Consider the following 57671-nt stretch of genomic DNA (forward strand, 5'->3'; position numbering starts at 1 on the left):
GTGGTTATGTTTTCCAGATAGCCCACCAGGCATATCTTGAAAAAGACCACGGGGTCTATGCTTTTTTGCCCGCTTTGTCCATAGAACTTATTGGTGAGCGGGTAAAGAAAGTCCAGGTCTAGAACTTCTTTTAGCCGTCGGTAAAAATTTTCTTTTGAAACCCTGTCGCTTAGCTTAAAGCTTGTGAAGAGTTTTTCCTGATAGTTTTTCTTGCCTTGCATAGGCATGAAATTAATAAACTTCTCAATTTTATACAAGCCTTTTGCTATATTTGAAGAGGTGGTTGTGCAACAGGCACACTATCTATCTGCATTGTGTTATCATTGCCCTCAAACTCTGACAAAGCATTATAAAAATTGCTTAGTTCTTCATTTTGATTTAACATATTGAAAAAGCTTCGCATTTCTGTTGACAAACCGCCAGAAACTTCCAGTCTATACCTAAAAGTGGCTTTCTTTGCCTCCATATTCACATCACTGGAAAACATTTGGTTTATATAATTGAAATTTGAATCCATCCCAGGCATATTGATAGTTGCAACCGATACGGAATCAACTTTTGCCAATTGCAAATCCCTATGATGAAATCCACAACCCTAATAAGTACCTAACTTTTTAAGAAATAAACTAAAGAATACGCAACTTTTTAATTAAAAAATTTGGAAATAAAAAATCTTATTTTATAAATTTGTAAATATTTTCCTTCAAAAGGCAGACTCGATACCCTTACGGAAGGATTTCTTTCAGTGTTTGATCAACACATTTTTCCCCACTATTCGACAAGTACGCATGAACGGATATAGACTCCCAAGTCGTATCCCATTTCTAACTAGATGTCATTGTCTCGTTATAAAAGCCATAGGCAATGCCATCATAAATGTGAATAGTATGGCAAAAAATAGAAGTTATCTCAAGTTTGAAGGCACCCTAGATGGGTTGACTTATTATGACCAAAAGGGACAATCCCTAGTTAAGACCAAGACCAGCCTCACCAAGAGCAGGATAATGAAAGACGCCAAGTTCAAAACCACCCGTCAGAACATGACAGAGTTTGGTGGCTGTGCCCAAGCGGGCAAAGCGTTCCGAAAAGCCTTTGCGGGAATGGTGGGTATAATGGGCGATAGCTACATCTCGGCGCGCGTCAGTGCGCTCATGAAACGCATCAACCTGAAGACGCCCGGGCTTAGGGGCCGAAGGGGAATCGATCTGGTAACAAATGCAGATCTGTTGGTAGATTTTTCCTTCAACCCAGCAGATTCCCTCGAGGCAATCCTTTTGGCACCCTATGCGTCGCCTACGCTGGATGCAAATAGGGACGTTGCCACCTGGCTTGTCCCCGATTTCAATACAGACAGTTTGCTCAAAAGCCCCGAGGGCGCTACCCACTTCCAGCTCATCCTGTCGCTGGGTACGGTGAGTAACTATCAGTATGTGGATAGTATGACAAAATACCAAGCTGTTGAAAAAGATTTCAACAGCAAGGGCATAACTGCCTACAGCGCCTACATCCCTATTGGCGGTATGGTGGGGGCAGATACTACCCTAACCGCAGATTTGGGTATCGGGGCTCCCCTACCCGCCACCGTAGTGGCCATTGCGGCCATCGGCATCCTGTTCTTTCAGGAAGTGGATGGGGTACAGAATCAGTTCGCACAGGGCAATAGCCTTGTGGTTGCAACGGCTGAATAACAAAAAAGGCCTTCCCCTTTTTTCGAGGAAGGGGGAAGCTTTTTATAAATGCAATGTCTAACCAAAAATTCATGTAAAACTATGAAGAAAAAAGAAGGACTAAGAGGCTAACCGTCGAATATAGCCTACACAAGTCCGCAAAAAAAACCTCCAACCGTTTGGGGAAAGGGTTGGGGGTTTTTGTATTATTATAAATTGTTAACATTAGCCATCCGCTTCATAGTATCAAAAAATGCTTGATAAAATGTTGGGTCTTTGGCATACAGTCTGTATAAATCCAATTCCTGCTTTCGTTGTTTGGACATTACATCATCCAAGATTCTTCGGAAGGCCAAATCTTTATTTTGCTCATCAGTATTATCTGCTACTTTGGTTTGAAAGTCGGGATGTGCTTGTATGGATTTCGTTAGACTAATAAACTTAACTCGTTGGTCTTCTGGCGTTGCTTCCCAACCCTGAAACCATCTTTCATTAAACGATTTTATAATTAATTCTAGAGGATCTTTGTTTTCATCACCTCCATGAGCTCCACGCGGATTTGGATTTTGTGGGTCAACTTCAGTTTCTGCATCATCCAAACCAATACTGTGATTTAATTTTACACGTTCCAAACCATAGGTTGAAAGGTCTACAGAATTAAGGAGTTCATCCAAAGCATCAATATCTGGATCTTTGACTGGAAGTTTTGGAATAAGAAATTTTAAAAACCAAAATAACTTCTCCCACTGGAGAACTTCAAATGGCAATATAGATGCCATTTGCCCATAAATCTTTACAAACTGCTTTGCCTTAATTTTAAAATCTGCCTTTTCATCATCTTCCAATTCTAGTTGATTTTTAAACCGTTCCGCAGCAACATCTATTATAGGGCTTAACAATTGTGCATCTACCTTATTAAAAAACAAGGAATTAAAGTCTTCCACTTCTTGCCATTCATAAACCCCAACTTCTTCCAGTACACTCTTCAATTCGTGGAGCACATTTACATCGGTGGCTTGGCTTAATGATGTAGCTGTATAAAATGGATCGAAAGAGTCTTTAATATCCTCAGTTGAGTTAAAAAAATCAAGTATGAAAAGGTCTTCCGTTTTCTTGCCAAATTTATCAGCAGCTCTATTTAAGCGTGATAAGGCTTGAACCGCAAGCACTCCTTGTAGTTTCTTATCCACATACATAGCACAAAGCTTCGGTTGATCAAATCCTGTAAGATACTTATTGGCCACCACAAGCATTCTGTAGTCATCTTCGTTAAATTTATCACGGGTATCTTTTTCGGCAAAGCCATTCATTTCGGCTTCTGTATATTCTATGCCGTCCACTTTTTTAGTTCCAGAAAACGCAATGGCTATTTTAAAAGGATTGCCTTTATCTTCCAAAACACTTTTTAAAGCTTTGTAATACCTTATGGCAGACTCAATACTTTGGGTAATGACCATTGCCTTTGCTTTTCCCTTTAGTCGTTTCTTGTTTACGATTTGAGGAATAAAGTGGTCAAGGATAATTTCCCCTTTAGTCTGTATGGTTTGTTGATGTTGCTCCACAAAGGCACGTAATTTCTTTTGTGCTTTCTTGGTATCGAACAACGGATTTTCCTCAATGGATTTTTCTATTTCGTAATAACTTCTAAGTGTAGTATAGTTTGCCAAAACGTCTAGAATAAAACCTTCTTCAATGGCCTGTTTCATGGAGTACAAATGGAAGGGCTTAAAGCTATCGTCTTCTTGTTTTACTCCAAATTTTTCAAGCGTAATAGGTTTAGGAGTTGCAGTAAATGCCATATAAGAAGCATTTCCCCGCATTTTTCGCGCCTGCATTGCCCTTACTATTTTATCCTGAACCTCAGTTTCATCTTCTTCTTCCGATTGTTGCCCCATGGCTTGGTTCATTTTATCGTGGGCAGAACCGCTTTGGCTACTATGTGCTTCATCTATAATTACAGCAAACCGCTTGTCACTCAAATCGGCTATTCCGTCTATGATAAACGGAAACTTTTGGATAGTGGTGATAATAATTTTCTTTCCCTGCTCCAAGGCATCCCTTAACTCTTTGGAAGAGTAAGCAGGGGCAATAATATTTTTAACTTCCGAAAACTCCTTAATGTTCTCCCGAAGCTGTTTGTCAAGCAAACGTCTATCAGTAACCACTATCACCGAATCAAATAAAGGATGTTCCATTCCTTTACTGCCTGCTGTGCTTTCGTTTTCTGGATAGGCTTCAATTAATTGATAAGCTGCCCACGTAATGGAATTAGATTTACCAGAACCTGCGGAATGCTGTATTAAATAGGTCTGTCCTACTCCATTTTTGCTTGCGTGATTTATAATGCCACGCACCACATCCATTTGATGATAACGTGGAAAAAAGAGTGTACGTGAACCTAAAGCATCCTTTTTACTACCATCCAAACGCACAAAATGTTGCAAAATGTTAGCGAGGCTTTCCCTTGTAAAAACTTCTTTCCATAAATAGGCTGTTTTATGTCCAAAAGGATTGGGAGGATTACCCTTCCCGTGATTGTTTCCTTTATTAAATGGCAGGAAAAAAGTATTGTTGCCATTTAACTTTGTGGTCATATAGGCTTCATCGGTATCTACGGCAAAATGCACTACGCAACGTGCAAATTGTAATAAGGGCTGTTTTATATCCCGTTGGGTTTTGTATTGATGTTGCCCGTGTACTTTGGCATTTTGTCCGGTCCAATGGTTTTTTAGTTCCATGGTTACAATGGGCAGCCCATTGATAAAAAGCACCATATCAATTTCTTCCCGAGAATTGTCCACCGAATAACGAAGCTGTCTGGTAACACTGAATATATTCTTCTCAAAATTTTCTTTTACCGATTCACTACTACTTGCCATTGGCAATTGATAAAACAATGTAAAATGGGCATCGTCTACTTCTAAACCTTTTTTGAGCAAATGCAGTACACCGTATTTTTTTATCATACGGTCAAAACGATTCAGGATTTTAAGTTTCCAATCGGTTTGCTTTTGTAGTTTTTCTAACTCCTCTTTTTGAGTGCTTTGTAAAAAGTCCCAAAAAAATTGCTCGTCTATAGCAAATTGGGCATTAAAATTACTCGGTTGCCCAATGTAATAGCCTTTACCTGTTCTATATATTTCGGCATCTTCATTCACCGCATCTATAGCAAGACTTTGTTGTTTTAGGTCTTCTAAGGAAATACCTGTAAGGTGTCTTTCTATTGCTGCTTCTAAAGCTTGTTCGTTGGTTTGGCTATGCATTTAGTAATTGTTTTTTTAAAATTAACTCAATCTCTATTAACAACTTATCAAGTTTTATCTTAACATTGTTTACATTTTCAACTATTGATAAGCTTAAAACATCTTTATAAATAATACTTTTTTGAGGAATTACTCTAAATTCGTCATTTAGATTACCAAAATTATTAACTGTAAAAATCTTAAGTTTTTCTTCTCTTTCTGAATCCTCTCTATAAAGAATTGAATAGTGCCATTCTGTATTTTCATACTTAATATCAATAGCATAACTTTTCTCTTTATGTTCAATTTTATCATTAACTAAATCAAAATCTAAAACACACACGTTATGCTGAAACACCCACATTTTTCTATCTTTAAATAGAGATTCTAAAAGTTTGCATTGCAATTCTTTATATCCCTTATCTTTTTCAGAAATTAGAACTACACGTTGAGGACTTTCTCTTAATATTCGTTTTTTATTACAATAGTTTAAAATAGATTTATTTTCAATAAAAGCTTCTCTCCAATCCTTAGCTTTCGTTTTTTTATAATCTTCGATTATGAATTTTAAATCATTAGTCTTGTTTTCTTTTAAATTAACTAATAGTTGTGGAAGGTATTCTTTGTCATTATTAAAAATCTCGGTCATTTCTTTATTGTCACTATTATCACTATAGCCAAAAGAATAACCTTCAATTCTATTTCCTAATCGATAACTTCCATTAGTTTTTACACTATAATCACCAAAAGTTAATAATGCTCTTCTAAAAATATCTGAGTCTTTTCCATTATTATAAACATTATATTCTTCTAATAACGAGGTTAGAGTACCATAAAACGCCTTTAGTTCTTCACAATAGGTATTATCTATTATCAGTTCACGATTTTGCTTGCTGTAAAACAATTTTACGGTTTTGAACAATATGCTAAAATCTCCTTTTAAAAAATTAGTTAGTTTTGTATTTACAGTAATTGCCCAAATAACTTCCTCTAGGTTTTGCCTGTAAATACCCGCTTTTTCATAAAGGGATAAAACCTGTCTTGTATAGCTTGTTAAATAGCTTTTAAATTTATTATCATAACCTTCATCTAAAAAACAGACAATATCTGTTTTACCTGAATCACACAGGCTTTTAACCAACTCTATTGCATCTATAGTTGCATTATCTGGATTTTTAGATATTGACAAAAAACTAGTGGTGCCATATAAAAACATTATCAAACGTTTTGTTGCTATATCTTGTTCTTGTTGGTTTATACAACTTGAATTGTTTATAAAATAAATTAGAGGTAAAATATTTATGTAATTTACTGCTCCACCCATTTCAGATAATAGTTTCTTATCTAAAGGGTTGGTTGCAAAATTTAGATTTAACAGTGATTCTAAAGCTGAAAAAGCATTTTTTAAATAAGTAGCATTTAGTTGTTTTACTTGATATGCGGCGAGAAGCTCTCTTTGTCTTTCTACCTTGGCTTTTGTTTTATTGATATAGTTTTCTTTTGCCTCTCTTAGTGATTGGCGTTTGCCTTTTACTTCTTCAAATACCAAATGTTCTTCACTATTGGTTGTACAAATATGAAGTATAGCCCACCATTTTAAAAACTCTTCAAAACCTATATCTGCATTCTCATTGTTACCTCTGTAAGTCCAAAAGTAATTTTGCCACTCTTCCCATTGTTTACCAACTTGTTTTTTATCGTCAAGTGTTTTTTCTTTCTTAATAATTTCAGACTTTACAATTTCTTGATGTGATAAAAACTCACCTCTACTATTCATATATAAATAGAGCTGTTCTCCTTGTTCACTTATATTGGTATCAAAATAATTTACTTCTATATATTCTTCTATATATTCTAAAAAATTATCTAAACTGTTATTTTCCTTTACAATTGCTTCATTTTTCTCTAGAATGGTTTTTATCGTGTTGTAATTACTTATTAGGTTTACAATGGTTTCATCCTCTTCATATTCATTTTTATAATACTGATTAGATAACTTAATATCTGTAGGGTTTTCACTCAATTCATTACTAATAAAAGACCTCATAAAATTATGTGAGTTTTCTCTCACTTTATAATCTATTTTCAATAGGTTATCAGTAAAATAAAGAGTTTTAAAATCTGCAGTTTTCCCACTTTTTACATACACTGCTAATAACAATAGATACAAGGTTGTAAATCGTTGTTGACCATCTATTAAGAAAAATTTACCTGCATATTCATTATCGTGATAGGCATAAACAAAACCAATTTTAGTATTGTACAATAAGCGACTATACTCTTTTTGCAAATAATTGGTTATGCTTCCTTCTTCAATTTGTTGCCCATTAACCTTGAAGGATATTTGTTCTCGCTTTTTATTTTGAAAATGATTAATTATTGAATTTAATAATTGGGTAACGTTTTTACTTTTCCATACATAATCACGCTGAATTTCTGGAATGATAATTTGCTCAATTTCATTATGAGTTAGTAACTCTTTTATGCTATATCGTCCAGTTCTCATTTTACTACCTCTAATTTATTAATCATCAACTCAATATTTTCTTTAATACTTTCTAAATGTGCATTAATATCATTACTACTCCACACAGTTAAAGAGTTGTCAAATGTAACATTTGCTTTTACTTCTAGCATTTTAGAGAATACATCTATGGTATGCTTTGGCACAAAACTGCCTGCATTAATTTTGCGTAATAATATTTTGCGTTTGGTATTAAAAAAACCATTGCTCAAAGCGCTATTAACACCACTTGATAATAAGGCCATATTACCCAAAACGTCTGCATCTTCAATCTCATCAAATAAAAAATCTATTTTAGAAGTATCTATTTCTTGGTTTGTCTGTACTTCTTGAATTAGGGCTTTATAATTATCGCGTGATGATTGATCATCTTCTGAAACTGGTAAGTCATTTATTTTTTCTTGAATTTTCTGAATAACCCAATCCTTATCATCCTTTACATCTAAATTATTTGCATTAGGTTTTTGCGGAAAAATATGTTCTAAACTCCATTCTTCGTCTATAAAAGAATAAAAATCGAAACGATAATTTCTGAAATTTCCTTTAGTAGTATGGTTTTGAGGAAAGACATTGATTGCTAAAAGCAAGAAAAACGTTTCCTCATATTTTTTATATCCTAGCTTCACTATATCGTCTGTCGATTTGTTTATTTTTTCTAGTACAAACTTTTGTAGGTTTTCAAGCACTTTTCCATTAGATGATTTTGACAGTAAATCTTTAATATTATTACTAAAACCTTCGCTGGATTTTGCCTTATAATTACTTACTATTTGTTTGTAACCTATAAGGTTGTAAAATTGATTATCGTAATACCAACTTTTTAAGCGTTTATAGATATGCTCTATTTGATTAAGGTATTTTGCGGCATCAAAAGTTGTAATTATATGCTGATGGTAAGTATTAAATAATATGTATGGAATTTTATATTGTACTGTATTATCAGAAAAAAATGCTTTGTAGTTTTGAATAACCGATGCATCGTGATTTTCGGTATCAAAACTGACTAACTGTAGCATTTTTTCCATACCTTCTTGTGTTGTACCAAAAAAGAATAAGCTCACGTCTGGTTTAGAAAACCACGTATTCATTTCGTCCCACAGTCTGCCCATAATAGCACGTTGGTCTATTATTTCTTTGAAATGTTTTTTTGAGCTTTGGTTACTTTGTAATCGAGAGGCTTTGGTTAGCAACAAACCTTTAATTAAATAAGCATTGGTAAGCGGTACTTTATTATCGTTTAAATTAGCAAAAACCTCTTCGGCAGTGGTATGTTCGTCTTCAATATTAAGAATGAGCTTTACACTATTTTTAATATAGTTGAGAAAAGCATTAAAATTTTCTTCGCCATCTTCCTTAAGTAAATCAAAAAAGTGTTTAATGCTTAAGGCTGCTTTAAGCATATAGAACTTGTCTTGTTCTTTAAGTGACTCAGCTTCTTGATTATTGGTCATTAAATCTATTATAGTATCAAAAATAGAAACTAACTCTTCATCGTAGCGTGCATAGGTTACCAAATACTGCTTTTTATATTTGGTGATATTTTGTTGATTAAAAAACTGCTCTAATACACTAAAAATTAAGGTTAACGTTGTTAAACGCTGTTGGCCGTCTATAACCTCAAACTGATTTTGCGCTGTCTTTTTTACCGTAATATATTGCAAATAGTATTCTTGCTGACTTTGGGTGGTTTGCGCTTTTATAAAAGCTTCGTAAACATCTAATAGCAATACAGGAACTTGGTCGTAAACACTATTAGATTTCCATTTATAACCACGTTGGTACGAAGCTATATAATACCCATTTACTTTGTAATGAAATAAGCAACCACTTTTTGTGTTAAACACATCTTGTATAGAATAAATAAAATCTTTCATACTAACAAACCCTAACCTTACCCGTTACCACACTATTTATTAAACTACTTTTATACTCTTGTAGCTTGCTTATCTCTTGTTCTTTTAGGCTAATGGCGGTTCCTATTTTAGCCGATGCCGTTTCTATATAGTTGGCGATTTCTTTTTGCTCGGAAAGTGGTGGATACGGAAATCTTTCATTTTTTATTACTCCAACAGCTATTCCTGGTTGTGCTGCTGATTGAGAAAGACGATTAAAATCAGCTACTCTAATAGTTTCACCAAGCCATAAAGTATCTTCTTCGTTTAAAGGATAGACTACAACTGCGTGTTCTGTAGCATAAAATTTTCCTTTTGCATAATTAACGTTTCCACATAATGCTCCTTGTCTCCCAATTAAGGCATAAAATCCTTCATTAGTAAATGTTTCAGCATAAGCCCTAAATCCATTTCCACCATAAACAGGATAACCTTCCTCTTTAAAGTCATCTGACGAAATAAACTCACCGCTTTGTAGGTAACAAATAAACTTTAGAGCTTTCACCTCCCAATGCTCAGGAATCTCTCCAATCCATTCTACACCAGAGTCTTTTAGGGCAACCTTATCATTTAAACCACGAGTGACCGCTTTGTGTATAAGGATTTGTTTGCGTTCTTTTAATAGGGCTATTTGTTGCTGTTTTATGGCAATAGCTTGGTCTATTTTGGTGGTTTTATCGTTCAGAAATTGGGCGATGGCGGATTGCTCCTCTAGAGGGGGGAATACGAACTCTGTATTTGCTATAAGGTTAAAATTTAAAGTTTGCCTCACCCCTGCACCTAAGGTTTTCATAAAGGCAACATCAAAAACATGAAGTAACCATTTATAATAATCTTTAGATAATTCAATAATATCTTGAACTATAATATAACCTGAACTTACAACAACATCTTTGTCAGATAGTGCAATTCTTAAACTAATAAGGTCATAATTTAAATTTAAAGGATTAATTAAAAACTCTCCCTTATTTAATACTTGATAAGAACGTTTTGTAGATTCAGTTACTTTTTCATCATCCTTAAAAACTACTTTACCAAAACTAATGGAACCACAATTTAGATCAAGATTTGATGAAGCTTTCTTCTCTTTAAATATGTGTTTAAATCGTTTTAGTTCCCAATGTTCAGGAATTTCTCCCACCCATTCCACGCCTGAATCTTTATAACTTTCGTAACGCTGTAATTGTATTTCAGTTTCTACCATTACGATAAGTTTAATATTTCAGCAATCAAACCATCGCTTTGACGTTCCAGTTCCATAATATCGGCAGTTACTTCCTCAATGCTTCTCAATGGTGTATGCTTGTAGAAATATTTATTAAAGCTAATCTCGTACCCAATCTTAGTATTGTCCAGATTTATCCATGCCTCATCCACGTGGGGCTTTACTTCCTTTAAAAAATATTCGTGAATATTTTCCTTTAAGGGTATGTTTTCGGTGTCGCGTAGGTCGCTTTCAGTTTCGTAAATTATGTACTCCCCTTTCTTTTCTGTTGGGAAATAGCCAAAATCTGCCAATTGGTCTTCCTTGCAACCCAAATGGTGTAATAGTTTTTGAAGTTTATCGCCCGTTAGCCTTTCCTTCTTTTTAATTACTTTTTTCGCATCGGCATCATACCAGCTTACGGCATTCAATATTGCTTTTTTGTCACTGGCGCTTACCTCTTTTTTGCCTTTGAGAGCATCGCTTACCTCTTTTTCAAAATCGTTATAATTTGTAAACAGTGTGTCACCAAAAAACAATTTTTCCATATCAGAAGCCCATCTTACAAGGTTTGCATGCTTATTCCAGGTTTCCTGCTTCAATAATTTCTTTTTATTGGCTGAAGAAAGATTTAGGTCATTTTTCTCGCACCATTCCAACAGTTCCTTTTCGTGTTGCTTAATATTGCTGTAAACGCTTTCCCCAAAAGTTTCAAAGGCATACTGCATCGGCTCCTGCAAACTTTTATCATAACGCAATGTTTCTATACGCTCTGGTGTAAACTGGGCTTTTAATCGTTTTGGGCGTTCTATGGTGACTTTGTAATATCCAAAATCTTCGTTGTCAAAAACCTGTGCAGCAATTTGTTGTTCGCCATGGCTTTCCATGGCCTGCATTTCGGTATAAACCTTTACAATTTCGTCTATATGTTCTGGTGCGAACTCGCAGTTTTTGTTTCCTAAATTTTTGCGCAGTTTTCTATATAACTGTCCAGCATCAATCAGCTGTACTTTTCCTTTTCTTTGGTCGGCTTTGTTGTTGCTTAAAATCCAGATATAGGTAGTAATGCCCGTATTGTAAAAAAGATTGTTGGGCATCTGTATAATAGCTTCCAACCAATCGTTTTCAATAATATGGCGGCGTATATTGCTTTCGCCCCCGCCGGCATCACCTGTAAAAAGGCTACTGCCATTATGCACCGAAGCAATACGGCTACCACTGGCGCTCTGGCTTAAGGGTTTCATTTTGCTAACCATTTCCATCAGGAATAGTAATTGCCCGTCTGAAGAGCGCGGGGTGGCATCAGCATCTTCTTCCACGCCCCAATAATTTTTTAGTTGTATTTTAAACCTTGGATCAATTACATCTTTACCGTCCTTTATATATTTCTGCTCGCTGCTCCAAGATTTTCCGTAAGGCGGATTGGAGAGCATAAAGTCAAAGGTTGTTCCTGCAAATTCATCGGTTGATAAAGTAGAGCCTACACGAATGTTTGCGGGGTCATTTCCTTTTATCATCATATCACTTTTGCAGATAGCGTACGTTTCGTCGTTTATTTCCTTTCCAAAAAGATAAACATCGCCCAAAGCTTTTATAACACCTTCTTCATCTTTAATAAAATTTTGGCTTTCGGTAAGCATTCCTCCACTACCACAGGCAGGATCATAAATGGTCATTACGGGGGGTAAATTATCTTTTATAGGATCAAAAATTATATGTGTCATTAAATCAATTACCTCTCGTGGCGTAAAGTGTTCTCCTGCTTCTTCATTATTTTCCTCATTGAATTTTCGTATCAATTCCTCAAACACATAACCCATTCCTAAATTGGTAAGCCCTGGTAATTTTCTACCATCGGGATCTTCTTTTTCATAAGGGGTTAAATTGATATAGGGCGATGTAAACTTTTCCAAAACATCGAGCAACACATCTTTAGTTGCCATATGCCGTACTTGGCTACGAAGTTTAAATTTGTCTATAATTTCCTTTACGTTGGCGCTAAAACCGTTCAGATAATCTTCAAAATTGGCCTGTAAAATCTGTTGGCTGTTGGTTGCAGTATCGTGTAGCATTTGGAGGGTCCACTTGCTGGTATTGTAAAAAACATAGTTAGAGGCTTGGCGCAAACCGTTTTCATCCCATTCGGTAAACTTGGCTTCATCGCGTTGAAAAGCTAATTCTTCCAGAACGGCTTCTTTAGTGGGTTCTAGCAAGGCATCTAATCGGCGAAGAACAACCATTGGTAAAATCACGTCACGGTACTTTCCGCGTACGTAAACATCACGTAGGCAATCGTCAGCGATAGACCAAATGAAGGATACTAGTTTGTTGTGAGAGCTTGTATGCATAAAATGGAGTTATTTTCTGTTTTCTTCAAATATAAAACAATATAAATCCATCCCACTACGGAATTCCGCAACTGGAACAAATTAAAAGGGGAGAAAAGTAAAGATATTAAAATTTAAAGTACCACAATCAAAAAATTGCCTTGTTTAAAAAGCGCCCCTACCTAAAGCAGTTTTATCTCGCGTTTAAGGTGGGTTTACTTCGGGTTTATTTCGGGTTTATTTCGGGTTTGGGTTACAACCACTTCTTCCGCTTAAAATACCACAGCAAACCAAAAAACACCAAAATCATCGCTCCCCAAAGGTAGTAATAGCCGTATCTAAAGTGCAGTTCGGGCATATGGTCAAAATTCATCCCGTAAATCCCCGCCATAAAGGTTAAGGGAATAAAGATGGAAGCCATAATGGTAAGCACCTTCATCACCTCGTTCATTTTGTTGCTAATGGTGGTCATATACATATCCATCAGCCCCCAAATCATCTCCCGGTATATCTCAACACTTTCGTTTACTTGAATAATGTGGTCATATAAATCACGAATGTATTTATTCGTCCGCTCTTCAATAAGTGTCGATTCAATTTTTTCCAGTCGGTTTACAACCTCACGCAAGGGCACTACAGCTTTTCTGATTCTGAGAATTTCCTTTTTCAGATCCTGTATTTCCTCTGTAATATCAGGGTCTTCCTTATCGTCAAAGAGTTTGTCCTCAAGTAGTTCTACCTTATTGCTCAAAAATTCCACTACGGTAAAATAATTATCCACTACGGCATCCAGAATGGCAAACATCAAATAATCCGAGCCCAGCCCTCGAACCCTACCCTTTCCGTGCTCCAAGCGCTCCCGCAGATCCCCAAAAATATCGCCTTCCGCTTCCTGAAAAGTAATAACATAATCCTTGCCCACTACCATGCTTAGGTGTTCTGAAGTAAGCTGTTCGCTATCGTCGTAATGCAGCATTTTGAATACGATAAAAAAATAGTCTTCGTACTCATCAATCTTGGGCCGTTGGTTGGTGGTAACAATGTCTTCCTGTATAAGCGGGTGCAATTCAAAGTGGTTCCCCAGCGTAACAATATCATCGGTATTGCTAAGCCCGTTTACATTGATCCAAGTAATGTTTGTGGAGTCTTCGTAGTTAAAGGCTTCCTGTATGTTATTTGTCTCAAAGCGTTGAAAATGTTCCTTCGAGTAATCTATAATGTCCAGTTCCGTGACCGTAGTGGTTTTTTTTCCGGTATAGGCAACCGTACCTGGCGAAAGGTTTTTTGCTCTTTTGGGTTGTATTTTGGTGGTTTGCGGTTTCTTTCTTCTTCGTGCAGCCATAAAAAATTGATTATTTTTTTAAAGGTAGGAAAAAGTAAAAAGATTATTCCAATTTATGGCGCTGCCGAAGTATTTTCTCCACATCCTGAAGCGTAAAGCCCTTTAGCAATGCCAGTGATTCGTCGAGAAATCGCCCAGATTTTTGTACTGCTATTTTTAATTTCTTCATTATAATTTTTTCTTTTAGTTGGATTGGGGAAATAAAAAAACCCGTTTGATTGCTCAAACGGGTTTTCGAATATAGTCGAATTTACACAATAGCCATATCACCTCGCGAGCGCGTGGAAAAGGATATGGTGATGATGTAAAAATGAATTGTTCATAAATGTGAGGATAAATCTAAACAAAAAGATTGTTTATTAAACTGTGAATATAAAATTTAACGCTTTATTAATTTTAGGTGCAATTTCTTTACTTTCACGCAAGCAATTATAAACTGCTGAAAAACCGAGACCTTTTATGCATTTAGAAACACTTGATTGGGTAATTATAGTTTCATTTTTTATCGTTTTTATCGCAATCGGCCTGCTGGTTGCCAAAAAATCGGGCAAAGACTCCAAATCATTTTTTCTCTCCAATAGAAATATGCCGTGGTGGCTGCTGGGCGTAAGTATGGTGGCTACTACGTTTGCGGCAGATACGCCCAATTTTGTCGCTGGTGTAATCCGTGAAGACGGTGTTTTTGGAAACTGGATTTGGTGGAGTTTTCTTTTAACTGGAATGCTGACCGTTTTTTTCTACGCCAAACTGTGGCGCAGAAGCGGAATAACCACAGACTTAGAGTTCTATGAATTACGCTATAGCGGAAAAAGCGCTGCTTTCTTAAGAGGATTCCGAGCCATATATCTTGGCGTTTTCTTCAACATTGTAATTATGGCAAATGTTTGCTTGGCCGCAATTAAAATTGGTCATGTAATGTTTGGGCTTTCTTCTATTGAAGTATTATTGATTGCTTCTCCGGTAGTCGTTATTTATTCGGCTTTTGGCGGATTGAAAGGGGTTTTGCTTACGGATTTTGTACAATTTATAATTGCGATGGTCGGGAGCATTTGGGCAACCATTTTCATTGTAAATATGCCAGAAATTGGCGGGATTGAGAACCTGCTCTCCACTCCTGCCGTTGCTGCAAAAACTGCAATGCTTCCCGATTTTTCAAAACCTGAGTTATTGATTCCGTTACTTATAATTCCGCTTGCCGTGCAATGGTGGAGCGTGTGGTATCCCGGCGCCGAACCTGGTGGTGGCGGCTATATTGCACAGAGAATGCTCGCTGCAAAAGATGAAAAACACGCAACTTGGGCAACGCTATTCTTCAACTTTGCGCATTATGCACTTCGTCCTTGGCCTTGGATTATTATTGGGTTGGCGTCTATTATTATTTATCCAAATATTGAAAGTTTGCAAGCTGCCTTTCCTAATTTGAATCCTGCCTTTGTTAAAAACGATTTATCGTATCCCGCGATGCTCACTTTTTTACCCGCTGGTTTGTTGGGAATTGTAATTACATCGCTCATTGCTGCTTTTATGAGTACAATCTCAACACATTTAAATTGGGGAAGCTCGTATGTGGTTAATGATTTTTATGTACGTTTTCTTAGGAAAGAAGCCACAGGTAAAGAACAGGTTGCCGTTGGAAGAATTTCCACCGTTGTAATGATGCTTTTTGCTGGCATATTGGCATTTTATTTAGAAGAAGCGCGTGATGGTTTTAACTTGCTCTTGTCTATTGGAGCTGGTACAGGTTTACTGTTTATTTTAAGATGGTTTTGGAGTAGGATCAACCCGTATAGTGAAATAGCCGCGATGCTAATTTCGTTTATAATAGCAACCTTCTTTTTTATAAATGGAAAATTGGAAACTCCAATGATTGAAATGGCAGGCCATTGGCAATTGGTTTTAAGCGTGGCGATAACAACTATTGGTTGGGTGATTGTAACTCTAATGACACAACCTTCAAATGCAGAAACATTAAACAGTTTCAACAGTCTTATTTTTGGAAAAGAATCCAAATTCAAAGGGTTTGGAATGAAAATCCTCGGGTTCTTTGCAGGTGTAGTTGGAGTTTATTGTTCTTTATTTGCTATTGGGAACTTTATTTATAGCAACATTCTTTTGGCTTTTGGTTTAACTGCAGTGGCCGTGATTTGCGGCTTGGTGATTATTAAATCTTTTCAAAAAACCGATTCGTAACTGGTACTGGAAACATTTGTTCTATAGTTTGAAACATACGTAATATTCAAAATTGCACAATAGTCTTAATATTGCACTGAAACATGTCATTTTAGACTAAAAATTTATCGAATATGAAAACTAAAATATTATTTATCTTATTATTGTTTGTTTCAGTTTTTGTTACAAGTTGTGAGGAAGAAGATGCGAGAGAAAGTTGTGTAGAACTTGGATGTCAGTGGTACTTACCTGCTGGAGAAGACGAGTGGATTTGTAATTGCTAAAACTTCAATACTTAAATATGGAAGACCAAGCATTGTTTTACCAATAGAATATATTCCTCGAGATTTACTTTCTGTTGCAATATTACATTTGCTACTAAAAATTACATCAATTATTCCCTAAAATCAAAGGCAAACCACTGTCGCCAGAACCAACTACTACAACTTTAGCATTAGGTGATTTTGCAAGTTCAAGAGTTGCGTCAATTCCTTTATCTTGAAGGATTTTATCTGTTAATGAAGCACTTAAAATAGCATTTGCATCCGCTTTTCCTTGGGCTTCAATTCTAACTTTTTGAGCTTCTTTATCAGCGGTTACCAGTCTAAACTCATATTCCAAAGATTCTTGTTCCTGCTTCAGTTTTCTTTCGATCGCATCTTTAATTGTTGGCGGTAGGGTTACATCACGCACCAAAATTTCATTTAATTGTACGTATTGTTTGTCAAGAATTTTTTTGGTTTCCTCAAAAATTTCTTCTTGAATTGCATCTCGCTTGGTAGAGTACAATTGTTCGGGCGTATAACGACCTACAACACTTCTTGCCGCACTTCTGATGGCTGGCTGAATAACACGTTGCAAATAATCTTCTCCTTTTTCTTGGTGTAACTTGGCAACATCACTGTAAATGGGTTGATACCAAGCAGAAGCATCCAATTTAATTTCAAGTCCGTTGCTGGATAGTACCTGCATTTTTTCACTAAGTTCTTGTTGGCGTACTTCATAAACGAAAACCTTATTCCAAGGCGCAATAATATGAAAACCTTCGCCAAGCGGCGGTTCATCGGTAACCACACCGTTTCCAAAAGTTTGATATAGCACACCTGCGTGACCGGAGTCAATAGTAACCGAAGATTTTGATACTAAAATTATCAGCAAAATAATTCCTACGATGACGGGTATTGTGAGTTTGGGTAATTTTTCCATTGTATATTTTTATATGGGTTAATTTTTAGATGAGTCCGTTATATTTTCTTATAAACCATTCTGCTGCGAGGGCGAGAACGATAAGGGCGAGAAGATATTTCCAATCCACCAAAGGTACCACTTTTTGTTCGCTTCGTTCAATGTTTTGGTAGTTAGTATTTTCAACCAGCGCATTGATCAGTAAATCGCCATGCGTTGCAAAAAATGCCTTTCCGTTCGTATTTTGGGCAATGCGGCGGAGTTTAGGCACATCGGCATTGAGAAATTGCTGCTCTACATTAAAATCCAAAATGGTGAATTTGCCACTGCTTGAAACCGCTTCGTTTGAAACCGAAACCGTATAATTGTATTCCCCCGCGGGAAGGCTGTTTAAATCTACCTCGTAATAATTGTTTCGCAGCAGCATCGGGAAAACGGTCTGTTTTTCCGTCTCGGTATTTTTTACTGAAATATTCAATGAGGCACGATTGTCAAAAACATAATTTTTATCAAAATACTGGGCAGAAATTTTTATTGGATTATTGTTATAGTAAAATGTTTCCGAAGAGACTTCCAACCTGCTTCGGCGTTTGTTTGAAGCCAAATATTGAACAAGGTTTCCTATGAAATCGTCAAAACTTTGAAAACTTTCGGTTTCCAAAAAACTTCGTGCGCGCCAACGCCAAAAACCTTCACCATCCCAGATTGCATCACGCTTTCCGTTTATTTCCGTTGTGGCGAGCAAAGGGTTTCCATTATCGATTCCGCTCACGGTCTGTGCCAGCATCACTTCATTTGGAACGCTGATGGTCAACGCGCCAAATTCTGTATGCAAAGGCGGAAAATTATCGAATCCAATATTTTCCACGGCAAATGTGCCATAGTTACCATTCAATTCAGCTTGGATGTCTTCACTGGCGTTGGAAGCTTCTTTGTTGAAATTGTCCTGCGCGCCATTTAAAAAATACCAATCCGTTTGCAGGCCCGAAATGGTCCAAGTGTTTTTATTCAACTTTTCAATTTCAGCAAAAACCGAAGCGAAACTTCTGTCCGGTTGATACAAGATTACCAGCTGAAAATCATTTAAAACGCTCACGGCCTCCGCAGGTTTTTTAAATGTAACCGTCCGGCGTTCGTTGGATGTAATCGCTTTTTTTAGTGCGCCCAAATCGGGGTGGGTAATTTTGCTCACGACCAAAACGTTGGTGGCTTGGTCAATCACTTCCACAGCAAACTGTTTGCTGTTGTTGGTTTTGTTCTTCTCATCGGCCAGCGGCAGGATTTGCGCGCTGTATTTTTGGAGTCCGACGCTGGAGGCATTTAAGGTGAAGTTTAGGGTTTTTGATGTTTCATTTTCCGAAAAGGAGACGTTGGTTCTATAAACCGTCGCCGCGCCTTGGGCAACTGCAAATTCAGAATTTACGGGGCTTGTCCCGCTATACGTTAAAATGACTTCAACGGGAAATTGGTTTTTTAGGAATGCGTACCGGTTTGTGTTTAGTTGTTCAATCTTTAGGTCGGTGTATTGTATGGAATCGCCCAGAATGACCGGATAAATCGGGTTTTTAAACGTAGCCGAAGAAAATTCGTAATCGTTGCCGAGGGTTTGGTTTCCGTCGGTTATGACGATTGTGGGTGCCGTTTGGTTTTTGAAAAGTTCATTGGCCGAAGTCAGTGCTTTGGAAATGTTGGTGTTCTTTTCATCAAAAGAAAGGGAATCGCTTTCGCGGAAATCATTTCCGAAGGAATAATAGGAAACATCAAATTTATCGTTGAGTTCGTTATTCTCTTTCAGTTTTTGAAGGAATGCTGAAACGTTTTCCTTTTGACCCAACTCCCCTATTGAAGCCGAATTATCAATAAGCACGGGAAGTTTCGGTTTTTCAATGGTATAGGTTTCACTTTTGAATTTTGGGTTGATAATCAAAAGCAGAATTGAAAATAAGGTTATAAACCGAAGAATCCCAAACACCCATCGCAGCGAACCAGTTTGTTTTGACCTATAGCCATACATAAAAACCGCCAGAGCGATTGATACTACTCCGGCGAGGACTATGTAAAGTATGGTTTCTGGAGACATTCTGATTTACGATTTACGATTGACGATTTTGGATTTAAAATCTAATTCTAAAATTTCAACTATTTGATAAAACTTCATAAATCGTACATCTAAAATCACAAATTTTTAAGTAAGCATCCCCCCATCAACATTCAAAACTTGCCCGGTAATATAGGCCGAAAGGTCGCTGGCAAGAAAAACACAGGCATTGGCAATATCCTCAGGAGTGCCGCCACGCTTTAACGGAATGGCATCGCGCCAACCCTGTACGGTGGCTTCGTCCAGTTTTCCGGTCATTTCAGTTTCGATGAAACCGGGAGCGATGGCGTTACAACGAATATCGCGGGAACCTAATTCCAGGGCGACCGATTTTGTAAATCCAATAATTCCTGCTTTGGAGGCTGCGTAATTGGTCTGTCCTGCGTTTCCTTTCACACCAACCACAGAGCTCATATTGATGATGGAGCCTTTGCGTTGTTTCAACATAGCGCGCTGTACCGCCTTGGTCATATTGAATACCGATTTGAGGTTTACCTCGATTACCTTATCAAAATCTTCCTCGGAAATACGCATCAACAGGTTGTCTTTGGTAATGCCGGCGTTGTTTACGAGAATATCGATACTTCCAAAATCTTTCAAAACTTCTTCAGCCAATTTTTGCGACTCGTCATAGGAAGCCGCGTCGCTTTTATAGGCCTTTGCTTTCACGCCGGATTTTGAAACTTCATCTGCCAAAGCATTTGCCGCTTCGGCCGAAGAGCTATATGTGAAAGCCACATTGGCACCGTGCTGGGCGAATGTTTCAACGATTCCTTTTCCAATTCCGCGGCTACCGCCTGTGATGATTGCTGTTTTTCCTTCCAGTAATTTCATATTTTTAAAAGGTGTTTTGATGGTTGGTAAAAAACCTACAAGGTTTGGAAAACCTTGCAGGTTCTATCTTATGGTCAAATATAACAAAAGGTTGCGGGTTCTCCATAAAAAAAGCCCTGTGAATTTCACAGAGCTTTTTTTATATAAATTCAGAAGAATTAACCCAATACTTCTTTTACTTTCTTTCCAATTTCAGCTGGAGAATCCACAACGTGGATGCCACATTTGCGCATTACTTTTTTCTTTGCCTGTGCCGTATCGTCGCTTCCGCCAACGATGGCTCCGGCGTGGCCCATGGTTCGTCCCGCAGGCGCAGTTTCACCGGCAATAAAGCCGATTACCGGTTTTTTAATGCCGCTGTTTTTGTACCAGTTGGCGGCATCTATTTCAAGTTGGCCACCAATCTCCCCGATCATAACCACGGCTTCGCTTTCGGAATCGTTAATAAGCATTTCCAAAGCTTCCTTAGTGGTTGTACCGATGATGGGATCACCACCAATCCCGATAGCCGTTGTAATGCCAAGGCCCTGCTTCACTACTTGGTCTGCGGCTTCATAGGTAAGGGTTCCCGATTTTGAAACGATGCCCACGGTTCCTTTTTTGAAAACGAAACCAGGCATAATACCCACTTTCGCTTCTCCCGGAGTAATAACACCTGGGCAGTTAGGACCAATAAGGCGACAATCTCTGTCTTTTATATAGTTTGATGCAGTAATCATATCTTTTACTGGAATTCCTTCGGTAATAGTGATAATTACCTTAATACCTGCATCGGCAGCTTCCATAATGGCGTCTGCAGCAAATGCTGGCGGAACGAAAATAATAGATGTATCGGCATCTGTTTTTTCAACTGCTTCTGAAACCGTATTGAACACAGGTTTGTCAAGATGTTTTTGGCCACCTTTTCCTGGGGTCACCCCGCCTACTACATTGGTTCCGTATTCAATCATTTGTTCGGCGTGGAATGTACCTTCGCTACCGGTGAAACCTTGAACTATTATTTTTGAATTTTTATTTACTAAAACGCTCATTGCTAATTATTTTCTATTAATTATTTCTATTTATTATTGAAGTGAAATCTGAAGTAGGTTTTTCAGAATTGCCGCAAAGATACGGCTTTTCGGATGGCTTTTAAAAGATATTACACCTTAACTCGGTGGTAGCTTTCATTGGTATCATCTTTATCGGTTACGGGTTGGCTTACTTGGTATCCTCGGTATAGCTTATCATCCTTCACCTCCCAAATTGCGATAAAGTGGGCAATCCCCAATTCTTCATCGGGATTTTCCATAGTGCGGATATAATATTTATAGCGGATGGTTACGTGATTGTCATCAGCCAGCAAATGGCTCACCTCAATTCTTAAATCATTATAAGATCGTCTTACTTCACTAAAGAAATTTACAATATCATCATAGTTCATGATAGATAATCCGTTGGCACTGTTCCAAATAAGCACCAGTTCAGGGTGAAAAAAACGCTCCAAAACCGTATCGTCTCTTAAAATATCTGATCTGTAAAAGTCCCTTACAATCTGTTTTGCTTTATTGCTCATGATAATTTGTCCAATTTTTCAATGATATCCGGAATCAGCTTGATGGAAGCCAATTCTTTATATTTTTTTCTGAATTCATCTGCGGGAGAACCAAAATATGCCTTGTGGCCCGAAAGTGATTTACTAACACCGCTTTGTGCAGAGATTACTGCCTTTTCACCTATGGTTATACCACTGGTTATGCCCACCTGACCCCAGATGGTCACAAAATCCTCTATCAGCACACAACCAGCGATGCCCACTTGAGAAGCAATCAAGCAGCGTCTTCCAATAACGGTATCATGACCTACGTGAACCTGATTGTCAAGTTTAGAGCCTTCGCCAATGGTTGTTGATGCCGTTACCCCTTTATCGATAGTACAAAGGGCACCCAAATCTACGTTGTCTTCGATTACCACATTACCCCCACTTAAAAGTTTATCGAATTTTTCAGGGCGGTTTTTGTAATAGAAAGCATCGCTGCCCAAGACGGTGCCTGCGTGAATGGTTACGTTATTGCCAATTATTGTATTGTCGTAAATACAAACGTTGGAATGGATTAGGCAATTGCGGCCAATTTTCACATTATTTCCAACGAAAACATTGGGTTGAATTACCGTGTCTTTACCTATTTCAGCGGATTCTGAAATCGCACTATTTGCACTTTTGAACGGTTTAAAATAATGGGTAAGTTTATTAAAATCACGAAAAGGATCTTCGGAAATCAACAGGGCCTTCCCGGCGGGACAATCCACCTTTTTATTGATAAGAATTACGGTGGCCTGTGATTGTAATGCCTTGTCGTAATATTTCGGATGGTCCACAAATACGATATCTCCGGGCTGTACCACGTGAATCTCGTTCATTCCAAAAACCGGAAACGTAGGTTCCCCCACATAATCGGAACCGATTATGACAGCTATATTTTCTAGGGTTTGGGGAGTTGGGAATTTCACTTTTTCGGATTAATAGATTATTGAATTGTTGTAATGATTGAATATTACATACCGGCTTACTCTTTCATTCGTTCCTGATACTGACCTTTTTCAGTATCAATTCTAATTTTATCACCTTCGTTTATGAAAAGAGGAACATTTATTTCAGCACCAGTTTCAACAATTGCAGGTTTGGTAGCATTTGTGGCTGTATTACCTTTAACGCCAGGTTCGGTTGAAGTAACCTCCAAAACTACATGAGCTGGCATTTCAACTGAAAGCGGCGCACTATCTTCAGTATTTATTAAAACTGTAACAATTTCTCCTTCCTTCATCAATTCAGGTGTATCGAGTATATCCTTCATCAAGCGAATCTGCGAATAATCGTCAGTATTCATAAAATGATACATATCACCTTCATTGTATAGATATTGAAATTTTTGGGTTTCAACGCGAACGTCCTCTATTTTATGCCCTGCGGAAAAAGTATTGTCAATTACTTTTCCAGTGGTAACGCTTTTTAGTTTTGTACGAACAAAAGCGGGGCCTTTCCCCGGTTTTACGTGAAGGAATTCAATAATTTTATAAATATCATTGTTATAGCGGATGCAAAGTCCTTTTCTAATATCTGATGATGTTGCCATTACTAGGTTTGTGGTTTATTGTTTACGTTTAATTTGAATTGAAATAGCCTTTCATAATTCCGCGTTTGGAATTTTTTATGAACTGGAGTATTTCGTCCCTTTCGGGAGTGGCCTCCATTTCGGCCTCAATGATTTCCGCTGCCTGAGAGGTGTTATAGTTTTTTTGATACAGAATTCTGTAAATATTTTGAATTTCAGTGATTTTTTGGGAATTGAATCCTCTTCTTCTTAAACCAATAGAATTAATACCCACATAACTAAGTGGTTCACGAGCAGCCTTTACAAATGGCGGAACATCTTTACGAACAAGTGAACCCCCGGTTACAAAGGCATGGTTTCCAATCATACAAAACTGATGTACTGCTGTCATTCCTGCTAAAACTACGTGATCACCAACGGTTACGTGCCCAGCAAGTGTACTATTGTTTGAAAAAATACAGTTATCACCCACAATGCAGTCGTGCGCAATGTGGCAATAGGCCATAATCCAACAGTTTTTTCCCACTACAGTTTTGCCACGATCCACGGTACCGCGATTTATAGTAACATATTCACGGATGGTTGTGCCATCGCCTATTTCTACAGTAGTGTCTTCATCCTTAAATTTTAAATCCTGTGGTATTGCAGAGATTACTGCCCCAGGAAATATATTACAGTTTTTCCCAATGCGCGCGCCCTCCATAATGGTCACATTACTGCCAATCCAAGTTCCTTCACCGATCACGACATTATTATGAATGGTCGTAAAAGGCTCGATCACAACGTTTTTTGCTATTTTTGCGCCCGGATGGACGTATGCAAGTGGTTGGTTCATCTATAAATTTTTTGTTTTTACCATTTGGGCCATCAGTTCGGCCTCTGTTACTAATTTGCCATTGGCATATGCGTTTCCTTGCATATGAACAATCCCGCGGCGAATAGGAGAGATTAGTTCCAACACAAAAATTAAGGTATCGCCAGGATTAACCTGTTGCTTAAACTTAACGTTGTTTATTTTCATAAAAAAAGTAAGATAATTTTCAGGATCTGGAACAGTGCTCAATGCCAATATACCACCTGTTTGTGCCATTGCCTCAACTATCAAAACTCCCGGCATTACAGGTGCACCAGGGAAATGGCCAACAAAGAACGGCTCGTTCATTGTTACATTTTTAAGGCCTACGACACTAGTGTCTGTCATTTCCATAATCTTATCAACCAACAAAAATGGCGGTCTATGCGGAAGCATGGCCATTATTTGGTTGACATCCTTTACTGGTGGTTGGTTAATGTCAAATTTTGGAACATTGTTTCTAGCTTCCAGCTTTATAATTTTAGATAGTTTTTTGGCAAACTGGGTGTTAACGTGATGGCCTGGTTTGTTGGCGATCACTTTTCCGCGTATGCGAGTGCCAATTAGAGCTAGATCTCCTATTACATCCAAAAGTTTATGCCTGGCAGCTTCATTGGGATAATGCAGGGTAAGATTATCTAAAATTCCGTTTGGTTTTACAGAAATAGTATCTTTTCCAAAAGCTGTTCGTAGCTTTTCCATTGTGCTTGGGGAAAGTTCTTTATCAACATAAACTATTGCATTGTTTAGATCGCCCCCTTTTATTAAACCATGTTCCAGCAACATTTCAATTTCGTGTAAAAAACTGAAGGTTCTAGCATTTGCAATTTCATTTTTAAAGTCAGAAATATTTTTAAGGGAAGCATTTTGAGTGCCCAAAACTTTTGTTCCGAAATCGACCATGGTGGTTACTTGGTATTCATCAGCAGGCATTACTATTATTTCACTTCCGGTTTCTTCGTCTAAGAAAGAGATTACTTCTTTTACTACATATTCTTCTCTCGGGGCATCTTGCTCTACTACTCCTGCTTTTTCTATTGCTTCAACAAAAAATTTGGCTGATCCATCCATAATTGGAGGTTCGGAAGCATTAAGTTCCATAATGCAATTATCAACCTCAAGCCCTACTAATGAAGCTAGCACGTGTTCAGAAGTTTGTATTTTAACACCCTTTTTTTCAAGGTTTGTACCGCGTTGGGTATTTACCACATAGTTGGCATCTGCTTCAATGACAGGGTGGTCCTCCAAATCGATCCTCACGAATGTATATCCGTGATTTTCAGGTGCAGGTTTAAAAGTTATCGTAACTTCTTTACCTGTATGCAAACCCACTCCGGTAAGTGAAATTTCCTTACCAATGGTGCGCTGTTTTACAACACTTTCATTCATTATCGAGTTTTTTTTCAACTATATTGAACCTTTCCATAATTTTGGGAAGGTTTTTAAAATATACATAACTTTTATTAAAATCACCATAACTAAACGCGGGAGAGCCCTGTAAGGTTTCGTTGTCCTTCACATTTCTTCCTATTCCGCTTTGGGCCTGTATTTTTACGTTATCGCCAATGGTAATATGTCCAGCAATACCTACTTGCCCACCAATAATGCAGTTTTTCCCTATTTTGGTAGAACCCGCTATACCTGTTTGGGCGGCAATAACAGTATTTTCTCCAATAGTTACGTTGTGCGCAATTTGAATTTGATTGTCTAATTTTACCCCTCTTTTGATAAGGGTTGAACCCAAAGTCGCCCTGTCTATTGTTGTTCCAGGGCCAACATCTACATTATCTTCTAAAATAACATTCCCCGTTTGTGGAACTTTATTGTATTCACCTTTTTCATTAGGAGTAAAACCAAAACCATCTGCACCAATTACAACCCCACTGTTTATAACACAAGATTCACCCACTACTGTCTCGGAATAAAGCTTCGCGCCTGTAAAAAGTACGGAATTGTTCCCAACTTTCACATTATCGCCAATATATACGTTTGGATAAATCTTCACATTATCACCAATCTTTACATTTTCACCTATGTATGAAAAAGCTCCCAAATATAAATTCTCACCATATTTGGCGGTTTCTGAAATAAATACCGGGTTTTCAATTCCGGTCTTGTTCATTTTCACCTGGTTGTAGTATTCCAACAATTGAGAAAAAGCCTTATAGGCATTCTCTACCCGGATTAGGGTTGTTGATAAGTCTTGCGAGGCTACAAAATCATTATTTACAATGGTTATTGATGCCTGTGTGGAATATATGTAATGTGTGTATTTTGGATTGGCCAAAAAGGTCAAGCTGCCTTTGCTGCCCTCTTCAATTTTTGCAAGTTTTGAAACTTCTATACCTTCATCGCCATCAACGGTTCCGTTAAGGATTCCTGCTATTTGGGCAGCTGTAAATTTCATTTGGCGTCAAGGTTTTTTTTAACCGAAGTACATATAAAAAGCAACCACAAAGTACTAAATTTTAAATGAATTGATTTTCGGTCGTTCGTTTTCATTCTTGCAAAAATAGAAAAAAAGGATTTAGCCGCGATAGCTATCCTTATTGTTTTTTGGATAACACATATAGTATTTTACCACCGACTTTGAAAGCGCCTCCAAATTCAGTTGGTCGCTTGCCTTTGCAACATCTATGATCTTTCCATTTTTCTTCAGGAGATTTATTGTATCCTTTTCCATACTGTAGGCTTGGTTTTCAAGCTTTCCTTTGAATACAAAATAAGATGCATCCTCTTCAGAAATAGCATATGTCTCAGCCAGTTTTTTTCTTTTTTCCTCAATTTTTTGATTTGAAAAATCCTGTGGCTTTACTTTAATTTTTAATAAATCGCGATTAAGAAGCATTTTGGACAGATTTTTTAATACGAAATCATCGTTGCTTACCCAAGTCTTCATGGCCGAAATAATATCGTAATCATCTAATTTTGAAAAGGTGTCCAGTACCTCTTCAGAAAAATCATTGATACTTATATTGTTATTCAGAAAAAAACTTAAACCATTGCTTGCTGGAAGCACTACACCTTTAGCAGATAGCTGCTTGGCACGCTTCAGGACCCGAACTAAGAGCTGTTCTGCAACAATCCCCGTTTTGTGCAGATAAACCTGCCAGTACATCAACCGCCGCGCTACGAGAAAATTCTCCACCGAATAGATGCCCTTCTCTTCAACCACCAACTTATCATCCTTAACGTGCAGCATGGCAATTAAGCGTTGAGCGTTTACCGTGCCTTCTGGCACACCGGTATAAAAACTATCGCGTTTTAGATAATCCAACCTATCCATATCCAACTGCCCAGAAACTAACTGATGTAGAAATTTACGTGAGTGTTTATCCCTGAATATTTGAATGGCGAGCGTTAATTGCTTGTTAAACTTTCGGTTTAAAGCCTCCATAAAAAGAAGCGATATTTGCTCATGGCTTATGTTTTCAACAATGCTGTTTTCCATGGCATGCGAAAATGGGCCGTGGCCAATATCGTGCAAAAGAATGGCGATATACAGCGCTTCCTCTTCCTTTTCAGAAATCGAAACCCCCTTTGATTTAAGCACTTGCACGGCTTTCTGCATCAAAAACATGGCGCCGAGCGCGTGATGCAAACGCGTGTGGTGCGCGCCCGGATAAACGATATACGAAAAACCCATTTGGGAGATTCTACGGAGTCTTTGGAAGTATTTATGCTCCATCAAATCAAAAACCAGCTTGCTGGGTATGGTAATAAAACCATAGATTGGGTCGTTTATAATTTTGTGCTTTGGAAGGGTTTTCAAACTTTAACTTTAAATTAATAGCTTCAAAAATTTTTTGAAATAATTCAGGTTTATTTTTGAAGAAAATTCTTCGACAAAGTGCGGAATTATTTAAAAAATTGAATTTAACGATACTCCCACGCTAAAGCCTCGGAGTATAAAGACAAATATACATATATGAGCGACATAAAAGTACTATGGGTAGATGATGAGATTGATTTGCTTAAACCACATATTCTATTCCTAGAAAACAAGAATTATAAAGTAACTACGGCCCAGAGCGGCACGGAAGCCCTTGAGGAAATTAAAAAGGAAAATTTTGATATTGTCTTTCTGGATGAAAATATGCCCGGATTGACGGGGCTGGAAACCTTAGCAGAAATAAAGGAACAACAGGCCTCTGTTCCGGTGGTGATGATTACGAAAAGCGAAGAGGAATATATAATGGAGGAGGCAATTGGCGCTAAAATAGCCGATTATCTTATAAAGCCAGTAAATCCAAACCAAATTCTATTGAGCCTGAAGAAGAATTTGGACCATAGTAGGCTAGTGTCTGAAAAAACCACTTCAAGCTATCAACAGGAATTCAGAAAAATAGCAATGGACCTTTCCATGGTCAATAGTTTTGAAGAGTGGAAAGACCTTTACACAAAGCTTGTTTATTGGGAATTAGAGCTGGAGGATATAGAAGATTCTGGGATGTTTGAAATTCTTGAATCACAAAAAACTGAAGCTAATAGTCAGTTTTGCAAATTTATAGATAAAAATTATCCAAAATGGTTTGAAGACCCTAGCAAGGCGCCCATTATGTCGCATACGCTTTTCAAAGAAAAAATTCAACCGCAATTGAACCAAGGAACCCCCACCCTACTAGTGGTTGTTGATAATTTGAGGTTTGATCAATGGAAAGCATTTGAACCTACGGTTGCCAATATCTATAAAAAGACGAATGAAGAGCTTTTTTGCAGCATTCTTCCTACCGCCACCCAGTATGCCCGTAACGCTATCTTTTCAGGCTTAATGCCAAGTGATATGGAAAAACTTCATCCAGATTTATGGTTGAACGATACCGAAGATGGTGGAAAAAACATGAAGGAGGAAGAGTTTTTGGCTTCTCAATTAAAGCGCTTGGGGCTTAAATTGAATTGGAGCTATCACAAAATATCAAGTTTGAAGCAGGGGAAAAAACTGGTTGAAAACTTCAAAAGCCACAAAGATGAAGACTTAACGGTTGTAGTTTATAATTTTGTCGACATGCTTTCACATTCAAAAACTGAAATGGAAGTTATAAAAGAGTTGGCGTCTAATGACAAATCATACCGCTCCCTTACTCAAAGCTGGTTTAAGAACTCGCCCTTACTGGAAATTATCCAACAAGCTGCACGTTTAGGTTTTAAGCTAATCATAACTACAGATCACGGAACCATTAATGTGAAAAATCCATCTAAAGTAATAGGTGACAAAAACACGAGTCTTAATCTTCGCTACAAAACCGGGAAAAGTTTGACTTACGAAGACAAAGAAGTTTTAGCTGCAAAAGACCCTAAGACAATACATCTACCAACTATTAACATGAGCAGTTCTTTCATATTTGCAAAAGGCGATTATTTCTTTGCCTACCCAAATAATTATAACCATTATGTAAGCTATTATAGAAACACTTACCAACATGGTGGAGTCTCTTTGGAAGAGATGGTTATTCCATTTTCAGTATTTACTCCTAAGTAATTCTTATCAAAATATTTATGTAGGAAAATTACCGAATTAATAGATATTTTCGGTTTTGATTGATAAATTATCTATATTCGTCCCGTTTTTACTATGGAATTTACATATACCCAAAATGAAATTGGTAAGGTAGCTGAACAACTTTTAAAAAATTCAGTTTCAAAAACATTTCTTTTTTATGGCAATATGGGTGTTGGTAAAACCACACTAATAAAGGAGTTGACAAAACAACTTGGAGTTATGGAAACATCAAGTAGCCCTTCTTTTTCAATAGCAAATGAATACGATACGCCGCGTGGTGTTATCTATCACTTTGATTTTTACAGAATAAAAAATATTAATGAAGCGTTTGACATTGGTCTGGAAGATTATCTATACAGCGGAAACTATGTTTTTATTGAATGGCCCGAAAAAATAGAGAAACTTTTACCAGAGAATGCAAATAAGTTAAAAATAGAAATAAACAAAAACGGAAGTAGAACTTTAAAATTTATGCCAGTGAAATAACATTGCAGCGAAAAATACAATATTTATAAATCACTTTTTAGTTGTTTGCCCCAAATAGCAAAAATTATAGAGCTGGGAATTTATTTTCAAAAAAATTTATAAATATAACGCAAAAAAAATTAAAAAATCTTTCTTTTTTCATAGTAGGTTTGAAGTATTATTAACCTCACAAAACCATTTATTATGAAAACTCTAAAAGTACTTTTTATCGCAGCAATTTTTTCATTAGGAACCTTTGCTTCTTGCACCCCAGAAAGCATCCAGGATGAACAAGCACCCCAACAAATCCACAAAAGCAAAATCATCGTACCTAGTAACGGGTAGTATAATAGCCCTAATTATAGCGGCAACCCCTTACATATTTTATTCATATGAAAGTTTCCCACAAACAAAATCGTGGGAAACTTTTTTATTTACATACCACGCAAATTGGTATCAAGAAGTGTACGTTTCTGTTTGGACAATGATGGGGAAGTTTGTGCCAATGTTGCTTTTAATAATTTGGTTTATCACATGCAAACACTGGTGGTACCACGTAATACTTATTCCTATAGGAATGTTCGCATTCCAGCTTTTTAGTGTTATTAACGATGATGTAGGTATAACCGACGAAGTTGAAATTTGGTGGCTTTTTCCTATAATGCTCGTAATTGTACCTTTAATCTATTTGATTAAAGCACGCTTATCAAATAAGCTTTTAGGGAAAGATCTGAAAAGTTTTGAAGAAGAGTTAGGTTCTAAAAAGAGTTTCTTGCAGCAAATCAAGGATCTTTTTTGATTTTTATTCAAAATATATAATTTCAATTTTTATATGTACCTTGGTACTTTGTAATTTTCACCTAAACCTAAATAAAGAATACCTACTTAATTTCCTGACTTTATCATTAGTTGTCTAGATGAAGATTGAACGAATAAAAATTAAAACTAACTAAAACCCTAAGCAACATAAGAACCTAAAGTAAATTGCCAGTGAAGTAATAATTATTATTCAGTGTTATAGTAAATGTTAAAATTTAACACTTAATTGAGTCTTATGATGAATTTCAAAGGATTTAATTGCATTATAACCTGTAAAGATACAATTAACATAATTAGTATGTTTAAGTTTTTTCAGTGTAAGTTTGACCCATATTAACCTCACAAAAACTTATTATTATGAAAAACTTAAAAGTTATTATTGTAGCCGCAATTTTTGCAGTAGGATTATTTGCTTCTTGTACCCCAGAAGGAATCCAGGATGAACAAACCCCACAACAAATCGACGTCAGAACGGTCAACGTTCCGCCAGCCGGATAGAAAAAGTCTTATACAGGGAGGCATCATTGTTTTAATAATGGCCTGTACTCCTTTTATATATTATTCATACGAGAGTTTCCCAAGCAACACACAAGTTTGGGAAACTTCTTTTTTTACTTTCACTACAAAATACACTTCTCTATATCATTATGCCTGGTTTTTAACAGGTAAAATAATTCCCGTAATTTTATTACTTATTTGGTTTTTTACCTGCAAGCATTGGTGGCATTGGATAATATTAGTTCCGCTATCAATGTATGTTTTTCAGCTTTTCAATATTTTAAAACAAAGTTTGAATGCTGATGAAGTTGAAATCATTTACGTAATTCCCATAATGATGGTTTTGGTACCTTTCGTTTATTTAATTCGCGCCAAAATATTTAGCCAAATGAGGCAGAACGATTTAAAATCATTTGAAGAAGAGCTTTTACACAAAAGATCTTTTTGGCAGCAGATAAAAGACCTCTTTCAATAATTATCCATTCAAGTTTGTGAAAATTATTCCGTAAATTGAAACTGCCAAGTTTGTACCATGACAAAACCAAAATCACCATTTACCAAAGCACAATTACTCCCTCAAGAGGAAACGCTTGAAGTAGCAAGACAAAGAGGAGAACTTTTTATCGGCATTCCCAAAGAAGCCTATTTTCAGGAAAAACGAATTTGCTTAACCCCCGATGCCGTAAACGCAATTGTAAATAATGGACACAGGGTACTTATTGAAAATGGAGCTGGTGATGAAGCTGGATTTTCTGATAAGGACTATTCAGAAGCCGGCGCCCAATTAACCAATGACACAAAAAAAGTGTTCGGCTGCCCAATGGTTCTAAAAGTAGAGCCCCCTACCCTTGAGGAGTTGGAATTAATAAACCCTAAAACGGTTTTGATTTCCGCATTGCAATTAAAGACGAGACAGAAGTCATATTTTGATGCACTTGCGAAAAAGAAAATCACTGCCCTTGCTTTTGAATTCATTAAAGACGAAGACCACAGCTATCCAGCCGTAAAAGCCCTGAGTGAAATTGCGGGTACCGCATCGGTGCTTATTGCCGCCGAACTTATGGTTAATGCAAAAAAAGGAAACGGTCTTCTTTTCGGAAGCATTAGTGGCGTACCTCCAATTGAAGTGGTAGTTATTGGCGCTGGCACCGTAGGCGAATTTGCCGTTCGATCTGCACTTGGCCTAGGGGCAAGCGTCAAAGTTTTTGATAGCTCTATTACAAAGCTTAGAACAATCCAGACTAACGTTGGAAGAATTTTATACACTTCGACCGTACAGCCCAAAAATTTAATGAAAGCTCTTTTAAGATGCGACGTGGCTATTGGTGCAGTTCGCGGACACAACCGAGCACCCATAATTGTTACAGAGGAAATGGTGCGCAATATGAAAAAGGGCGCTGTTATTATAGACGTTTGCGTAGATATGGGTGGCTGTTTTGAAACCACGGAAATGACAAGCCACGACAACCCTACGTTTATCAAACATGAAGTGATACATTACGGCGTACCTAATATTCCTGCGCGCTATCCAAAAACGGCTTCAATTTCAATAAGCAATATCTTCACACCCTATATTTTAGAAATTGCAGAAAGTGGCGGACTTGAAAATGCCATCCGTTTTGACAATGGTTTAAGAAATGGTTTGTACTTTTACCGCGGAATTTTGACCAACAAGGCATGTGCAGATTGGTTCAACATGTCTTATAGCGATATCAACCTTTTGATCTTTTAAATTAAAGGCGAAAGGGTTATACTGCTCAATTTCCAAAATCCCAAAACAAAAATTAATGAAATTAGCATACCGATTGGCTTATTTTTCCAGTGGATTTTTAATTGGAATAGCCCTTTTATTTTTTATTCTCAGCGGAAAAAAAACATCCTGCGCATATGGCCCAGAATCCAGAACACTTAAAAACATCCGTTTAAAGGAACGCGCTTTTTCCGAAAGTACTTTGCAGATTCTTCGTGAAAATAAAATGGACACTTCAGCAATTTCAATTCTTTTGGATGATGGTGATGTCCTCTTTTCAGAAAGCAATACCGAGCTTGACTCTTGCAGAATTTATGTTATTGAAGGTGAAATTTCAGAAAAAAACCTAAAAATCACAGTTGAAAATTGTGAGAAGTTAGCCACTGTTGTAGAGGCAGAGGTTCTCGAACAGTAATTTAAACCCTTTATAATTTTCTTCGCTCTTTTTCTTTTTTCAAAAGCGTAAGCTCCCTACTTGTTTGCCCCGCCACCGAGGTATTTTCCTCTGCGCGGCGGATTAAATAGGGCATCACATCTTTAACTGGTCCAAAGGGAATATATTTTGCAACGTTATAACCCTCTGCTCCCAGATTAAATGTAATGTGGTCGCTCATCCCAAAAAGTTGGCCAAACCAGATACGGTCATCACTTTTTGAAATTCCTTTTTCTTTCATCAAGTCCATCGTTAGATAGGTACTCAATTCATTGTGCGTGCCAACAAACAGTCCTATATCGTCTATGTTTTCAAGAATGTATTTTAAAACTTCATTAAATGTGTCGTCAGTTGCTTTTTTACTCTCACATATTGGTGTTTTATAACCTTTTTCAATTGCTCTTTCATTTTCCTTTTCCATATAAGCGCCACGAACAATTTTAAAGCCGAGCTTGTAACCTTTCATTTTAGCTCTTTGGTGCAACTTTTTTAAATAATCCAAACGGTCCCATCTATAGCATTGCAAAGTATTAAAAACTATAGGTCGCTCCTTGTTATATTTTTCCATCATTTTTTCGCAAAGATCATCAGCGGCGTCCTGCATCCAAGATTCCTCTGCATCAATTAGCAATCGGATTCCATTATCATGGGCTACTTTTGAAACCCGATCATAACGGTTTTCAATATTTTTCCAACCAATTTTTTCGCTATCCGTCAGAGGCTCACTTTCCGTGATTTTCTGCCAAACCTTAAATTTTCCAAAACCAGTGGGTTTAAAAACTGAAAACGGCATCGCCTCCTTATTTTTTGCAAACTCGGTCAGTTCAATCACTTTATCGGCGGTGGCGTCAAACTGTGTCTCTTCCTCCTTTCCTTCTACTGAAAAATCCAAGACTGAAGAAACGCCAACGTCATATAATCTGTCTACCGTAGACATACAATCCCTCTCATTCACACCCCCGCAAAAATGGTCAAAAACCGTGGAACGGATTAACCCCTCTACCGGTAGGTTTATATTTAAGGCAAATTTTGTAACGGCAGAACCAATTTTCACTAAAGGTTCCTTAGAAATCATCTTGAAAAGAAAATACGCACGTTCCAGTTCCGAATCGCTCTTTAGCTGAAAGGCCGTTTCGGTATTATCAAAAAGGGAATTTGAAGTCATAAAATTTACAATAATGTGTGCAAATATAGTTAGATTTGAACTTTGATTATATGAGAAAAATCAATAAATTCATGGGAAAAAATTCAAGTGAAAAAGGTCAGGTTTTAAGAGATGATATTGGATGGGAAGCTTTAGCAAAATATGTAAAGGAAAAAAGTCCTTCCAAAATATTTATTATAACCGATGAAAACACCAATAAATTATGCTTATCTATTTTTTTAGAGAAGAAAAAGTTTGAATTTTCATCAGAAACCATCACCATTCCCGTTGGGGAAATCTACAAAAACATAAGCACTTGTTTCAATGTTTGGGAAACACTTTCTGAAAAAGGAGCCGACCAAAAAAGCTTAATAATCAATCTAGGTGGCGGAGTGGTTACCGATCTTGGTGGATTTGTAGCTTCCACTTTTAAACGGGGCATTCCTTTTATAAATATCCCCACTTCCCTACTCGCCATGGTAGATGCCTCAGTGGGTGGAAAAAATGGGGTCGATCTTGGCCATATAAAAAACCAAATTGGCGTAATAAATCTTCCCGAATTGGTAGTATTGGACACGGCGTTTCTAACAACCTTGCCACATGAACACGTAACATCAGGCTTAGCCGAAATGTTGAAACACGGCCTTATCCATAGTCAAACGTACTGGGAGCGTATAAAAAATGTGGATTTCTCAGATAAAGTGGAGTTTGAGAAACTTATTTGGGATTCAGTAGAAATAAAAAAAGAAATTGTGGCCAAAGATCCTTTTGAGAATAACCTTCGAAAAACCTTAAATTATGGCCACACACTGGGGCACGCAATTGAATCGTATTTTCTAGAAAATGATGATAAGCCTACGCTGCTCCATGGCGAAGCTGTAGCAATAGGAATGATTTTAGCAACCCATATTTCAGCAGAAATTGTTGGTTTTCCTCAGCGTACATTGAATGATGTTACAGAAACCATTCTTAATCATTTTCCAAAACAAACTTTCAGTAAAAATGATATTGATACTGTTATAAAGTTGTTGGTTTTTGACAAAAAAAACAGAAACGGGAAAGTGTTATTTGTACTTCTGGAAGACATTGGCCATTACAAAACTGATTGCGAAGTAGACAATAGCTTTATTTACAAGGCTTTTGAGTATTATAAAAATTTCTGAAAATTTTATTGAAAATATTTTTATCTCTTCATTTTTTGAATAGTTTTATAACCACAAACCAAAAGATTGAATATTAAATGAAGCGAATAATAGTAGACTACCGAAAGCTAACCCCAGAAATACTTTCTTTACTAGTGGAAAAATATCCCGATGGATATGATGATGACCATGTTATAACTTTTAAAAATGCTAAAAATGAAACCGTTGAAGCTGTTGAAGTAAGAACGGATGATACAATATATTTAGTTAAAGTAAGTTCTCGCTTAGAAACAACAATGGCTAATTTTGATGAAGACGATTATGATGACGCTGATTTTAATGAGCCAATAAGTGAAATTCCGGATAAAAAGAAAATGGATGAGGAAGAATAAATCTTTCTATCAAAAAAAAAGAGGCTGTCTAGCCTCTTTTTTTTATTTTGAAACTTCATGGCTGTTACGCATGCTGAAGTTCGTGCTTACCTTCTTTAATTTCCTCGATTAATTTAGAATTAAACGCAGGCAAATCATCAGGGTTTCGGCTGGTTACAAAACCTTCGTCTACAACTACCTCTTCATCTACCCAATTGGCTCCTGCATTAATCAAATCATCCTTAATTGAGCTAAAGGAAGTCATTTTTCTACCTTCCACTACTCCTGCAGAAATTAAAACTTGAGGACCGTGACATATAGCGGCAACTGGTTTTTTCAACTCAAAAAACTGTTTTACAAATTTTAATGCGTCATCATTTCTTCGCAGTTTATCAGGATTTATAACTCCTCCTGGTAACACCAGCGCGTTATAATCGTTAGCAGAAACATTTCCGATAGTCTTATCAACATTATATTCGTTGCTCCAGTTTCCGTCAGCCCAACCTTTTATCTTTCCTTCTTTTTCACTAATAATTTCAACGGTAAAACCTTCTTTTTCCATCGCCTCTTTGGGTGATTTCAACTCAGATTCTTCAAAACCGTTTGTAGCTAAAATTGCAATTCTCTTATTCATTTTTCTTTTCTTTTTGGTTAAACAATTAATTTACAGTGAAGATACTAAGCGTAAGAGGTACTATCAATTTTTTGATATTAATCTTTTACTAATCTTTGTTAAGAATTGCTAAGAAGTACCATTATCCATTAAGGTTTCGGCTTTTTTTTTATCCTCCTCCACTTTCCGCTTGTATTCCCGAAGTTCCTGCATTTCAAGTTCGTAAGATAAAGTCGCGTTGCTGGAGGGTTCAATTTTTATATTTCGTAGCAACGCCCAATTCACGGTAAATTCTGCTCCCAAGAATAAAATAAGGCAGGTGTAATATACCCATAACAGAATAAGTACGAGGCTTCCCGCAGCACCATAAACTGAAGCAGGGTCTGACGCTGCAAAATAAAACCCAATAAGGTATTTACCTGCCAAAAATAACAATGAAGTCATAAATGCACCTATCAGATTAGTTTTCCATTTTATTTTTACATCCGGGAGCAAAGTGAAGATTGTTGCAAAAAGCGCCGTTATTATTATTTGCGAAAAAATAAAGTTCAGAATCTGAACAAGTTGTGAAGAAAGGTCGGTGTAATAGTTTCCAATTAGATCACTCAAAGCATTGATAGCCGTAGTGATTACCAACGATATGAGCAGCAATAAACCAATAGCCAAAACCATCCCAAAGGAAATAACCCGTCTTTTTAATGTGTCCAAAAAAGTATTCTTTTTAGCTCGAACACTCCAAATATCGTTCAGTGCTTTCTGAAGTTGAAAAAAAACACCGGTTGCGCCGAAAATAAGCACCCCAATTCCAAAAATTATAAATAGCACAGAACTTTCCGATAAAGCAGAATTAATTATCATAGCTTGAATAAGCTCAGCACTTTCCTGCCCTATCAATCCTCCAATCTCCCCTGTGATTCTCCCTTCTACTGCATCTCTTCCAAAGAAAATGCCCGCAAAATGTACAGTAATGATTAACAGAGAGGGTAATGAAAACAAAGCATAATAGGCAATCACAGCACTTTTAGCCCACGGATCGTTTTTGTCCCAACTAAGATAAGTGTCCTTTAATAATTTGAAAATCTTCATTTAAAGATAACGTTCGTTAATAATGTTTTGGTGGTGAATTTCATGACCACAAATAATAAATCCTGCGGCTGCAACTGACATGATACTGTCGTTGGCAATACCAGTCCGTTTAAGCTGTGTATCATCAAAATTTTTAAATAGATGAATACTTGCATTACGCACAGCACTATATTCACTGAGAAGAACGTCTATACTTTTATTATTTGCATTTGCATTTTGGGCAAATATATTTTCATCAAAACCTTTCAAATTTGCACTATCAGCTCTTGAAAAGTAAAGCGCCCTATATGTAAAAACCCTTTCGGTATCAATAATATGCTGCAAAATGTCCTTTGGCGTCCATTTATTTTCAGCATACCGATAGTGCCATTTTGCTTGTGGTATATTTTTAAAAAATGATGGGGTATCGTGGAAGCCCATTTCCAAAGCTTCCGATAATGACACATCGTCAACCAAGTCAATATATTTTTGATAATAGGAATTATATTCTGAAGGATTAATTTCAGTAGGCTTCATAGTTTTCTTTTAAAGATAAAAAAAACCTTTGTCGCTAAACAAAGGTTTTTAATTTAATTAAGAGGCGCTACTTAAATTTCGTTAAAAATGGAATGTAGCAATCTCTTTTTATCATTGATACTCTCTTCCATTGATATCATTGTTTCGGTACGGCTTACGCCTTCAATGTCGTCTATTTGATAAATTACATCTTTTGCGTGGGCAGTATCCCTTGCCCTAATTTTACAGAAAATATTGAATTTTCCGGTTGTTACGTGGGCTACAGTAACGAAAGGTATTTCACTTATTCGTTCCAATACAAATTGAGTTTGTGAAGTTTTAAAAATAAAAACTCCCACATAAGCAATAAAGGAATATCCAAGCTTTTTATAATCTACTTGAAGTGATGAACCGGTAATGATGCCGGCTTCTTCCATTTTTTTCACTCTCACATGAACTGTTCCTGCAGAAATCTCTAATTTTTTTGCAATATCTGTAAAGGGGATTCGCGTATTATCAATTAATAAATCAAGAATTTTGTGGTCTACATCGTCTAATTTAAACTTTGGCATATATCTATTTTTTTTTTGCAAAATTATAAACTTTTAAGCTATAATAGAATTTATTCTTTGAAAATAAATCATTGATTTATCATTTTTATCAATAATTTCTGAAATATTATCACCCACTGTTAAAATATCTTGTGAATTTGTTAAAATTTCAGCGCCTTCCACATTATTTTCAATATATGCAAACTTGTTCTTTAATGACCCAATTTCATCAATAAATGGCTCAAAGACAATGGTTTCATTTCTTAAAATTTCACGATATTGGATTGCAACTGATACTTGCACTCTTTTATCCTTCAATTTTGCATTTCTCAAAATACAATCATTATAATTTTTAAGATTTTCTGGAATATTAAAATAATCTCTGTAATTTTTTGCAGGTTCAATATCCCCAATAATATTAAATAAGGCAAGTAAGGAATAGAAGATAAATTCTCGGGTTTTTTCACGATGGTAATCTTGGGAATATTGACCCGCCTCAAATAATATAGTTGGAACCCCTGCATTTTGAAAGGTGTCGCCCACACAAGCATTATTAAAGCTATCATCATACCTGCCCACTTGCCCGGGAATGTAACGTTGCAGCAATTTATACATTTTTACTATTTGTTCCATCGCAATTATTCTGGAAGGAGTTATAGATCGTTCCTTATTTGCTGCTGGAGATAAAAAAGAAATAGTTGAAGCCTTGCCATCTTTAAAGCCATAAATAGAGCGCTGATCATGAAAATTAAGGCATAAATCAGGTCTAAGCGCTTCAAATACTTTGCGCAGACATTTGCTTTCCTTTTGCGATAAATCCTGGGCATCTCGATTCAAATCTACTCCATTGGCATTCTCACGCGTGTAAAGTTGGGCGCCATCGGGGTTTAACATAGGAAATAGATAAAAAGTATATGTGCCTAAAAATTCATCAATTTCTGATTGAAAATTTTCCTTTTGATCAATAAATCGTATAAAATCAAAAAGAGCTTTGGTTGTTGTAGATTCATTTCCATGCATTTGAGACCACCCCAAGACCACCTTTTTACCATTTCCAATTTTAATCAAGGGAATATCCTGTCCTTTTTCTGAAACTCCAGGTACCGAAACCTCATACTTAATTTTATACATATCCAGTAACGGATAAATATGCTTCATTGTGATGTATCGGCCCCTTAATTGAGTTTCAAAATGATTCGTGTACCAATCTTCTATTTTCATATTCTAAAATTATAGTTTACAAAGTTAAACAACGACTTGTTCACAATTGTAAACAGAAAGATTATCAATTATTGATTACTTTTGTAAACGAAAATGTTATTGATCTGCTACCATTTTATTGAATTATAGCTTATAGCTTGTATTATGAAACTATATTATTGTATTTCAGTGCTTTATATTAAATCAAATAAAGTATTAATTTTACAGTATCTGTAATTATTATCATTTATTTAGGCCTGTGAAAAGAAATAAATTACATTTGTAACCGTTATTGTTATTCATAATATGTTACAATGGTAAACACCTCGAATTTCACAAAACGATTGGAAAAAATACTGGATTATTACTCATTATCTGCTGCTGCGTTTGCGGAAGAAATTGATTTTAACCGCTCGACCATTTCACATTTACTCTCAGGAAGAAATAAACCGAGCTTGGAATTTGTTATGAAGCTCTATCAAAAATTTCCAGAGGTTGATATGGATTGGTTACTTTTCGGAAAAGGGAGCTTCCCTTCTACCGGAGAAAACTTAAAAAGTCTGGACAATCAAAAACAAATTGAAACTTCAAATGAAGAAAACTCATTGAATCTTTTTTCTGCAGAAAATGACACCGAGGTCAAAAGAAACATTCAAGTGAATCAAAATGTAAAGAATATTGAGAGAATTGTAATTTTTTATACTGACGGTAGCTTTAATGTTTACCAAAACTAAATGGTTTCAGTAATTTTTCGGAAATTCGCATAAATTTTAAGCATGCGGTTTTTTTTAGCTTTATTAAGTTTTCTATTATTGGCGGGATGCTATGAAACCCAACGAGATTGTGCCAATTTTAAAACCGGAACCTTCGAGTTTGAGGCGTTTTCGGGCACTGAGGTCTTCAAAACAACCATAATTCGCAATGATTCCATAGAGGTTGATTATTTTCAAGGGAAAACAGATTCTTCTTCTATTAGATGGATAAACGATTGTGAATATGTTTTAAAAAAAATAAATCCGAAAAATCAAGCTGAAAAGAAAGCCATTCACATCAAAATTTTAACCACTGATAAAGACAGTTACACTTTTGAGTTCAGTGAAGTGGGCAAAACCAAAACGAGCAAGGCTACGGCAAAAAGAGCAAAGCATTAGTTGCCTTTGTGTTTCAGCAGTGTATTTTGCTCTTCCATCAATTTTTCAATATTTGATAGCAGTTGGATGTCCTTTGGCGTTTCTACGGTTTTATCCTGAGGATCCTCTGCCTTTTTCTTAAAGCGATTGATGAATTTTATTACCATGAAAATGGTAAAGGCAATAATGAAGAAGTCGATCAACACTTCCATAAATTCCCCATAACCAATTGCAATTTCCTCAGATGTTTCACTTGCAGGACGCAGAATATACTTTTTATTCGCCAGGTTTACACCATCAGTAAGCATTGAGAGCGGAGGCATTACAATCTTTTTTACAATTGTACTTATTACATTATTGAAGGCAGTACCTATTACGATACCCACCGCCATATCAATCATATTGCCTTTTATGGCGAAGTTTTTAAATTCCTGAAAAAATGAAGCCATGTGTTGATTTTTTTGTTAGCGTGTAATAATAGAAAAGATTTCAGAAAGAAAAAAAGTTAAACGCGACCCGCAATTCGGTCCTTTGCAAGCTGTAGTACTGTATGGAACTGATCTTCCAGATTCATTTCAGAATTATCAATTTCAATAGCATCGGCTGCTTTTACCAATGGAGAGTCTTCTCTGGTAGTATCAATGTGGTCACGATCTTGAATATTCTTTAAAACCTCAATATACTGTATGTTCTCACCACGCTCCAAAAGCTCTTTATACCTTCTCTGGGCGCGCTCTTTAGCTGAGGCATTCATAAATATTTTTAGCTCGGCTTGGGGGAACACAATTGTACCAATATCACGACCATCCATAACTACTCCCTTTTCCAGGCCCATCTGCTTTTGCTGGGCCACCAGTTTTGCTCGCACTTCGTGAATTGTCGCAATGGGACTTACAAACTTTGATACTTCAAGGTTTCTTATTTTATCTTCCACATCTTTTCCATTCAAAAAAATATGTGCTTTGCCCCAATTAGGCTCTTTATAAAACTTAAGATGGATTAATGGAAGTGATTCTTTAAGTTTAGCAGTATCAAAATGATTTTTGGAAATAATACCATTTTGCATAGCGTAAAGCGTTACGGCTCTGTACATTGCACCACTGTCCACATAAACATAGCCCAGATAATCGGCCAATTGTTTGGCAACCGTACTTTTTCCGGTCGAGGAATATCCGTCAATGGCAATAGTAATTTTTCCCATTACTGAAGATCTATATTTAAGCCGAAAAAGCTGGATGAAGCAGCGGTACTAAATTTTGAATAGGAATAGCTCAATCTTAATTTATTCAGTTTAATTGCAAAACCGGCGCTTACTCCTGCGAAAGCCCGTTTTTCTGCTATTCGCAACTCTTCACCTCTTCTGAAATTATACCCCAACCGAATATTGAAACCGCTTTCGGGAAATAGTTCAATTCCCGCAATCATATGCCGAAAAGCGTTGTCTATAAAATTTATATTTTCTTCGGTAGTGTTTCCTTCCAAATCAGTTTCCTCTCTTGAAGGGTTAGAAAACGCTACATTCCATTGTTGCATATTTTCCAAGGTAAAATGCCAGCGAATAGGCACATTCTGCAATGTTTGTGAAATTCCAAAAATAAGTTCAAACGGAAGGGGTTCATATTCTTCGTGATAGGGTGTGAATTGTGTTCCCAAATTTCTAGCAACTCCCGTAATATGAAGATCCCAATCTTCATAAACGTACATAATACCAATATCCAAAGCACCGCCAAATGAAGAATAATTTTCCAGTTTTGAAGAAATAAGCTTTAGGTTTACACCGACGTGAAAATTTGTGAATGCAATATTTCGGGCGTGCCCCAGAGAAAGGGCTACTTCGCCCCCACTGAAACTATTAGTTGGGTTTCCTTGTTCATCGTAACCATCAAACTGTCCATAGTTAACGTACGTTATACCAGCATGCAAAACCTGTGTTCTTCTATCCCATAGATAAGCATAGGTGGCCGTACCATAGTTTACATCCCCAATATAGTTTGTATAATTAAGCGAAAGCTGGTTGTCCATTGCAGGATTAATACTAGCGGGGTTGAATAGTGGCTGGGTAGGGTCGTAATCATAATTAGTCACTACTTTTCCGCCCAAAGCAGCCATTCTAGGACTATTAACAAGGTTTAGAAACTGATAAGTTGCCTTACCTCCTATCTGGGCTGCCAAAAGCTGAGATATAAATAAGGAAACAACTAAGAAAACCTTTTGGGTCATAGACGTAAGTTACCGTAACTAAAAACTAAACGAATGCAAGTATAATTTATTTTTGCAAAGGAAAGAAACATCCATGATTAATTTTTATAACGCTTGGGTTTGATAGCTGCAAGTTCTATTTAAACTTTAAAAGTAATGTAGGCAATAATATGATTGATGATTAATGCATAATTGTTTTTGGCAACTCTGCATTAATCATCTTTTTGTTAAAAATTATAGCTTTTTGGCGTTTTTTACCTTTTCCTTGGTTAGGGCTAACTCTAAGACATCACTCATATCTTTTACATAATGAAAAGTGAGTCCCTTTAAATATTCAGGTTTTATTTCGTTTATATCGCGTTTATTGTCTTCACATAGTAGAATTTCTTTAATTCGGGCGCGTTTTGCAGCTAGAATTTTTTCCTTAATACCGCCTACGGGCAATACCTTTCCTCGCAAAGTAATTTCACCAGTCATTGCGATGGATTTCTTTACTTTTCTTTGTGTGAAAAGTGATACTAATGAAGTAAGCATCGTTATACCGGCACTTGGGCCATCTTTGGGCGTTGCACCTTCTGGCACGTGAATGTGAACGTTATAATTATCGAATATATCTGGATTGATACCAAGCTTTTCAGCATTGGATTTTATGTATTCCAAGGCAATTGTGGCAGATTCTTTCATAACCTTACCCAAATTTCCGGTCATATTTAACGTACCTTTTCCTTTGGAAAGGGTAGATTCAATAAACAATATATCTCCGCCAACTTTAGTCCAAGCTAGACCTGTAACCACGCCTGCTACATCATTATTTTCATATTTGTCGCGTTCCAGTTTGGGAGCGCCCAAGACTTCAATAATAATATCATTGGTCACTTTTATTTCATACTCCTCTTCCATTGCAATCTTCATTGCTGCATAGCGAACCATTTTAGCAATTTGCTTCTCCAATCCACGCACACCACTTTCGCGTGTGTAGCCCTCTACAATTTTCTCAAGTTGGGGCTTGGCTATTTTCAAAGCCTCACTTTCCATTCCGTGCTCTTTTAATTGTTTGGGAAGCAAATGTCGCTTTGCTATTTCAACCTTTTCCTCTACGGTATATCCTGTTACGTTTATTATTTCCATTCTATCCCGCAAAGCAGGTTGAATGGTACTCAAACTGTTTGAAGTAGCTATGAACATAACCTTTGAAAGGTCATAGCCCAATTCTAAAAAGTTATCGTAAAAGGCATTATTCTGCTCTGGGTCCAAAACTTCGAGCATTGCTGAAGAAGGGTCGCCCTGATTGCTTGCGGAAATTTTATCAATTTCATCCAAAACGAAAACAGGATTACTTGTACCAGCCTTTTTAATACTCTGTACTATGCGCCCCGGCATGGCCCCAATGTAGGTTTTACGATGGCCCCTTATTTCAGCTTCATCGCGAAGTCCGCCCAAGCTCATCCTCACATATTTTCTGCCTAATGCCTCTGCAATAGATTTTCCCAAAGAAGTTTTACCAACACCTGGAGGTCCGTAGAGACAAAGAATGGGCGATTTCATATCGTTTCTTAGTTTCAAAACGGCCAAATATTCTATGATGCGCTTTTTAACATCATCAAGGCCGTAATGGTCACGATCCAAAATTTTTCGGGCGCGCTTTAAGTCGAATTTATCTTTGCTATATTTATTCCAAGGAAGATCTAAAAGCAGGTCCAAATAATTTCGCTGGATACTGAATTCAGCAACCTGTGGATTCATGCGCTGCATTTTTGAGAGTTCTTTATTAAAATGCTTTTCAACGTCTTTGTTCCACTTCTTTTTTGTGGCACGTTCACGCATTTCCTCTATTTCTTCTTCCATTGATGATCCACCCAATTCTTCCTGAATGGTCTTCATTTGCTGTTGAAGAAAATACTCACGCTGCTGCTGGTTTATGTCACTCTGAACCTTCGACTGGATATCATTACGAAGTGAGAGCTTCTGAATTTCCATATTCATATATCGGAGCGTTTCCAGTGCACGATCCTTAAGGTTGTTAATCTCCAAAAGTGCCTGCTTCTCCTCTACTTCAATATTTAAATTTGAAGAAACAAAATTTATCAAAAAGCTAGAGCTTTCAATATTTTTAATAGCAAAGGCAGCCTCAGAAGGAATATTCGGGCTTTCTTTAATAATCTTCAGTGCCATTTCCTTTATAGAGTCTATTATAGCTCTAAACTCTTCACTTTCCTTTTCTGGGCGTGCTTCAGCAACTTCTCTGATAGTAGCAGTCATATAGGGGTTGGTAGTAATTACCTCTGCCACCTCAAAACGTTTTTTTCCTTGAATAATTACTGTGGTATTGCCATCGGGCATTTTGAGAACACGAAGTATTTGGGCTACGGTACCGATTGTATTTATATCACCAATACCGGGTTCTTCCTCGTTTTCATCTATTTGTGAAACAACGCCTATTACTTTGTTACCTTTATTGGTTTCATTAATAAGCTTAATAGACTTGTCCCGTCCTGCAGTAATTGGAATAACCACCCCGGGGAAAAGTACTGTATTTCTTAAAGGTAGGATAGGTAGTATTTCAGGGAGTTCTTCTTTATGCATAGCATCTTCATCCTCAGCGGACATAAGTGGGATGAACTCTGCATCTTCCTTTAAATCTTGAAATGACAACTTGTCTAACGATGTAAGTTTTGAATTCGCCATATATGTTTTTAAGACATTGTGTCACAAATGTAGTAAGCACAATGTGTAAAATTTATAATTTATGTTTTTCTTAATAAAAAAGTATTGATTCTCAATAGCTTTATGTGTTCTTACCCTTTATAAGTCAAGAGTTGTGCCAGTTATATTTTATTCGCGCCTTACTGTTATAGTGAAACATTTTGGACCTGGATATTATCTGTTCTTCTTTTTAAAAAGAAAAAACCGTCTCTGGAATTTCCAGAAACGGTTTTTCAAAATTTGTTTATTTTTTATTTACGGGAGCACTGCCAAGAATTCTCCTGCAGTTATTTGATATACCGTTGGGTCTTGCCCGGTGGCATCTACAGCAGTAAAGTTGAAAATTCCTTCAATGATACCATTTGGAATATCGTAATTTGTAATTACAATAGTTCCCGGGTTTGAAACATACGTTATCGAGGTTCCCACAACTGGGGTATAAGTTGCTACAATTTCATCTCCTTCTATTACTTCAGTGCTCATTTCAAATGAACCTTCAGTAATGGTTGCAGGAAAAGTAAGTTTCATTCTTTGGTCACCTACCAAGGTAGTAATGGTTATGGTAGGGTATTGATTGAAAACATCGGTAGTTATTGTAATATCTTCAGAATTGTAAGCTGCACCATCCACATTGGCCCTAAACACATTATTGGCTCCGGGCACCCCTTCAAAGTAAGCTGTAAAACTACCTTCGGTAACCTCAACAACATCTGGAAGCTGGTTTAATGGATCGGTTGCCGTAAAGGCAAAGGTTGCTTTTAATACCCCTAACTCTAGATCAAATTCAGAAATTGTAATTGTCCCTGGATTTGATGTCAGGTTTTCGGCGCCATTGCCTGCGTTGTAAACTCCTATTAATTTTGTTCCGTCAGAAATTTGTACCATCTCAAATGTACCCACGCCTAAGGAACGGGGAACGTCAATTCGTATTTGCTCTCCGGTATTGGACTTAGCTTCAATCTTTATCATGTGTACATCGCCAACCATTGGTTCCGTAACCGAAATAGTATCAGCTACAAAATCAACTCCATTTGTTTTAGCGAAAAATTCATTTTCAGGATTTCCACCAGTTCCTCCACCACCTCCGGTATCATCGATAATGTAAGGAATGGCATTAAAAGCTCCATTTGTTATTGCAATTTCCTCTAACACGGGATCTCCATTGCCATCAAGGATCGGATTGCCGTCACCATCAACTTTAATTCGTACTCCTACAAAACTAAATGTTCCTGTAACGGTTTCAGCGCTAGCATCCAAAGCGGTAATGTTCATTAACCCATATCCTCCCAAAGCATCTGCCGAGATATAAGGAAGTGGATTATTTGAACCGTCAAAATATGAGCCAGAATTTTGAATGGCCCCACCAAGAGATAGGTTGAAAGAACCTACCGCAGCATCCACAATTGCAAGAGTTATATTTTCGCCACCTGGTTTTGAACCTGTAATCACCAATTGGTTATCGGTAGTAAGTGTAGCAGAAACAGAATTTGCAATAAACTCTTGGCCTTCTATTTGTGCTTTAAACTGTCCCTCATCTGCATCGTTCTGTTGTTCTTGGACAAATTCACCTGTAAGGGGCTCGTTTTCACAGGAAAAGAATTGAAATGCAAGAAATACTAAAAGCATTCCTTTTAAAAAATACATTTTCTTCATAAATAAGTAGTTTGTAGGTAATAAACGCAAACTTAAACAAAAATTGTTTAACGGTTTTTATTTCGTGGTACTCTTGCCAATAAAAATACCCCTGTCATAAAAAATATGACTAGAAATAATATTGAGTTACGCATACTTCCTGTTATTTGATCTATAAATCCATAAATAAGCATTCCTATAACAATCCCTATTTTCTCGGCAACATCATAAAAACTGAAATAGGAAGTGGTGTCCTTTGTCTCTGGTAAAAATTTTGAATATGTAGAGCGTGAAAGTGATTGTATCCCGCCCATAACCAAGCCTACCACTCCTGCAGTAATATAAAACTGAATAGGATCTATAATAAAAAATGCAACCACGCAAATGCCCACCCAAATAATATTGATTACAACAAGCACGGGAATATTGCCAAATTTCTCTGATGCTCGGGAAGTTATAATTGCGCCCCCCACGGCCACCAATTGAATAATAAGAATACTCACTATTAAGCCCATGGTCTTTGCGTTGTCACCACCCCAAGCAATTTCCTGTTCACCAAAATAGGTAGCCACAAGCATCACGGTCTGTACAGCCATGCTGTATATGAAGAACGCCGCCAAATACCTCTTTAATTGAATGTTTTCCGATAATGAATTATAAACACTTTTCAGTTCCCTAAAACCATTCAAAAGTATTTTTGTACTCACTTTTTTTCCACTTTTGTTTCCCTTCGGAAGAAAATAAAAAGAGTACTGGCTAAAAAGTATCCACCAAATTCCTACGGTAACGAACGACCACCGCATTGCTTTCATACTTGCCTCTCCCCCTTCTCCAAATCCGAAAAGTTCAGGTTTCATTACCATGGCTAAGTTAAACAGCAATAATACAACACTTCCTATATACCCAAGGGAATATCCCCGTGCACTCACCCTGTCTTGCTGTTCATTAAAAGCAACATCCGGCAGATAGGAATTGTAAAAAACGAGGCTTCCCCAAAAACCTATGAGCCCACCAAAATAAAATAGCAGACTAATATGAATAGTTTCAATACTGAAAAAATAAAGCCCCATACACGAAAGTGCGCCCAGATAGCAGAAAAATTTCATGAAGTTTTTCTTGTTTCCCACATAATCTGCAATACCCGATAGTAAGGGGGAAATAATAGCAACCAATAGAAAAGCTGCTGCTGTAGTATAGCTAATTAATGGAGTACTTCTAATTGTACCACCAAAAATAGAAACTGACGTTACCCCCGCGGTCTTAAATAATGCCTGATAAAAAATAGGAAATATAGCCGATGCAATCACAAGGCTATAAACTGAATTTGCCCAATCATAAAAAGCCCACGCATTTAGTAGCTTCTTACTTCCTTTGGCTAAATTGGGCATATTCTTTTAAATTTTTGACGGCACTAATCTAATAAAAAATCCCGCGTGATGCGGGATTTTAAAAATTTATGTAATTCTGTTTATCTTTTAAAAGTTGTAACACCAAATTTTCTAGCTTCAGCTTTTGCTTCGGGCACCCAAGCCTGTATGTTTTGAATTCTTGTACTACTTGAGGGGTGTGTGCTCAAAAATTCTGGTGGCGCACCTTGTTCCTGGGCTTGCATACGCTGCCATAATTCTGCGGCAACACTCGGTTCGTAACCCGCAATGGCCATCAAAATTAAACCTATATGATCTGCTTCAGTTTCGTGACTTCTACTAAAAGGAAGCATTACGCCCACACTTGTGCCCAGTCCGTAAGCTGTGTTGAAAATTTGCGCATTTTCTGGATTATTAGCCAATGCAATATTTCCTGCTACAGCCCCTAATTGTTGCAATTGACCCGCACTCATACGCTGCTGTCCGTGATTGGCAAGCGCATGTGCTACTTCGTGCCCCATCACTGCAGCTAAGCCTGCTTCATTTTTTGTGATTGGCAAAATGCCTGTATACACTACTATTTTACCGCCAGGCATACACCAAGCATTTACGTCTTTGCTATCCACAAGATTATATTCCCATCTATAATCTGCCAAATATCCAGCATAACCATTTGCGGTCAAATATCTTTCTGCAGCAGCTGCAATTTTTTGTCCTACACTTTTTACCATTCGTGAGTCCGCAGTATTATTAACAACTTTATGCTCAGATAAGAATTCTTGATATTGCTGAAATGCCATTGGCAATATCTGCGAATTTGGAACCAATGCCAAAGTTTGTTTTCCCGTAAAAGGGTTGGTACTACACGCAACGACCAGTGCACCTATAAATAAAATGGAAAGTGATTTTGAAAATTTCATAAATGATGGTTTTGTTTAAATATTAAAAATAGATATATAAATTATATTACACTCCTAAAATTATTGTAAAATTAATTTTCCAATAATTGTTCCACAATTTTTAAACTTTAATGTTTTTTTAATAGTGAAGTGTTCCGTAAGCCTTTAAATTTATAGACTTTAAAAACTTGGAACGACTTTTGAATAAATAAAGCCGTAATTTAAAATTTACTCAATATGAAAAACATACTTCTTTTTTTAGCCCTTTCATCAACAGTTTTATTTTCTTCCTGCGAAGGTGACCCAGGACCTCCGGGACAAGATGGAGGTTTAGTGTATGCCAATGTTTTTGAGGTAAGTCCCGCTTTCAGTTATAGTGACTATCCCGATAATATATATTTTACTTCGGTTTATAATTATCCTTTTGAGGTGTATGAGAGCGACGTAGTTTTGGTTTATCGTTTATCAGGTCAAGACAATACCGTATCACCTCCAGCCGATATTTGGACACAACTTCCACAAAGCATCTATTATCAGGATGGTACTGGAGATATTTTTCAATATAATTACAATAGCACCTTTATTAGTGTTCAATTCACGATTGAAGGAAATTTCGACTTGACAAATATTGATCCCAATGATGTGAATGGTCAAACATTCCGTGTAGCTGTAGTCCCTGCCGAATTTGCAAAAACAAATCCTTCTATGAGAGATATTCTGGAAGTGATGCAAGCCGATGGTTCACAAATTGAAAAAATAGAACTTTAATATGAAAATATTAAGCACATTCCTTGTATTAAGCATGATGCTTTTCAGCTGTAATTCACCAGCACAGAAAAGTAAGGAATCCAAGAAAGAGACTTTTGAAATTACGAAAACGGATGCCGAATGGAAAGACCAGCTATCACCTGAAGCATATCAGGTGTTACGCCACGAAGGTACCGAACGTGCATTTTCAAGTGACTTAAACGATAATCATAAAAAGGGTACATACGTTTGTGCTGGCTGCGGAACGCCCGTTTTTAAAAGTAAACACAAATTTGACAGCGGCACAGGTTGGCCAAGTTTTGACCGTGCCATTGAAGGAAATGTTGCGTACTCAACAGACAATAAGCTTGGATATACCCGAACAGAAGAGCATTGTGCAACCTGCGGGGGCCATTTAGGACATGTCTTTAATGACGGACCTGATGAAACTACTGGTAAAAGACACTGTATTAATGGGGTCGCTTTAAAATTCATACCCGAAAATGGAGAATCCAAATAAATATCCCATCACAAAATCTGAAGCCGAATGGCGCGAGGAACTGGGCGAAAAACGCTACCACATTCTTCGTGAGAAGGGCACCGAGTTCCCCCGCACGGGGGAGTATAACCTGCATTTTGAAAATGGTACCTACGTTTGTGGCGCATGCCAAACTCCACTTTTTGAAAGTGACCAAAAGTTTGAAAGTAGTTGCGGGTGGCCCTCTTTTGATGATTCAATAGAAGGTGCTGTAGAATATGTGAACGATACATCGCACGGCATGATCCGTACAGAAATACTCTGTTCCAACTGCGGCAGCCATTTAGGGCACATATTTAATGATGGTCCCACCGAAACGGGACAACGCTATTGTGTGAATTCACTTTCGCTGGATTTTAAGAAGAAATAGCATTATAAATAACAGATTTAAAGTGCCAAATTCCAAAATTGAAAACCCTGGAATTTGGTGCTTTTTTTATTATTTGGAATTTGACTTTTCGCTTTTGGGTTTTTTCCTTTTGAATTTCGTAATTTCGTACCTCCAAAAATTCAGACTTAAACATATATAATGAGTAAATACGACGTAATAGTTTTAGGAAGCGGTCCCGGTGGATATGTTACCGCCATAAGGGCTTCGCAATTAGGTTTAAAGACCGCAATTGTTGAAAAAGAAAGCCTTGGAGGCGTTTGTTTAAATTGGGGGTGTATTCCCACCAAAGCACTTTTAAAAAGTGCCCAAGTTTTTGATTATCTAAAACACGCAGACAGTTACGGACTTACCGTAAAGGAGTTTGATAAAGATTTCAGTAAAGTAATTGAAAGAAGTCGTGGTGTTGCCGAAGGTATGAGCAAGGGCGTTCAGTTTTTGATGAAGAAGAACAAAATTGAAGTCATTAATGGTTTTGGAAAATTAAAACCCGGAAAAAAGGTAGATGTTGACGGAAAGGAATATTCCGCAGACCATATAATCATTGCAACTGGCGCGCGTTCCCGCGAATTGCCAAACCTAAAGCAGGACGGTAAAAAAGTAATTGGCTATCGTGAAGCTATGACACTGAAAAAGCAACCCAAAAGTATGATTGTTGTCGGCAGTGGTGCCATTGGCGTTGAGTTCGCACATTTTTACAATTCCATGGGGACCGAAGTAACAATTGTTGAGTTTTTGCCAAATCTAGTTCCTTTGGAAGATGAAGACGTTTCAAAACAATTTGAGCGCTCCTTCAAAAAAGCAGGAATTAAAGTGATGACCAATTCTTCCGTAGAAAAATTGGATACCTCTGGAAAAATGGTAAAAGCTACTGTAAAGACTTCAAAAGGCGAGGAAACGTTAGAGGCGGAAATTGTTCTTTCTGCAGTTGGAATTGCTTCAAACCTTGAAAATATAGGTCTTGAGGACGTTGGCATCGTTACTGACAAAGGAAAAATTATGGTGAATGATTGGTACCAAACCAATATTCCAGGCTATTATGCCATTGGCGATGTGGTGCCCGGACCTGCCCTAGCCCACGTTGCTTCCGCAGAAGGAATAACCTGTGTTGAAAAAATTGCTGGCCTTCACGTAGAACCTATAGATTACGGAAACATCCCAGGCTGTACTTACGCTTCTCCCGAAATTGCAAGTGTTGGTATGACCGAAAAGCAAGCTAAGGAAGCCGGATACGAAATTAAAGTTGGGAAATTTCCCTTTAGCGCAAGCGGAAAAGCAAGTGCTTCCGGCGAAAAGGATGGTTTCGTAAAAGTGATTTTTGATGCCAAATATGGCGAATGGCTGGGCTGCCATATGATTGGCGCCGGTGTTACCGATATGATTGCAGAAGCCGTTTTGGGAAGAAAATTGGAAACAACCGGACATGAAGTGTTAAAAGCAATCCACCCCCACCCAACGATGAGCGAAGCGGTTATGGAGGCTGTTGCGGATGCTTATGGGGAAGTGATTCATTTATAGATGTTAGACGTTAGACGTTAGACGTTAGACGTTAGAAAAATAAAAAAACCGCAATGTTGCGGTTTTTTTATTTGCCATATTTTAGGGGAATTTTTCGCTCATCGCTAATCCCTCTTCGCTTTATTTTAAAAAACTTTGCAAAGCCAATTCATAACTCTGCAAGCCAAAGCCAACAATTACCCCTTTCACATTTGGCGAAATGTAGCTTTTGTGTCTAAAATCTTCCCTTGAAAAAGTGTTTGAAATATGTACTTCCACTACGGGAGTTGTTATTGCCTTCACCGCATCTGCAATGCCTACGGAAGTGTGAGTGTATGCCGCAGCATTTAAAATGATTCCATCATAATTGTATCCAACTTCTTGAATTTTATCAATCAATTCCCCTTCAATATTCGATTGGAAATAGGAAATTTCAAGATTGGCATACTCCTTCTGCAATTTTTCAAAAAAATCATTAAAAGTTTCGTTGCCGTAAATATCGTTTTCACGCTTGCCGAGCAGATTTAGGTTGGGACCATTTATGATGATTATTTTCATAGGGTAAATATAGAAAAATAAAAAAGCAGGAACATTGTCCTGCTTTTTAAAATATGAAAAATTTGAAATTTAGAATGAGTATCCGGCAGAAACTTGGAAAACATTACTTTGGTTTTTACCGGTATTGTAGGTGGTGCCTAAAACTCTATATTCTTCATTTACATTTAACAATCCTTTGTTATAACGTAGGCTGAAGAAAACACCCATGTTCAATCGATATGAAGCGCCAATGCCAAATTGAGCATCAAAACTTCTGTAATAATCTTTAGCATCACCACTTACTAGATCGCCATCATCATCATAATAGGTTCCTTCAGCATTAACCAAAACCCCAAATACAGGTCCGGCCTCAGCACTTAAACCTTCAATTATATAGAATTTTACCAATACTGGTACGCGAAGAAAATCTAATTTAGTGTCTTCTCCTAAAGTACCAAAACTCCAATCTGAACCCTCGGAAGAGTACAATAATTCAGGCTGCAAGGAAAATTTCCCCATTAAGGGAATTTCAACAAGACCGCCAATGTGGAAGCTTGTTCTTGAGCCAAGGCTACCTAAACCACCATAATAGCTATCTCCTCCTAAAGTGGCAACGTTTAAACCAGCTTTCGCACCCATTCTGAATTCCTGCGATTGTACAGACGTTAATGTGAATAACATGACTGCAATAAAAAGTAAAAGTTTTTTCATAATGAATAAATTTTAAATTAATTAAAACGACAATATTGTCTCATTAAAAATACTAAAAGATTTCTATATAGTTATATGAATTATGTAACATTCTATGAAATATATGTATCAAAAAAAGAACGTTCAAAAACATAATCATTTAATTATCAGCGCTCAAGGTGTTTTTTGGAGAAATACCCTGTAACTAGAAAAGCATATTTATCGCCTTATTAATTAACGTTATTGTTAAAAAAAGTAAAAAAAACCGCCCAAATTGGACGGTTTTATAATCAATAGTTGATATTGTTAAAGGAAGGAATAACCCAATGCAACAGAAAATACTTGGTTTTTTCCTTCAAACCCATTTTCCTTTGACACATCAGTAAGTCCAAAATTATAACGGGCATCCAATCGTACTCCAAATGGAAAATCATATCCCGCGCCTACTATTCCCGAAACATCAAAATCTTCCGCCTTTGCTTTTCTGGTTATGTCACCCAAAACATTGATAGAAATTTTATCATCGACAATAAAACCAAACTGAGGCCCTGCTTGAACATTGAGTCCTTGCACAAGATAATATTTAAGAACAACAGGGACGTTTACATATGTTAAATCAAACTCTCCAGCATCAAATTCGGCTCCCTGCTGTGAATACAACAAATCTGCCTGGATTCCCACTTTATCAGTAAATTTAATTCCTCCAAAGATACCTGCCTGGAAGCCTGTTTTGTTTGATAGGCCCGATGCATCGGTAATATTTGCAAAGTTGGCACCGGCTTTTATTCCCAAGTCAATTTCCTGTGAAAAAGCGGTGGTTCCTATAAATAATGTAATAACTGCTACAATCAATTTTTTCATAAATTTGGGTTTTTAAGTTTCTATTTAAACGCAAAGATACTTTTAATCTTATGCCTCAAAATACATTTAGTTTTTTGTTAACTATTGTTTTTAATAGTAATATAGCAATATGAAGTGGCAACAGGGTTTGAAGGATTATCAAAATTACTTGCGTTTGGAGCGCGGACTTTCGGAAAATTCAATCATTAATTATTCTTTAGATATAAAAAAATTGATGCGTTGGCTGGAAACCAATGAAATTAACACTTCGCCCGTTTCAATTTCTGAGGAAATATTGCAGGATTTCATTTATGACATCGCAAAAAGAATAAATCCCCGCTCCCAAAGCCGTCTCATTTCGGGTCTAAAAGGATTTTTCAACTACTTAATTTTTGAAGATTACAGAAAAACCAATCCCTTGGAACTGATTGAAGCTCCAAAATTAGGAAGAAAACTGCCAGACACTCTAGCCATTGAGGAAATAGATACTCTCATAAAAACAATAGACCTAAGCTCAAAGCAAGGTGAACGTAACCGTGCCATTATAGAAACGCTGTATGGGTGCGGTCTCCGCGTTTCAGAACTCACAAACTTAAAAATCTCCGACCTTTATTTTGAGGAAGGCTTTATTAAAGTAACAGGAAAAGGCGATAAACAACGCCTTGTTCCTATAGGGGCAACCACCCAAAAGTATATTGAAATTTATAGGAAAGAAGTTCGCGTACACCAAAAGATCCAATCACTTGCCAAGGACACCCTTTTTCTAAACCAGCACGGCAAGCCCCTCACCCGCGCAATGATTTTTACCATCGTGAAGCGCCTCGCAGAAAAATCTGGTATCCGAAAAACTATTAGTCCCCATACCTTTCGCCACTCCTTCGCTACACATCTTTTGGAGAATGGTGCAGACCTTCGCGCCATTCAGCAAATGTTAGGACACGAGAGCATCACTACAACAGAAATTTATACGCATATAGACCGCAAGCACTTAACCGAAGTAATAAACCGCTTCCACCCCAGAAGATAGTGTGAGGTACATAAACATTTTTCTTTTTAGTATATCTATAATTAATTGACTCTTCCACAGGTTAAAAAAAAGCTAAACCGTTCCAATTTCTTTATTCTGAGAACATCCTTTCGTATTTTCAAAAGAAAAATTAAACCAAACAAAGAGAGAAATGAAAACACTAAAATTTAGTAATGGAGACACGATGCATGCAATAGGTCTGGGCACTTGGAAAGCCAGAGGCAACGATGTTAAAAATGCAGTAAAAGATGCCATTTATGCTGGATACCGCCATATAGATACCGCGGCAGCTTATGGAAACGAAGAAGCAATTGGCGAAGCACTAGCTGAGATTTTTGACAAAGGTGAAATTTTTCGGGAAGATGTCTTCATTACCTCTAAACTTCGGAACGACTCACACGCCGAAGGGCAAGTAAGGCCCGCCTTGGAAAAATCCCTTAAAAAATTAAAACTCGATTATTTAGATTTATATTTAATCCATTGGCCAGTGGCGTTCAAGCACGGTGTAGACTCCCCAAAAAAACCTGATGATTACTTAACTCCCGAGGAAGCCCCTATAATTGAAACTTGGAAACAAATGGAAAAGGCCAAAAAGGATGGGCTTGCGCGCCATATTGGTGTGTCAAACTTCAGTGATATAAAATTAAAGGAGTTAATTGCAAAGGCAACTATTAAACCTGAGATGAACCAAGTAGAACTTCACCCACTATTACAGCAGGATGACCTTTTAAAATATTGCAAATCAGAAAATATACATATAACCGCCTATTCTCCGCTAGGCTCTGGAGACAGATCGGAAAATATGAAAGGTAAAGAAGAACCAAATCTTTTGGAAATTAAAACGATTAAAGAAATTGCAAGAAAACACAATGCTTCGGAAGGGCAAATTTTGATAAGTTGGCACGCGCACCGCGGTACTGCTGCTATCCCAAAATCTACAAGCAAAGAACATATAGAAGAAAACTTTAAAGCGGCTTCTAT

General features: G+C 37.0%; 55 protein-coding genes (1 of these 55 running past the window's edge). 19 read left to right on the forward strand and 36 right to left on the reverse strand.

The features are described from left to right. On the reverse strand, window positions 1-221 hold a 221-nt coding region (locus LS48_RS13070; protein WP_162266498.1), incomplete at its 3' end, for a transposase. 44 nt (window positions 222-265) lie between these two features. Next, window positions 266-517, reverse strand: a complete 252-nt coding sequence (locus LS48_RS13075; protein ID WP_131807729.1) for a hypothetical protein — start codon at window positions 515-517, stop codon at window positions 266-268. A 370-nt stretch (window positions 518-887) separates the two neighbouring features. Here LS48_RS13075 and LS48_RS13080 point away from each other — a divergent pair, with 370 nt between their 5' ends. Then, window positions 888-1688 carry a hypothetical protein gene (locus tag LS48_RS13080; RefSeq protein WP_062622954.1) on the forward strand — a complete coding sequence of 267 codons (801 nt, stop codon included), beginning with the start codon at window positions 888-890 and terminating at the stop codon, window positions 1686-1688. Between the two features lie 188 nt (window positions 1689-1876). On the opposite strand, the gene LS48_RS13085 is transcribed toward LS48_RS13080, so the two are convergent. The 7 genes from LS48_RS13085 to LS48_RS15655 all read right to left on the reverse strand — a co-directional run bounded on the left by LS48_RS13085 (window position 1877) and on the right by LS48_RS15655 (window position 14367). After that, window positions 1877-4930, reverse strand: a complete 3054-nt coding sequence (locus LS48_RS13085) for a type I restriction endonuclease subunit R (RefSeq protein ID WP_062622955.1) — start codon at window positions 4928-4930, stop codon at window positions 1877-1879. Continuing rightward, window positions 4923-7415, reverse strand: a complete 2493-nt coding sequence (locus tag LS48_RS13090; protein ID WP_062622956.1) for a GmrSD restriction endonuclease domain-containing protein — start codon at window positions 7413-7415, stop codon at window positions 4923-4925. Before LS48_RS13090 ends, LS48_RS13085 begins: the two co-directional genes overlap by 8 nt. Further along, window positions 7412-9307, reverse strand: coding sequence for a DUF262 domain-containing protein (locus LS48_RS13095; RefSeq protein WP_062622957.1), 1896 nt, complete (start codon window positions 9305-9307; stop codon window positions 7412-7414). Before LS48_RS13095 ends, LS48_RS13090 begins: the two co-directional genes overlap by 4 nt. A 1-nt stretch (window position 9308) precedes the next feature. Further along, the gene (locus LS48_RS13100) at window positions 9309-10529 is read right to left on the reverse strand and encodes a restriction endonuclease subunit S (RefSeq protein WP_062622958.1); all 1221 of its coding nucleotides are present in this window, start codon (window positions 10527-10529) and stop codon (window positions 9309-9311) included. Then, on the reverse strand, window positions 10529-12877 hold the full coding sequence (locus tag LS48_RS13105; RefSeq protein WP_062622959.1) for a type I restriction-modification system subunit M: 2349 nt from the start codon (window positions 12875-12877) through the stop codon (window positions 10529-10531). The genes LS48_RS13100 and LS48_RS13105 overlap by 1 nt, the downstream gene beginning before the upstream one ends. A gap of 232 nt (window positions 12878-13109) precedes the next feature. After that, complete coding sequence (corA, locus tag LS48_RS13110) at window positions 13110-14198, reverse strand: magnesium/cobalt transporter CorA (RefSeq protein WP_062622960.1); 1089 nt, start codon at window positions 14196-14198, stop codon at window positions 13110-13112. A gap of 43 nt (window positions 14199-14241) precedes the next feature. Continuing rightward, entirely contained in the window at window positions 14242-14367 is a 126-nt protein-coding gene (locus LS48_RS15655) for a hypothetical protein (RefSeq protein ID WP_262480970.1), read from the reverse strand. Between the two features lie 290 nt (window positions 14368-14657). Here LS48_RS15655 and LS48_RS13120 point away from each other — a divergent pair, with 290 nt between their 5' ends. After that, window positions 14658-16388 carry a sodium:solute symporter family protein gene (locus LS48_RS13120; RefSeq protein ID WP_062622962.1) on the forward strand — a complete coding sequence of 577 codons (1731 nt, stop codon included), beginning with the start codon at window positions 14658-14660 and terminating at the stop codon, window positions 16386-16388. 113 nt (window positions 16389-16501) lie between these two features. Continuing rightward, entirely contained in the window at window positions 16502-16651 is a 150-nt protein-coding gene (locus LS48_RS15365; protein ID WP_157881738.1) for a hypothetical protein, read from the forward strand. 106 nt (window positions 16652-16757) lie between these two features. Here LS48_RS15365 and LS48_RS13125 read toward each other — a convergent pair whose 3' ends face one another. From LS48_RS13125 to LS48_RS13175, 11 genes are all read right to left on the reverse strand, one after another. Then, a complete protein-coding gene (locus LS48_RS13125) occupies window positions 16758-17573 on the reverse strand; it encodes a prohibitin family protein (protein ID WP_045080845.1) in 816 nt (271 codons plus the stop codon). Between the two features lie 25 nt (window positions 17574-17598). Then, window positions 17599-19632 (reverse strand): vWA domain-containing protein, encoded by a 2034-nt coding sequence (locus tag LS48_RS13130; RefSeq protein ID WP_062622963.1) that lies wholly within the window; start codon window positions 19630-19632, stop codon window positions 17599-17601. A gap of 105 nt (window positions 19633-19737) precedes the next feature. Beyond that, a complete protein-coding gene (gene fabG, locus LS48_RS13135; protein ID WP_062622964.1) occupies window positions 19738-20484 on the reverse strand; it encodes a 3-oxoacyl-[acyl-carrier-protein] reductase in 747 nt (248 codons plus the stop codon). A 158-nt stretch (window positions 20485-20642) separates the two neighbouring features. Beyond that, complete coding sequence (gene sucD / locus LS48_RS13140) at window positions 20643-21515, reverse strand: succinate--CoA ligase subunit alpha (protein ID WP_062622965.1); 873 nt, start codon at window positions 21513-21515, stop codon at window positions 20643-20645. Window positions 21516-21625: 110 nt separating this feature from the next. Further along, a complete protein-coding gene (locus LS48_RS13145) occupies window positions 21626-22039 on the reverse strand; it encodes a nuclear transport factor 2 family protein (protein WP_062622966.1) in 414 nt (137 codons plus the stop codon). Beyond that, window positions 22036-22974 carry a UDP-3-O-(3-hydroxymyristoyl)glucosamine N-acyltransferase gene (locus tag LS48_RS13150; RefSeq protein ID WP_045080840.1) on the reverse strand — a complete coding sequence of 313 codons (939 nt, stop codon included), beginning with the start codon at window positions 22972-22974 and terminating at the stop codon, window positions 22036-22038. The genes LS48_RS13145 and LS48_RS13150 overlap by 4 nt, the downstream gene beginning before the upstream one ends. 56 nt (window positions 22975-23030) lie before the next feature. Next, window positions 23031-23597 carry an elongation factor P gene (gene efp / locus LS48_RS13155; RefSeq protein ID WP_062622967.1) on the reverse strand — a complete coding sequence of 189 codons (567 nt, stop codon included), beginning with the start codon at window positions 23595-23597 and terminating at the stop codon, window positions 23031-23033. A gap of 28 nt (window positions 23598-23625) precedes the next feature. Beyond that, window positions 23626-24411, reverse strand: coding sequence for an acyl-ACP--UDP-N-acetylglucosamine O-acyltransferase (gene lpxA / locus LS48_RS13160; protein WP_062622968.1), 786 nt, complete (start codon window positions 24409-24411; stop codon window positions 23626-23628). Then, window positions 24412-25818: a bifunctional UDP-3-O-[3-hydroxymyristoyl] N-acetylglucosamine deacetylase/3-hydroxyacyl-ACP dehydratase gene (locus LS48_RS13165; protein WP_062623015.1), complete on the reverse strand. Its 1407-nt coding sequence runs from the start codon at window positions 25816-25818 to the stop codon at window positions 24412-24414. Continuing rightward, entirely contained in the window at window positions 25811-26836 is a 1026-nt protein-coding gene (gene lpxD / locus LS48_RS13170; protein WP_062622969.1) for a UDP-3-O-(3-hydroxymyristoyl)glucosamine N-acyltransferase, read from the reverse strand. The genes LS48_RS13165 and lpxD overlap by 8 nt, the downstream gene beginning before the upstream one ends. Before the next feature lie 120 nt (window positions 26837-26956). Next, on the reverse strand, window positions 26957-28201 hold the full coding sequence (locus tag LS48_RS13175) for an HD domain-containing protein (RefSeq protein ID WP_062622970.1): 1245 nt from the start codon (window positions 28199-28201) through the stop codon (window positions 26957-26959). Window positions 28202-28357: 156 nt separating this feature from the next. Here LS48_RS13175 and porX point away from each other — a divergent pair, with 156 nt between their 5' ends. The 6 genes from porX (at window position 28358) to LS48_RS13205 (ending at window position 33876) form a co-directional block, all read left to right on the forward strand. Next, window positions 28358-29908, forward strand: a complete 1551-nt coding sequence (gene porX / locus LS48_RS13180; protein ID WP_062622971.1) for a T9SS response regulator signal transducer PorX — start codon at window positions 28358-28360, stop codon at window positions 29906-29908. A 93-nt stretch (window positions 29909-30001) separates the two neighbouring features. Beyond that, entirely contained in the window at window positions 30002-30415 is a 414-nt protein-coding gene (gene tsaE / locus LS48_RS13185; RefSeq protein WP_062622972.1) for a tRNA (adenosine(37)-N6)-threonylcarbamoyltransferase complex ATPase subunit type 1 TsaE, read from the forward strand. A 265-nt stretch (window positions 30416-30680) separates the two neighbouring features. Further along, the gene (locus LS48_RS13190; protein WP_062622973.1) at window positions 30681-31193 is read left to right on the forward strand and encodes a hypothetical protein; all 513 of its coding nucleotides are present in this window, start codon (window positions 30681-30683) and stop codon (window positions 31191-31193) included. A gap of 377 nt (window positions 31194-31570) precedes the next feature. Further along, window positions 31571-31711, forward strand: a complete 141-nt coding sequence (locus tag LS48_RS15445) for a hypothetical protein (RefSeq protein WP_162266499.1) — start codon at window positions 31571-31573, stop codon at window positions 31709-31711. 532 nt (window positions 31712-32243) lie between these two features. Beyond that, window positions 32244-33443 (forward strand): alanine dehydrogenase, encoded by a 1200-nt coding sequence (locus tag LS48_RS13200; RefSeq protein WP_062622975.1) that lies wholly within the window; start codon window positions 32244-32246, stop codon window positions 33441-33443. 55 nt (window positions 33444-33498) lie between these two features. Further along, window positions 33499-33876 carry a hypothetical protein gene (locus LS48_RS13205; protein ID WP_062622976.1) on the forward strand — a complete coding sequence of 126 codons (378 nt, stop codon included), beginning with the start codon at window positions 33499-33501 and terminating at the stop codon, window positions 33874-33876. Window positions 33877-33886: 10 nt separating this feature from the next. On the opposite strand, the gene LS48_RS13210 is transcribed toward LS48_RS13205, so the two are convergent. Then, complete coding sequence (locus LS48_RS13210) at window positions 33887-35059, reverse strand: proline dehydrogenase family protein (RefSeq protein ID WP_062622977.1); 1173 nt, start codon at window positions 35057-35059, stop codon at window positions 33887-33889. A 71-nt stretch (window positions 35060-35130) separates the two neighbouring features. Here LS48_RS13210 and aroB point away from each other — a divergent pair, with 71 nt between their 5' ends. Continuing rightward, window positions 35131-36201: a 3-dehydroquinate synthase gene (gene aroB / locus LS48_RS13215; protein ID WP_062623016.1), complete on the forward strand. Its 1071-nt coding sequence runs from the start codon at window positions 35131-35133 to the stop codon at window positions 36199-36201. A 77-nt stretch (window positions 36202-36278) separates the two neighbouring features. Continuing rightward, window positions 36279-36572, forward strand: coding sequence for a hypothetical protein (locus tag LS48_RS13220; RefSeq protein ID WP_062622978.1), 294 nt, complete (start codon window positions 36279-36281; stop codon window positions 36570-36572). Window positions 36573-36636: 64 nt separating this feature from the next. Here the strand turns inward: LS48_RS13220 and LS48_RS13225 are convergent, their stop codons facing one another. The 5 genes from LS48_RS13225 to LS48_RS13245 form a co-directional block, all read right to left on the reverse strand. Continuing rightward, window positions 36637-37185, reverse strand: a complete 549-nt coding sequence (locus LS48_RS13225; protein ID WP_062622979.1) for a type 1 glutamine amidotransferase domain-containing protein — start codon at window positions 37183-37185, stop codon at window positions 36637-36639. Window positions 37186-37293: 108 nt separating this feature from the next. After that, window positions 37294-38250, reverse strand: a complete 957-nt coding sequence (locus LS48_RS13230) for a YihY/virulence factor BrkB family protein (RefSeq protein WP_062622980.1) — start codon at window positions 38248-38250, stop codon at window positions 37294-37296. Then, a complete protein-coding gene (locus tag LS48_RS13235; RefSeq protein ID WP_062622981.1) occupies window positions 38251-38766 on the reverse strand; it encodes a DinB family protein in 516 nt (171 codons plus the stop codon). Window positions 38767-38837: 71 nt separating this feature from the next. Then, window positions 38838-39317 carry an Lrp/AsnC family transcriptional regulator gene (locus LS48_RS13240; RefSeq protein ID WP_062622982.1) on the reverse strand — a complete coding sequence of 160 codons (480 nt, stop codon included), beginning with the start codon at window positions 39315-39317 and terminating at the stop codon, window positions 38838-38840. A 33-nt stretch (window positions 39318-39350) separates the two neighbouring features. Next, a complete protein-coding gene (locus LS48_RS13245; protein WP_076692481.1) occupies window positions 39351-40517 on the reverse strand; it encodes a M14 family zinc carboxypeptidase in 1167 nt (388 codons plus the stop codon). A 293-nt stretch (window positions 40518-40810) separates the two neighbouring features. Here LS48_RS13245 and LS48_RS13250 point away from each other — a divergent pair, with 293 nt between their 5' ends. Continuing rightward, entirely contained in the window at window positions 40811-41230 is a 420-nt protein-coding gene (locus LS48_RS13250) for a helix-turn-helix transcriptional regulator (protein ID WP_062622984.1), read from the forward strand. A 42-nt stretch (window positions 41231-41272) separates the two neighbouring features. Further along, a complete protein-coding gene (locus LS48_RS13255) occupies window positions 41273-41647 on the forward strand; it encodes a hypothetical protein (RefSeq protein WP_062622985.1) in 375 nt (124 codons plus the stop codon). Here LS48_RS13255 and mscL read toward each other — a convergent pair. The 7 genes from mscL to LS48_RS13290 form a co-directional block, all read right to left on the reverse strand. Further along, the gene (gene mscL, locus LS48_RS13260; RefSeq protein ID WP_062622986.1) at window positions 41644-42075 is read right to left on the reverse strand and encodes a large-conductance mechanosensitive channel protein MscL; all 432 of its coding nucleotides are present in this window, start codon (window positions 42073-42075) and stop codon (window positions 41644-41646) included. The genes LS48_RS13255 and mscL overlap by 4 nt on opposite strands. 56 nt (window positions 42076-42131) lie before the next feature. Next, window positions 42132-42827, reverse strand: a complete 696-nt coding sequence (cmk, locus tag LS48_RS13265) for a (d)CMP kinase (RefSeq protein ID WP_062622987.1) — start codon at window positions 42825-42827, stop codon at window positions 42132-42134. Continuing rightward, window positions 42827-43846, reverse strand: a complete 1020-nt coding sequence (gene porQ / locus LS48_RS13270) for a type IX secretion system protein PorQ (RefSeq protein WP_062622988.1) — start codon at window positions 43844-43846, stop codon at window positions 42827-42829. The genes cmk and porQ overlap by 1 nt, the downstream gene beginning before the upstream one ends. 213 nt (window positions 43847-44059) lie before the next feature. Then, complete coding sequence (gene lon, locus LS48_RS13275) at window positions 44060-46510, reverse strand: endopeptidase La (protein WP_062622989.1); 2451 nt, start codon at window positions 46508-46510, stop codon at window positions 44060-44062. A gap of 273 nt (window positions 46511-46783) precedes the next feature. Then, entirely contained in the window at window positions 46784-48181 is a 1398-nt protein-coding gene (locus LS48_RS13280) for a DUF6252 domain-containing protein (RefSeq protein ID WP_062622990.1), read from the reverse strand. 47 nt (window positions 48182-48228) lie between these two features. Then, window positions 48229-49548: an MFS transporter gene (locus LS48_RS13285; RefSeq protein WP_062622991.1), complete on the reverse strand. Its 1320-nt coding sequence runs from the start codon at window positions 49546-49548 to the stop codon at window positions 48229-48231. Window positions 49549-49628: 80 nt separating this feature from the next. Beyond that, window positions 49629-50447, reverse strand: coding sequence for a M48 family metallopeptidase (locus LS48_RS13290; RefSeq protein ID WP_062622992.1), 819 nt, complete (start codon window positions 50445-50447; stop codon window positions 49629-49631). A 216-nt stretch (window positions 50448-50663) separates the two neighbouring features. Between LS48_RS13290 and LS48_RS13295 the strand changes: the two genes are divergently transcribed. The 4 genes from LS48_RS13295 (at window position 50664) to lpdA (ending at window position 53617) form a co-directional block, all read left to right on the forward strand. After that, the gene (locus tag LS48_RS13295) at window positions 50664-51194 is read left to right on the forward strand and encodes a hypothetical protein (RefSeq protein ID WP_062622993.1); all 531 of its coding nucleotides are present in this window, start codon (window positions 50664-50666) and stop codon (window positions 51192-51194) included. Window position 51195: 1 nt separating this feature from the next. Beyond that, window positions 51196-51693 (forward strand): peptide-methionine (R)-S-oxide reductase MsrB, encoded by a 498-nt coding sequence (gene msrB, locus LS48_RS13300; RefSeq protein WP_062622994.1) that lies wholly within the window; start codon window positions 51196-51198, stop codon window positions 51691-51693. Then, window positions 51677-52081 carry a peptide-methionine (R)-S-oxide reductase MsrB gene (gene msrB / locus LS48_RS13305; RefSeq protein WP_062622995.1) on the forward strand — a complete coding sequence of 135 codons (405 nt, stop codon included), beginning with the start codon at window positions 51677-51679 and terminating at the stop codon, window positions 52079-52081. The genes msrB (LS48_RS13300) and msrB (LS48_RS13305) overlap by 17 nt, the downstream gene beginning before the upstream one ends. 159 nt (window positions 52082-52240) lie before the next feature. Beyond that, on the forward strand, window positions 52241-53617 hold the full coding sequence (lpdA, locus tag LS48_RS13310; protein WP_062622996.1) for a dihydrolipoyl dehydrogenase: 1377 nt from the start codon (window positions 52241-52243) through the stop codon (window positions 53615-53617). A 120-nt stretch (window positions 53618-53737) separates the two neighbouring features. On the opposite strand, the gene aroQ is transcribed toward lpdA, so the two are convergent. The 3 genes from aroQ to LS48_RS13325 form a co-directional block, all read right to left on the reverse strand. Next, window positions 53738-54154: a type II 3-dehydroquinate dehydratase gene (aroQ, locus tag LS48_RS13315; protein WP_062622997.1), complete on the reverse strand. Its 417-nt coding sequence runs from the start codon at window positions 54152-54154 to the stop codon at window positions 53738-53740. Window positions 54155-54223: 69 nt separating this feature from the next. Continuing rightward, complete coding sequence (locus LS48_RS13320) at window positions 54224-54844, reverse strand: porin family protein (protein WP_062622998.1); 621 nt, start codon at window positions 54842-54844, stop codon at window positions 54224-54226. A 285-nt stretch (window positions 54845-55129) separates the two neighbouring features. Then, window positions 55130-55684 carry a porin family protein gene (locus LS48_RS13325; protein WP_062622999.1) on the reverse strand — a complete coding sequence of 185 codons (555 nt, stop codon included), beginning with the start codon at window positions 55682-55684 and terminating at the stop codon, window positions 55130-55132. A 109-nt stretch (window positions 55685-55793) separates the two neighbouring features. On the opposite strand from LS48_RS13325, the gene xerD reads away from it, so the two are divergent. Then, window positions 55794-56690: a site-specific tyrosine recombinase XerD gene (gene xerD, locus LS48_RS13330; RefSeq protein ID WP_062623000.1), complete on the forward strand. Its 897-nt coding sequence runs from the start codon at window positions 55794-55796 to the stop codon at window positions 56688-56690. A 151-nt stretch (window positions 56691-56841) separates the two neighbouring features. After that, on the forward strand, window positions 56842-57671 hold the 5' portion of the coding sequence (locus tag LS48_RS13335) for an aldo/keto reductase (RefSeq protein WP_078056442.1). Its footprint extends 178 nt past the window's final position; 830 of the gene's 1008 nt are visible here — the first part of the coding sequence; the start codon lies at window positions 56842-56844; its stop codon lies beyond the right edge, outside the window.

This window comes from Aequorivita aquimaris, from assembly GCF_001573155.1.
GTDB lineage: Bacteria > Bacteroidota > Bacteroidia > Flavobacteriales > Flavobacteriaceae > Aequorivita > Aequorivita aquimaris.

Excerpts from the sequence above, each read along its gene's own strand:
- LS48_RS13075 (WP_131807729.1), bottom strand. The coding sequence starts at position 517 with ATGGATTCAAATTTCAATTATATAAACCAAATGTTTTCCAGTGATGTG.
- LS48_RS13080 (WP_062622954.1), top strand. The coding sequence starts at position 888 with ATGGCAAAAAATAGAAGTTATCTCAAGTTTGAAGGCACCCTAGATGGG.
- LS48_RS13085 (WP_062622955.1), bottom strand. The coding sequence starts at position 4,930 with ATGCATAGCCAAACCAACGAACAAGCTTTAGAAGCAGCAATAGAAAGA.
- LS48_RS13090 (WP_062622956.1), bottom strand. The coding sequence starts at position 7,415 with ATGAGAACTGGACGATATAGCATAAAAGAGTTACTAACTCATAATGAA.
- LS48_RS13095 (WP_062622957.1), bottom strand. The coding sequence starts at position 9,307 with ATGAAAGATTTTATTTATTCTATACAAGATGTGTTTAACACAAAAAGT.
- LS48_RS13100 (WP_062622958.1), bottom strand. The coding sequence starts at position 10,529 with ATGGTAGAAACTGAAATACAATTACAGCGTTACGAAAGTTATAAAGAT.
- LS48_RS13105 (WP_062622959.1), bottom strand. The coding sequence starts at position 12,877 with ATGCATACAAGCTCTCACAACAAACTAGTATCCTTCATTTGGTCTATC.
- corA (WP_062622960.1), bottom strand. The coding sequence starts at position 14,198 with ATGGCTGCACGAAGAAGAAAGAAACCGCAAACCACCAAAATACAACCC.
- LS48_RS15655 (WP_262480970.1), bottom strand. The coding sequence starts at position 14,367 with ATGAAGAAATTAAAAATAGCAGTACAAAAATCTGGGCGATTTCTCGAC.
- LS48_RS13120 (WP_062622962.1), top strand. The coding sequence starts at position 14,658 with ATGCATTTAGAAACACTTGATTGGGTAATTATAGTTTCATTTTTTATC.
- LS48_RS15365 (WP_157881738.1), top strand. The coding sequence starts at position 16,502 with ATGAAAACTAAAATATTATTTATCTTATTATTGTTTGTTTCAGTTTTT.
- LS48_RS13125 (WP_045080845.1), bottom strand. The coding sequence starts at position 17,573 with ATGGAAAAATTACCCAAACTCACAATACCCGTCATCGTAGGAATTATT.
- LS48_RS13130 (WP_062622963.1), bottom strand. The coding sequence starts at position 19,632 with ATGTCTCCAGAAACCATACTTTACATAGTCCTCGCCGGAGTAGTATCA.
- fabG (WP_062622964.1), bottom strand. The coding sequence starts at position 20,484 with ATGAAATTACTGGAAGGAAAAACAGCAATCATCACAGGCGGTAGCCGC.
- sucD (WP_062622965.1), bottom strand. The coding sequence starts at position 21,515 with ATGAGCGTTTTAGTAAATAAAAATTCAAAAATAATAGTTCAAGGTTTC.
- LS48_RS13145 (WP_062622966.1), bottom strand. The coding sequence starts at position 22,039 with ATGAGCAATAAAGCAAAACAGATTGTAAGGGACTTTTACAGATCAGAT.
- efp (WP_062622967.1), bottom strand. The coding sequence starts at position 23,597 with ATGGCAACATCATCAGATATTAGAAAAGGACTTTGCATCCGCTATAAC.
- lpxA (WP_062622968.1), bottom strand. The coding sequence starts at position 24,411 with ATGAACCAACCACTTGCATACGTCCATCCGGGCGCAAAAATAGCAAAA.
- LS48_RS13165 (WP_062623015.1), bottom strand. The coding sequence starts at position 25,818 with ATGAATGAAAGTGTTGTAAAACAGCGCACCATTGGTAAGGAAATTTCA.
- lpxD (WP_062622969.1), bottom strand. The coding sequence starts at position 26,836 with ATGAAATTTACAGCTGCCCAAATAGCAGGAATCCTTAACGGAACCGTT.
- porX (WP_062622971.1), top strand. The coding sequence starts at position 28,358 with ATGAGCGACATAAAAGTACTATGGGTAGATGATGAGATTGATTTGCTT.
- tsaE (WP_062622972.1), top strand. The coding sequence starts at position 30,002 with ATGGAATTTACATATACCCAAAATGAAATTGGTAAGGTAGCTGAACAA.
- LS48_RS13190 (WP_062622973.1), top strand. The coding sequence starts at position 30,681 with ATGAACAAGCACCCCAACAAATCCACAAAAGCAAAATCATCGTACCTA.
- LS48_RS15445 (WP_162266499.1), top strand. The coding sequence starts at position 31,571 with ATGAAAAACTTAAAAGTTATTATTGTAGCCGCAATTTTTGCAGTAGGA.
- LS48_RS13200 (WP_062622975.1), top strand. The coding sequence starts at position 32,244 with ATGACAAAACCAAAATCACCATTTACCAAAGCACAATTACTCCCTCAA.
- LS48_RS13205 (WP_062622976.1), top strand. The coding sequence starts at position 33,499 with ATGAAATTAGCATACCGATTGGCTTATTTTTCCAGTGGATTTTTAATT.
- LS48_RS13210 (WP_062622977.1), bottom strand. The coding sequence starts at position 35,059 with ATGACTTCAAATTCCCTTTTTGATAATACCGAAACGGCCTTTCAGCTA.
- aroB (WP_062623016.1), top strand. The coding sequence starts at position 35,131 with ATGGGAAAAAATTCAAGTGAAAAAGGTCAGGTTTTAAGAGATGATATT.
- LS48_RS13220 (WP_062622978.1), top strand. The coding sequence starts at position 36,279 with ATGAAGCGAATAATAGTAGACTACCGAAAGCTAACCCCAGAAATACTT.
- LS48_RS13225 (WP_062622979.1), bottom strand. The coding sequence starts at position 37,185 with ATGAATAAGAGAATTGCAATTTTAGCTACAAACGGTTTTGAAGAATCT.
- LS48_RS13230 (WP_062622980.1), bottom strand. The coding sequence starts at position 38,250 with ATGAAGATTTTCAAATTATTAAAGGACACTTATCTTAGTTGGGACAAA.
- LS48_RS13235 (WP_062622981.1), bottom strand. The coding sequence starts at position 38,766 with ATGAAGCCTACTGAAATTAATCCTTCAGAATATAATTCCTATTATCAA.
- LS48_RS13240 (WP_062622982.1), bottom strand. The coding sequence starts at position 39,317 with ATGCCAAAGTTTAAATTAGACGATGTAGACCACAAAATTCTTGATTTA.
- LS48_RS13245 (WP_076692481.1), bottom strand. The coding sequence starts at position 40,517 with ATGAAAATAGAAGATTGGTACACGAATCATTTTGAAACTCAATTAAGG.
- LS48_RS13250 (WP_062622984.1), top strand. The coding sequence starts at position 40,811 with ATGGTAAACACCTCGAATTTCACAAAACGATTGGAAAAAATACTGGAT.
- LS48_RS13255 (WP_062622985.1), top strand. The coding sequence starts at position 41,273 with ATGCGGTTTTTTTTAGCTTTATTAAGTTTTCTATTATTGGCGGGATGC.
- mscL (WP_062622986.1), bottom strand. The coding sequence starts at position 42,075 with ATGGCTTCATTTTTTCAGGAATTTAAAAACTTCGCCATAAAAGGCAAT.
- cmk (WP_062622987.1), bottom strand. The coding sequence starts at position 42,827 with ATGGGAAAAATTACTATTGCCATTGACGGATATTCCTCGACCGGAAAA.
- porQ (WP_062622988.1), bottom strand. The coding sequence starts at position 43,846 with ATGACCCAAAAGGTTTTCTTAGTTGTTTCCTTATTTATATCTCAGCTT.
- lon (WP_062622989.1), bottom strand. The coding sequence starts at position 46,510 with ATGGCGAATTCAAAACTTACATCGTTAGACAAGTTGTCATTTCAAGAT.
- LS48_RS13280 (WP_062622990.1), bottom strand. The coding sequence starts at position 48,181 with ATGAAGAAAATGTATTTTTTAAAAGGAATGCTTTTAGTATTTCTTGCA.
- LS48_RS13285 (WP_062622991.1), bottom strand. The coding sequence starts at position 49,548 with ATGCCCAATTTAGCCAAAGGAAGTAAGAAGCTACTAAATGCGTGGGCT.
- LS48_RS13290 (WP_062622992.1), bottom strand. The coding sequence starts at position 50,447 with ATGAAATTTTCAAAATCACTTTCCATTTTATTTATAGGTGCACTGGTC.
- LS48_RS13295 (WP_062622993.1), top strand. The coding sequence starts at position 50,664 with ATGAAAAACATACTTCTTTTTTTAGCCCTTTCATCAACAGTTTTATTT.
- msrB (WP_062622994.1), top strand. The coding sequence starts at position 51,196 with ATGAAAATATTAAGCACATTCCTTGTATTAAGCATGATGCTTTTCAGC.
- msrB (WP_062622995.1), top strand. The coding sequence starts at position 51,677 with ATGGAGAATCCAAATAAATATCCCATCACAAAATCTGAAGCCGAATGG.
- lpdA (WP_062622996.1), top strand. The coding sequence starts at position 52,241 with ATGAGTAAATACGACGTAATAGTTTTAGGAAGCGGTCCCGGTGGATAT.
- aroQ (WP_062622997.1), bottom strand. The coding sequence starts at position 54,154 with ATGAAAATAATCATCATAAATGGTCCCAACCTAAATCTGCTCGGCAAG.
- LS48_RS13320 (WP_062622998.1), bottom strand. The coding sequence starts at position 54,844 with ATGAAAAAACTTTTACTTTTTATTGCAGTCATGTTATTCACATTAACG.
- LS48_RS13325 (WP_062622999.1), bottom strand. The coding sequence starts at position 55,684 with ATGAAAAAATTGATTGTAGCAGTTATTACATTATTTATAGGAACCACC.
- xerD (WP_062623000.1), top strand. The coding sequence starts at position 55,794 with ATGAAGTGGCAACAGGGTTTGAAGGATTATCAAAATTACTTGCGTTTG.